The 57,671-nt window shown below is 56.2% G+C and carries 42 protein-coding genes, 2 tRNA genes and 3 rRNA genes (2 of these 47 running past the window's edge); 24 read left to right on the top strand and 23 right to left on the bottom strand.

Annotated elements, in window-relative coordinates; genetic code table 11:
• From RBB76_RS04945 to RBB76_RS04910, 8 genes are all read right to left on the bottom strand, one after another.
• Nucleotides 1–1,087: the beginning of a putative Ig domain-containing protein gene (locus tag RBB76_RS04945; protein ID WP_429628519.1), read on the bottom strand. Its footprint begins 1,592 nt before the window's first position; 1,087 of the gene's 2,679 nt are visible here — the first part of the coding sequence; its start codon is at nt 1,085–1,087; the stop codon falls past the left edge of the window.
• Between the two features lie 582 nt (nt 1,088–1,669).
• Nucleotides 1,670–2,857 (bottom strand): glycosyltransferase family 4 protein, encoded by a 1,188-nt coding sequence (locus RBB76_RS04940; RefSeq protein ID WP_429628520.1) that lies wholly within the window; start codon nt 2,855–2,857, stop codon nt 1,670–1,672.
• Entirely contained in the window at nt 2,854–4,017 is a 1,164-nt protein-coding gene (locus RBB76_RS04935) for a glycosyltransferase family 4 protein (RefSeq protein ID WP_429628521.1), read from the bottom strand. The genes RBB76_RS04940 and RBB76_RS04935 overlap by 4 nt, the downstream gene beginning before the upstream one ends.
• On the bottom strand, nt 3,992–4,783 hold the full coding sequence (locus RBB76_RS04930) for a polysaccharide deacetylase family protein (protein ID WP_429628522.1): 792 nt from the start codon (nt 4,781–4,783) through the stop codon (nt 3,992–3,994). The genes RBB76_RS04935 and RBB76_RS04930 overlap by 26 nt, the downstream gene beginning before the upstream one ends.
• 81 nt (nt 4,784–4,864) lie before the next feature.
• A complete protein-coding gene (locus RBB76_RS04925) occupies nt 4,865–5,293 on the bottom strand; it encodes a VOC family protein (RefSeq protein WP_429628523.1) in 429 nt (142 codons plus the stop codon).
• Nucleotides 5,290–5,538, bottom strand: a complete 249-nt coding sequence (locus RBB76_RS04920) for an acyl carrier protein (protein ID WP_183978333.1) — start codon at nt 5,536–5,538, stop codon at nt 5,290–5,292. The genes RBB76_RS04925 and RBB76_RS04920 overlap by 4 nt, the downstream gene beginning before the upstream one ends.
• Entirely contained in the window at nt 5,504–7,453 is a 1,950-nt protein-coding gene (locus RBB76_RS04915) for an HAD-IIIC family phosphatase (protein WP_429628525.1), read from the bottom strand. Before RBB76_RS04915 ends, RBB76_RS04920 begins: the two co-directional genes overlap by 35 nt.
• Nucleotides 7,443–8,015 (bottom strand): serine O-acetyltransferase, encoded by a 573-nt coding sequence (locus tag RBB76_RS04910; RefSeq protein ID WP_429628907.1) that lies wholly within the window; start codon nt 8,013–8,015, stop codon nt 7,443–7,445. Before RBB76_RS04910 ends, RBB76_RS04915 begins: the two co-directional genes overlap by 11 nt.
• Before the next feature lie 314 nt (nt 8,016–8,329).
• On the opposite strand from RBB76_RS04910, the gene RBB76_RS04905 reads away from it, so the two are divergent.
• Nucleotides 8,330–9,316 carry a glycosyltransferase family 2 protein gene (locus RBB76_RS04905; RefSeq protein WP_429628526.1) on the top strand — a complete coding sequence of 329 codons (987 nt, stop codon included), beginning with the start codon at nt 8,330–8,332 and terminating at the stop codon, nt 9,314–9,316.
• Nucleotides 9,317–9,372: 56 nt separating this feature from the next.
• On the opposite strand, the gene RBB76_RS04900 is transcribed toward RBB76_RS04905, so the two are convergent.
• A complete protein-coding gene (locus RBB76_RS04900) occupies nt 9,373–10,902 on the bottom strand; it encodes a lipopolysaccharide biosynthesis protein (RefSeq protein ID WP_429628527.1) in 1,530 nt (509 codons plus the stop codon).
• A gap of 435 nt (nt 10,903–11,337) precedes the next feature.
• Here RBB76_RS04900 and RBB76_RS04895 point away from each other — a divergent pair, with 435 nt between their 5' ends.
• The 3 genes from RBB76_RS04895 to RBB76_RS04885 all read left to right on the top strand — a co-directional run bounded on the left by RBB76_RS04895 (nt 11,338) and on the right by RBB76_RS04885 (nt 15,083).
• Nucleotides 11,338–12,441 carry a glycosyltransferase family 2 protein gene (locus tag RBB76_RS04895; RefSeq protein ID WP_429628528.1) on the top strand — a complete coding sequence of 368 codons (1,104 nt, stop codon included), beginning with the start codon at nt 11,338–11,340 and terminating at the stop codon, nt 12,439–12,441.
• Between the two features lie 68 nt (nt 12,442–12,509).
• Nucleotides 12,510–13,850: an O-antigen ligase family protein gene (locus RBB76_RS04890; protein WP_429628529.1), complete on the top strand. Its 1,341-nt coding sequence runs from the start codon at nt 12,510–12,512 to the stop codon at nt 13,848–13,850.
• A gap of 135 nt (nt 13,851–13,985) precedes the next feature.
• Nucleotides 13,986–15,083 (top strand): glycosyltransferase family 4 protein, encoded by a 1,098-nt coding sequence (locus RBB76_RS04885; RefSeq protein ID WP_433963518.1) that lies wholly within the window; start codon nt 13,986–13,988, stop codon nt 15,081–15,083.
• Here the strand turns inward: RBB76_RS04885 and RBB76_RS04880 are convergent.
• The 3 genes from RBB76_RS04880 to RBB76_RS04870 all read right to left on the bottom strand — a co-directional run bounded on the left by RBB76_RS04880 (nt 15,080) and on the right by RBB76_RS04870 (nt 19,075).
• Nucleotides 15,080–17,377 carry a tetratricopeptide repeat protein gene (locus RBB76_RS04880; RefSeq protein WP_429628531.1) on the bottom strand — a complete coding sequence of 766 codons (2,298 nt, stop codon included), beginning with the start codon at nt 17,375–17,377 and terminating at the stop codon, nt 15,080–15,082. The genes RBB76_RS04885 and RBB76_RS04880 overlap by 4 nt on opposite strands.
• Before the next feature lie 133 nt (nt 17,378–17,510).
• Nucleotides 17,511–18,167, bottom strand: a complete 657-nt coding sequence (locus RBB76_RS04875) for an exosortase C-terminal domain/associated protein EpsI (protein WP_429628532.1) — start codon at nt 18,165–18,167, stop codon at nt 17,511–17,513.
• On the bottom strand, nt 18,164–19,075 hold the full coding sequence (locus tag RBB76_RS04870) for an exosortase/archaeosortase family protein (protein ID WP_429628533.1): 912 nt from the start codon (nt 19,073–19,075) through the stop codon (nt 18,164–18,166). The genes RBB76_RS04875 and RBB76_RS04870 overlap by 4 nt, the downstream gene beginning before the upstream one ends.
• A gap of 465 nt (nt 19,076–19,540) precedes the next feature.
• On the opposite strand from RBB76_RS04870, the gene RBB76_RS04865 reads away from it, so the two are divergent.
• From RBB76_RS04865 to RBB76_RS04840, 6 genes are read left to right on the top strand one after another with little or no spacing between them, the layout of a single operon-like run.
• Entirely contained in the window at nt 19,541–20,221 is a 681-nt protein-coding gene (locus RBB76_RS04865) for a polysaccharide biosynthesis/export family protein (RefSeq protein WP_429628534.1), read from the top strand.
• An 8-nt stretch (nt 20,222–20,229) separates the two neighbouring features.
• Nucleotides 20,230–21,567 carry a hypothetical protein gene (locus tag RBB76_RS04860; RefSeq protein ID WP_429628535.1) on the top strand — a complete coding sequence of 446 codons (1,338 nt, stop codon included), beginning with the start codon at nt 20,230–20,232 and terminating at the stop codon, nt 21,565–21,567.
• A 9-nt stretch (nt 21,568–21,576) separates the two neighbouring features.
• Nucleotides 21,577–23,118: a GumC family protein gene (locus RBB76_RS04855; protein WP_429628536.1), complete on the top strand. Its 1,542-nt coding sequence runs from the start codon at nt 21,577–21,579 to the stop codon at nt 23,116–23,118.
• A 1-nt stretch (nt 23,119) separates the two neighbouring features.
• Nucleotides 23,120–24,046, top strand: coding sequence for an ExeA family protein (locus tag RBB76_RS04850; protein ID WP_353063635.1), 927 nt, complete (start codon nt 23,120–23,122; stop codon nt 24,044–24,046).
• On the top strand, nt 24,043–24,993 hold the full coding sequence (locus RBB76_RS04845; protein ID WP_429628537.1) for a CpsD/CapB family tyrosine-protein kinase: 951 nt from the start codon (nt 24,043–24,045) through the stop codon (nt 24,991–24,993). The genes RBB76_RS04850 and RBB76_RS04845 overlap by 4 nt, the downstream gene beginning before the upstream one ends.
• Before the next feature lie 18 nt (nt 24,994–25,011).
• Nucleotides 25,012–26,388: a TIGR03013 family XrtA/PEP-CTERM system glycosyltransferase gene (locus RBB76_RS04840; protein WP_429628538.1), complete on the top strand. Its 1,377-nt coding sequence runs from the start codon at nt 25,012–25,014 to the stop codon at nt 26,386–26,388.
• A gap of 85 nt (nt 26,389–26,473) precedes the next feature.
• On the opposite strand, the gene RBB76_RS04835 is transcribed toward RBB76_RS04840, so the two are convergent.
• Nucleotides 26,474–27,568, bottom strand: a complete 1,095-nt coding sequence (locus RBB76_RS04835; RefSeq protein WP_429628539.1) for a sigma-54 interaction domain-containing protein — start codon at nt 27,566–27,568, stop codon at nt 26,474–26,476.
• A 503-nt stretch (nt 27,569–28,071) separates the two neighbouring features.
• Between RBB76_RS04835 and RBB76_RS04830 the strand changes: the two genes are divergently transcribed.
• The 4 genes from RBB76_RS04830 to RBB76_RS04815 all read left to right on the top strand — a co-directional run bounded on the left by RBB76_RS04830 (nt 28,072) and on the right by RBB76_RS04815 (nt 31,798).
• On the top strand, nt 28,072–29,511 hold the full coding sequence (locus tag RBB76_RS04830) for a sigma 54-interacting transcriptional regulator (protein ID WP_429628540.1): 1,440 nt from the start codon (nt 28,072–28,074) through the stop codon (nt 29,509–29,511).
• The gene (locus RBB76_RS04825) at nt 29,406–30,023 is read left to right on the top strand and encodes a DUF6982 domain-containing protein (protein WP_429628541.1); all 618 of its coding nucleotides are present in this window, start codon (nt 29,406–29,408) and stop codon (nt 30,021–30,023) included. The genes RBB76_RS04830 and RBB76_RS04825 overlap by 106 nt, the downstream gene beginning before the upstream one ends.
• An 8-nt stretch (nt 30,024–30,031) precedes the next feature.
• Nucleotides 30,032–30,409 carry a cupin domain-containing protein gene (locus RBB76_RS04820; protein WP_429628542.1) on the top strand — a complete coding sequence of 126 codons (378 nt, stop codon included), beginning with the start codon at nt 30,032–30,034 and terminating at the stop codon, nt 30,407–30,409.
• A 138-nt stretch (nt 30,410–30,547) separates the two neighbouring features.
• A complete protein-coding gene (locus tag RBB76_RS04815) occupies nt 30,548–31,798 on the top strand; it encodes a cupin domain-containing protein (RefSeq protein ID WP_429628543.1) in 1,251 nt (416 codons plus the stop codon).
• 74 nt (nt 31,799–31,872) lie between these two features.
• On the opposite strand, the gene RBB76_RS04810 is transcribed toward RBB76_RS04815, so the two are convergent.
• Nucleotides 31,873–32,814: a branched-chain amino acid transaminase gene (locus tag RBB76_RS04810; RefSeq protein ID WP_429628544.1), complete on the bottom strand. Its 942-nt coding sequence runs from the start codon at nt 32,812–32,814 to the stop codon at nt 31,873–31,875.
• A gap of 62 nt (nt 32,815–32,876) precedes the next feature.
• Here RBB76_RS04810 and RBB76_RS04805 point away from each other — a divergent pair, with 62 nt between their 5' ends.
• Together RBB76_RS04805 and egtB are read left to right on the top strand one after the other, a co-directional pair.
• Nucleotides 32,877–33,554, top strand: coding sequence for a MarC family protein (locus RBB76_RS04805; protein ID WP_429628545.1), 678 nt, complete (start codon nt 32,877–32,879; stop codon nt 33,552–33,554).
• Between the two features lie 143 nt (nt 33,555–33,697).
• Nucleotides 33,698–35,095, top strand: a complete 1,398-nt coding sequence (egtB, locus tag RBB76_RS04800; protein WP_429628546.1) for an ergothioneine biosynthesis protein EgtB — start codon at nt 33,698–33,700, stop codon at nt 35,093–35,095.
• Between the two features lie 95 nt (nt 35,096–35,190).
• Here egtB and RBB76_RS04795 read toward each other — a convergent pair whose 3' ends face one another.
• Nucleotides 35,191–36,726 (bottom strand): family 1 glycosylhydrolase, encoded by a 1,536-nt coding sequence (locus RBB76_RS04795; RefSeq protein WP_429628547.1) that lies wholly within the window; start codon nt 36,724–36,726, stop codon nt 35,191–35,193.
• 76 nt (nt 36,727–36,802) lie between these two features.
• Here RBB76_RS04795 and RBB76_RS04790 point away from each other — a divergent pair, with 76 nt between their 5' ends.
• Nucleotides 36,803–36,982, top strand: a complete 180-nt coding sequence (locus RBB76_RS04790; protein ID WP_429628548.1) for a DUF5522 domain-containing protein — start codon at nt 36,803–36,805, stop codon at nt 36,980–36,982.
• Between the two features lie 15 nt (nt 36,983–36,997).
• Here RBB76_RS04790 and RBB76_RS04785 read toward each other — a convergent pair whose 3' ends face one another.
• The 4 genes from RBB76_RS04785 to RBB76_RS04770 all read right to left on the bottom strand — a co-directional run bounded on the left by RBB76_RS04785 (nt 36,998) and on the right by RBB76_RS04770 (nt 44,636).
• The gene (locus RBB76_RS04785; RefSeq protein WP_429628549.1) at nt 36,998–37,906 is read right to left on the bottom strand and encodes a tetratricopeptide repeat protein; all 909 of its coding nucleotides are present in this window, start codon (nt 37,904–37,906) and stop codon (nt 36,998–37,000) included.
• A 110-nt stretch (nt 37,907–38,016) separates the two neighbouring features.
• Nucleotides 38,017–40,224, bottom strand: a complete 2,208-nt coding sequence (locus RBB76_RS04780) for a VWA domain-containing protein (RefSeq protein WP_429628550.1) — start codon at nt 40,222–40,224, stop codon at nt 38,017–38,019.
• A gap of 11 nt (nt 40,225–40,235) precedes the next feature.
• A complete protein-coding gene (locus RBB76_RS04775) occupies nt 40,236–43,781 on the bottom strand; it encodes a TonB-dependent receptor (protein WP_429628551.1) in 3,546 nt (1,181 codons plus the stop codon).
• 9 nt (nt 43,782–43,790) lie between these two features.
• Entirely contained in the window at nt 43,791–44,636 is an 846-nt protein-coding gene (locus RBB76_RS04770; protein ID WP_429628552.1) for a hypothetical protein, read from the bottom strand.
• Nucleotides 44,637–44,764: 128 nt separating this feature from the next.
• Here RBB76_RS04770 and RBB76_RS04765 point away from each other — a divergent pair, with 128 nt between their 5' ends.
• A complete protein-coding gene (locus RBB76_RS04765) occupies nt 44,765–45,523 on the top strand; it encodes a VIT1/CCC1 transporter family protein (RefSeq protein WP_429628553.1) in 759 nt (252 codons plus the stop codon).
• A gap of 151 nt (nt 45,524–45,674) precedes the next feature.
• Here RBB76_RS04765 and RBB76_RS04760 read toward each other — a convergent pair whose 3' ends face one another.
• Nucleotides 45,675–46,220, bottom strand: coding sequence for a DUF4337 domain-containing protein (locus RBB76_RS04760; RefSeq protein WP_429628554.1), 546 nt, complete (start codon nt 46,218–46,220; stop codon nt 45,675–45,677).
• Nucleotides 46,221–47,154: 934 nt separating this feature from the next.
• On the opposite strand from RBB76_RS04760, the gene RBB76_RS04755 reads away from it, so the two are divergent.
• The 6 genes from RBB76_RS04755 (at nt 47,155) to RBB76_RS04730 (ending at nt 53,860) form a co-directional block, all read left to right on the top strand.
• A 16S ribosomal RNA gene (locus RBB76_RS04755) occupies nt 47,155–48,654 on the top strand.
• Between the two features lie 322 nt (nt 48,655–48,976).
• Nucleotides 48,977–49,053: transfer RNA gene (locus tag RBB76_RS04750), tRNA-Ile, on the top strand.
• Nucleotides 49,054–49,088: 35 nt separating this feature from the next.
• Nucleotides 49,089–49,164: transfer RNA gene (locus RBB76_RS04745), tRNA-Ala, on the top strand.
• Between the two features lie 395 nt (nt 49,165–49,559).
• Nucleotides 49,560–52,510 (top strand): 23S ribosomal RNA (locus RBB76_RS04740).
• Nucleotides 52,511–52,663: 153 nt separating this feature from the next.
• Nucleotides 52,664–52,780 (top strand): 5S ribosomal RNA (rrf, locus tag RBB76_RS04735).
• The 16S, 23S and 5S rRNA genes sit together here with 2 tRNA genes alongside, the layout of an rRNA operon.
• 141 nt (nt 52,781–52,921) lie before the next feature.
• Nucleotides 52,922–53,860: an SAM hydrolase/SAM-dependent halogenase family protein gene (locus RBB76_RS04730; RefSeq protein WP_429628555.1), complete on the top strand. Its 939-nt coding sequence runs from the start codon at nt 52,922–52,924 to the stop codon at nt 53,858–53,860.
• Between the two features lie 62 nt (nt 53,861–53,922).
• Here RBB76_RS04730 and RBB76_RS04725 read toward each other — a convergent pair whose 3' ends face one another.
• The 3 genes in view from RBB76_RS04725 to RBB76_RS04715 are tightly spaced (at most 3 nt apart) and all read right to left on the bottom strand, a layout consistent with a single transcriptional unit that may run on beyond the window.
• Nucleotides 53,923–55,701: a DUF4097 family beta strand repeat-containing protein gene (locus tag RBB76_RS04725; protein ID WP_429628556.1), complete on the bottom strand. Its 1,779-nt coding sequence runs from the start codon at nt 55,699–55,701 to the stop codon at nt 53,923–53,925.
• Nucleotides 55,702–55,704: 3 nt separating this feature from the next.
• Nucleotides 55,705–56,970 carry a B-box zinc finger protein gene (locus RBB76_RS04720; protein ID WP_429628557.1) on the bottom strand — a complete coding sequence of 422 codons (1,266 nt, stop codon included), beginning with the start codon at nt 56,968–56,970 and terminating at the stop codon, nt 55,705–55,707.
• Nucleotides 56,967–57,671, bottom strand: the 3' portion of a protein-coding gene (locus RBB76_RS04715) for an anti-sigma factor family protein (RefSeq protein WP_429628558.1). 318 nt of this gene lie beyond the right edge of the window; only the last 705 of its 1,023 coding nucleotides appear in the window; the start codon falls outside the window, past its right edge; it ends in the stop codon at nt 56,967–56,969. Before RBB76_RS04715 ends, RBB76_RS04720 begins: the two co-directional genes overlap by 4 nt.

The raw sequence follows: 57,671 nt of genomic DNA, 5'->3' as shown, positions 1-57,671 counted from the left end.
CGCCAGAGTAATTCAGCATCTGGTAGGGATGGTTGAAGGCGCAGGCTTGGCCTGTGCCAGACCCAGGATACGCCGCGTTAGTCTTGCCCGTGCACTGCGTGTTGGTCCCACCGTCGGCGCGGATGTACCACGTCGTGCCGGGGCCGGTCTGCTGGGCCGTCTTGGCTGTAACGGCAATCGAAGTCGTGGCGGATTGGGTCTGGTCCGGGTTGCTGTTGTCGGTAACGGTTGCGGTGAAGCTGGAGGTGCCAGTGACCGAGGGCGTACCGGAGATCATGCCGGTCGTTGCGGCCAAAGTGAGTCCTGCAGGCAGTTTGCCGGAGGTGATCGACCAGGTGTAGGCGGGGGTGCCTCCGCTCGCCTTCAACTGCGACGAGTAGGCTGTGCCATCGGTACCGCTTGCGAGCGTCGAGGAAGTGATCGTGAGTGTTGGTGCGGAGGCATTTGTTGTTCCAACCACCATCGAGAGCGAAGCAGATTTCGTCAGATTGGGGCTTGAGGAGTCTCTTACCGCGAAGGTGATGGGGAACGTTCCGGTTACCGAGGGTTTGCCGGAGATGACCCCTCCTTGCGCGGCAAGGATGAGTCCAGCGGGGAGTTTGCCGGAGGTGATCGACCACATGTAAGAGGGAGTGCCTCCGGTTACCTGAAGCGCGCTGGAATAGCTTGCGCTCTTAGCACCAGCAGGAAGCGAGGTGGTGCCGATCGCTAGCGCCGGGGTGGCAATGACCATGGTAAGGCTTACGTTCTTGGTCTGCGCAGGCTTTGACGAGTCTGTAACCGAGAAGACAAGCGGAAACGATCCGCCCTTTGCCGGTGTGCCGTAGAACGCGCCCGTGCCTCCATTGAGAGCGAACCCTGTCGGATGGGTGCCAGAGACGACCTTCCAGTTGTAAGGCAAGGTGCCACCGGTCGCTTTGAGCGTGGTGGTGAAAGCCTTCCCGAGGGTCGCTTGTGGCAGCGAGGTTGTGCTGATGGCAAGTGCCGTGGCAGCGTTTGCTGTCTGTGACGGGGAGGCCGAATCCAGACAGGAGAAGATAAGCGCAAGGGTGATGCTCGCTACGAGGGTACTGAATATCTTTCGCAAAATATGCTCCGTACAAAAGAGGAAATTGGTTAGTCAAATCACGCTGCCTGAGCCGAAACTAACGCGGAACCCAGACATCCGGATGAATATTTTGTTTGGAAATGGTTACTACAGTTACCTTGTAACGGAAACCGGGGCCCCACTTCATGTATTGCGAGGCAAAGGTCCTCATCTGCATGTCCAGCTGGTGTTACATGCAGTGAATTCGCAAATGAAACAAGAAATTACAGGAGGGGAACCAAGGGGTTAATTACTAAAGTAACTTACAACTGCAGTACAAGCTACTTCGGCCGATAGAACTATCCCACGTTGGTTGTACACACGATCCGGAGCTCGACAAGGCAGCCGTCGCAGCGTCCGCGAAGTATCTTCGGGACAACGGACCAGGTCCAGCGCGATACATGGAGTTTGGGAAGGGAGAGGATTCGGATTTGTAAGCTCTATAACGAATTATCTTGCCCGCCTGAGAGAGAGATTGCTCTTGAAAGAGCGAATCACCTAACACATCAGAACCGGCAGATAGAAAGAGCGATGACTTAAGAACGAACGCTTCAGAAGAGGTACTTAACTTTTATACCATAGCTAAAGACCCTGAACGAATTTGTAACATTCAATTGTTTTCGCCGCAATTGACAGCCATGATTCCTCTCCAAAGTTCATGCTCCGCACATTCTCTGCAAGCCGGGCCCTGAGGCGAGCGTCCTGCGATAACTCGATGAGTGCGTTGGCGAGTGCGCGCGAGTCTTGCGGGTCGACCAGCAACGCATTTTCTTTGTCGGTGAGCAGTTCACGAAAGACTGGGAGGTCGCTTGCGACGATGGTTTTGCATAGAGCAAGACCAGTGGCAAGAGCTCCGCTCGTCGTGATCGCACGATAGGGATAAACCACGATGTCCGCTGCGCGGTACAGGGCGACGAGCTCTTCTGCGGAGATGAAGCGAGGATGAAGCTCGACGCGTTGCAGGTTTAGGCGGCGAATTTGTTCGCGAATCTGTTCGAGCAACTGAGGTGAACCCGTGCCTGCGATCAGGAGATGCGGTTGCTCTGTGGTTGCTTCAACGTGTTGCCAGGCCTCGAGCAGAAGATCGATTCCTTTGTAGGGAGAGATGATGCCTTGCCACAGCACGAGCAGCTTTCGCGGGTCGAGCGCGAAACTTTGCAGGATCTGCTCGGGGGTTACTGGGAGATCGTAGAAGAAGGGTCCATGAGCAATCACAGAGACCTTCTCTAACGGCACAGCGAACTCCTGCGCAAGCCTCTCTCTGACGGAGTCGGAGTGGCAGATGATGCGATCGACCATTTGATAAAGATCGTGGAAGGTCTGCTTGTGGCTCAGGCCCGAGTTGTGAGGGAGGAGATCGTGAACTGTCAGCACGATCTTGGAGCCGCGCCGTTGACAAAGCAGGACGAACCAGAGATCGAACGGCAGACGCTGGGTCAACATGGGGAGGAACTGCACGTGAACGATGTCGGGCGGGGAGACGACGAAGCGCACCGACAGTGCGGCGAGATTGAGCAGCGATTCGAGGAGCTTCAAAACTCGTCGCGGCAAGCGGGGTAACCGAAACCTGCCGACTACATCCATGAGCCCGGGGTCGAGCTTGATGCCTCGGCTCGAGAAACATTCGGGGTCGAGATAGTAGGAGATGGACCCGACGGTCACGTCGACGCTTTTGGCGAGGAGTGCCTTCGAGAGATACGCCGTGTAATAAGGGACGGTGGCCCAGAGATCCATCATGAAGACTGTTGGCTGCCGTGTGTCTTCGTTCACTTTGTCTTTCCTTGTGAGATTGCGGAAGAGATTGCGCCGGCCGCGTATTGCTCTTTCGTCATGATGGCCTGGTCGTAGATGTGGAGATAGTCCGCTGTCATTCGTGCAGCCGAAAACTCTTTTTCGATGAGTTTTTTTGCGGCTACACCCAGGGAATCTCTTTGCGTTTGGTCGTTCAGAAGGGTCACAATCTTCGCAGCCAGAGCCTCAACATTCTCAGAGGGAACGAGCACTCCCGTGCGGCCATCCGCTATTACGTCTGGCACCGCGCCTACCGCTGTTGCGACGACGGGGCGGGAACTTGCCATGCCCTCGAGGATAGCCATCGGCAGACCTTCGTGGCGAGACGCCGAGACCATGATGTCGAGTGAGGCATAGACGCCGGGCATGTCGTCTCGACGTCCGAGCATGAAGACATTCTTTCGAATTTGTAACTCGTCAATGAGTAACTCAAGTTGTTCGCGGTCCGGCCCTTCGCCAATTACTACAAACTTCGTGGCTGGGAGTTCTGCCAGGACGCGTGCAGCAGCTCGAAGAAAGATGTCAACGCCTTTTTCGGTGGCCAATCTGCCGATGAGTCCGACGATAGGAGAATTAGCTGGTGAGGAGATCTCACGCAGCGACGGAGTGGCGTTGTCGAAGGGGCGCAGGTCAATGCCATTCCGAACGATGTGGACCTCATCTTTGCGGACTCCTGCTTTCAGGAGGCGTTGTCTTACATCTTCCGAGACTGCTACTACGGCCGCGTAGTTTCGCAAGATGAAGCGATCCGCCGCTCCGTAGAGGGAGACCGTCAGATCGTTGTCGTACCAGGTGTGGCAGGTAGAGACGAGCGGAACATCCGAGGTGCGCAAGGCGAAGTAGCAATAGATATCAGCCTTGTAGCCGTGTGCATGGACGATGTCGGCGTTCGTATGAGCAGCAAGCTCTCGAATGCTCGAGGGTACGGTGCGGTCGATTTGTCCGGTGCAGGAGATCAGATGGGACTCGATTCCCTGGGCGGTCGCGGCCGCGTGAAGCTGCAGATTCGGATTTGCGGAGTTTGAAAAAACGCCGAGAATGCTCGAGTGCGAGCTCTCGTTCAGCGTGCGCGACATGTTCAGGATCACGGCCTCTGCACCGTACATTCCGCCGCTACTGATAATGTGCAGGATTTTCATGCGCTGCTGCTTCTCCCGCGTCAGTGGTTGGCTCATGTCGATTAAGGAGAGCCCAAAGTCTTTCGTAGAGCCGGTCGCCCAGCAAAGTTTTCGCGGTGGCTTTGATCTGATGTTGCCGTTGAAGACCGGATAAAACGCCGCTCTCAGGTTGGAAGAGTTTTGTGAGCCACTCCAACGTCATGTCGCCGCGAATGTTGAGGCGACCAACGGCGGGTCCTGCTGGCTGCGGTTCTGCTTTCGGGACTGATGTGAAGACCTGTTGATAGCCAGCTTCTCGGCAGGCAGCGAGGACTCGCTGATTCGACCTGCCTCCGGGTAACGACATCGTCGTGATGGAGGTTCCCAGTTTGTCTTCAAGCGTGAGCCGTGCCTTGAGGAGCTCTTTTTGTAACTGTGGCTGATCGCAATGAGTAAGTAGTGTGTGTGACCATCCATGTGCGCCGATCTGTTGGCCGGCACCCTGTAGAGCGCGAAGCTCCGCCCAACCCATGTAGCCCGGTTTTTGGCCAGTCCAACCCACGGTGATGAAGAACCACGCCTTGATCGCACGCGAGTGCAAGATCGGCAGCGCGAACTCGAAGTTTGAGATGTGTCCGTCGTCGAATGTGATCTCGGGGTAGAAAACGGAAGTCTTTTCGTTTCTTAATTTGAGGAACAGATCGACGTGTTTTTCGAACTGGTTTGTCTCGACCACGTAGGAGTAATCGCTCCGGGCGGGCCGAAGTTCGTGGTAGAGAAGGTAGAGTCTGTCCGGCGGTTGAGTCACCTGGTCGTCTCGATTCAACGAGCAATTTTTTTTTACTTCAAGCGGATTGGAACGTTGGCTGAATCATACAGATTGCATCGACTAAATCGGAGCCTCGACGAGTTCGAAGAGCTGACGGGAGCGTGTGTAGATCCACGCTATCTTGCGGCCGTTGAAGGCAACAGCGGGAACCGGCGGGCTGACGATGATGCATCCGTTCGCTTTCGCATGAGTCACAGCCTGTTCGATGTCGCTGGTTTCGAAGCAGAGGTGGTATGCTGCGCCGACGCCCTTGGCAAGCATCGATGTGATGGGAGAGTCTTCGCTCAGCGGTGCAATGAGCTCGATCTCAGCTACGTCGCTTTCTGACTTCGCGAGGAAATTAACGCTGACTTTTTGGATGGGATCGTCGAATGGGCCGGAGACGACCTTGTAGCCGAACAGCGCCTCGAGGGCGTCGGTCGTCGGGCCGAGTTTGGGAACTGCGACTCCTACGTGACGGAGTTTGAAGCCGAGGTCTTCAACGTTCAAAGTGTCGCTCCCTTGGCGATCAACTCTGCCTGGATGAGCGAGACGGTGGTCAGTTCCGGGATACGAGAGGGATCGAACTGAACGCTGTACTCTCCCTCGACCGCGAGGATCGCTTGCAGATGGCGAAAGGAGTCCCAGTTGTCGATGGTGCCGACACCAAGCTCGGGTGTGACCTCTTCGGGCGAGATTTCGAGGACATCGGCGAGAATGTCACGAAGCGACGACGGCACTTGCTGAGAACTCATTCGATTCATTTCCTTCCAGGGTTAGCCACCTTGGACTCTCGGGAGCCGCAGTGGTCAGGTCAAGTTGATAAAAGATGGAGTCGGGAGAATTGTCTCTCGACGTAGCGTCTTTGACGAAGCGGTGATCGACGTAGAAGTCGGCGCATGGTGCGTTCTTTTTGGTCGGAATGAATTCGCCCACCAGACGCGTGGCGCCTGCTCTGATGGCGTTCTCTCCAAGGTGCGCCAACAATGCGGTTTCGATGCCGCGTCCGATTACCCGGCACGATAAGAGCAGGGAATCGATAGTGCAAATATCCCCCTGTGTGCGCGCCAAGGCGAGACCGACGACGCCGGCATCGCCGAAACGGTCGCGTACACGGACCGCGATTGCCTGACCTCCACGAGCCGAGGCGAACTCTTCGACTTCAGCTGCCGAGTGCCGGCGTGTCGTGAGGTTGAACTGGTTCGTCTTGGCGAGAAGCTGCACAGAGCGTGCGATGGGGGCGTCGAGAGCGCTGAGAAAGGTGCATATGATCTCGAGGGAGGCGAGAAACTCATCGCGGTTGCCTGCGCTGGTTTCCAGTGCTGCTCGTTGAGCCTGCGCTTTGTACTCACTAAGGCGGTTGGCATCATCGTCTGTTACAACGGCTGCATCGAAGAACGGCTGCGCGGACAGAAGCTCGACCAGCTTCCAAGGTTCTTCTAGGGGTGCCGCGATGACGGCTACCTCCGGCAGTTGCTGGCGAATGGCTTCGCACTCCACCGGGTTGTCGTCGACAAAGACGAAGGAGTCAAGGCCGAGAGAGAGCTCTTCGGCAAGTTCGCGAATGGAGGCTGCCTTTTCGTTCCAGCTAATCTTCGTTGCAACGAAGTCGTCCAGAGTTAGTCCGAGGTCGGCGGCGCGGATTTGAAAGGCCTCGCGAACATCTGCGTCATTGTTTTTCGACACGATGGCGAGCAGGATACCTCGGGACGATAGCTGCTTGAGATATCTCTGGTACTCGAGATAGCAGTTGCCTGGGAAGGCACTTCCAGTGGCGATTCCTTCGGGGCCGTCTTCTCCGAGAACTCCGCCCCACATGGTATTGTCGAGGTCGGTGCATAGGACTTTGCGGGGAGCACGGAACAGTGGCGAGAACGAGCGGACCAGGCCGCCTGCATAGAGTCCGAAAAACGCTGAGGAAACAGGGAGCCGCGATGCCAAGAACATTCGCGTATCGCGCCAGTTTGCGCGACCATGACGGGCCGCGAGATGATCCACATCGAAGAAGACACAGTCAGACACCGTGCGGCACAGAGCTGCGAGTCTTTGGTTCAGTTGATAGACGGCGTTGGTCAGGCTGTGGGGGAGATTCGCTTCACCGACGTCGCCAAGCGAGGTCTGGTCAGGCACGACGCAGCCCTGAAAGAGGATTCGAGCTGAGCTGCCGGAGCGAAAGCTCCTTAGCAACTGCTCCACTCGAGCAACGGATTCTCCGATCTCGGTTTCGACTGCATCGCCGATACCATCCGCGCACAACGTGGGCAGCCGACCTGCAATGTCTTCGAGATCAAGAAGGATGAAGACAAGGTCAGGCTTGAATTTTGCGAGTGCACTTTGCAGATTGAGCAGCTCATCGACGTAGGAGCCGTAGCCGCCTACGCTCAGATCGAGCACATAGTTTGACAACACAGCTTCAGTCGTCAGGAACGGAAGGATCGGTTCGATCGTGACGGAGCGGACGATGTAGGTTTTGAGCCGTTTGGCCCGCAGTTGAGTGGTCAGAGCGTCGGCTATGCCTGTGAACGTGGTAGCGCAGAACATCACGTCAGCCGGTTTGCCGGAGACCGCAACGAGTCGCCGAGCATGGGTGACTGCGGCGCCTGCATCCTGTGAGGCGGCGGCCTCTTTGATGCGCCGACGGAGCTCCTGTCGCTCTGTATCATTTTGCATCTGTGGTCTCCGCTACGGGCGCTGGGGATTCGACAGGCTTGGGCGCACGCATAATGATGCGACCGGGTACGCCCATGACCGTTGCACCGTCGGGAATGTTGCTCATGACCAGCGTGTTGGCGGCGATCTTGGCTCCGCTGCCAATCTTGATCTTGCCTACCAGCGTTGCGCCGGTGCCGATGTAGACCCTGTCGCCAAGGACCGGCGCGCCTTTACGACCCATCGCCGAGGCGCCGATCGTTACGCGATGGGCGATGTCGCAGTTGCTTCCGATGATCGCCTGAGGGTTGATGTGAACGCCGCCAATGTGCGCGATGTAGAGGCCGCCGCCGATCGTAGCCTGGGGATCAAGGCACATCTCCATGACAACTTCCGAGAACATATAAGCGAAAAAGTACACGATCTTCAGGGGAATGCGAATCAGGATAAAAGGCTTCGCAGCGTACAACCAATGACCCAATCGATAGACCGCGATTGCCCACAACGCCGAATTCAACCAGAGCCGCGTTCCGCTATGGCCCAGGGATCGGTATCGTGCAACATCTTCCGAAAATTTAGACATGCTCAATGCCGGAAAACTCCTGGCTCGTCGCGGATTATATCTCGGTACAGCTGAATCTTATCAGTCCCGCGTGGAGTTCCGTGGCATGACCAATCACCCTAAAGTTTGCACCGGGAGGGTTGACAAACTCGTGTTGCTAAGACGGCAGACCGGTTGCTACAACCGGCTTTGTGGTTCACGTACTGAGTCAAAATCTCACTTTGCTAAACCTTTGGGTGTGCAAGTAGGTTAGGCTTTGTAAGAGTTACCGGATCTGTTCGTCAACGATAGGAATCGCAATGGTTTCAAGCTCCCAGGAAGGTTTTTGAACCACCGTGAGAACGAAAGTTACAATTGTCGTTCCCGCCTATAATGCTGAGCGGTGGCTCCGGGACGCGTTAAGCAGCGCGGCTGCCCAGACCTATGAGGCACACGAAATCATTGTTGTCGACGATGGTTCCGAGGACCACACAGGAGAGATAGCGCGTAGCTTCGGCAACAAGATCATATACATCAAACAATCAAATCAGGGTGTTTCGGCTGCAAGAAATACAGCTCTTCGGGCGGCGACAGGTGATTGGATCGCACTTTTGGACAGTGACGATTTGTTTGATCCCGAAAAGCTCGAAAAACAAGTAGCCGTGATCGAGGCCAATCCAGAGTTGGTGGTAGTTTATTCTGCGTTCCAGTACCTGTATTCCAATGGGAAGACCCATCAGATGCCTTCTTTTCCCGCCGTGCAGCTCTGGCCGGGACTTCGCTACCGTACGCCAATTCTCCCTTCAACTTCGATGATTCGACGCTCAGCTCTTGAGGAAGTTGGTGGTTTTAGCACGGAATACCACCACGGCGAGGACTGGGAACTCTGGTTTCGTCTCGTAAGGCGCTACAGTGCGAAAGCATTTCAAGACGTGCCTGAAAACCTAACGACCTATCGTCATTGGGAGAACAACGTCACGAGAAACTTTGCGCGAACTGCGGCCGCTGCGTTGCGATTGCTGGATACAGTTTTGCTCGAAGATCTTAGCGGCATCCAAAGAACCATTTGGAAACGCAAGATAGAGTCGAGAATTTTTTATCACGTCTCGCTCAACTATAGAGAGGTCGAGAACGAACGCTATTGGGCCTATGCGATCGAATCGTTTCTCAAGTGGCCATTGTGGGGAGCTGTGGTGCCTGCCGATAGGTATAAAGCCTTTGCGTTCATGCTGTATACGAAGTTGAGAAACTTCCGCTTGAGTAGAAACTACTGGTGGCCGGAACGAAGATGCCGCGAATCTCTTACGAGACAAGCTGTCCCAAGCGAAGTGTCCGTCTCTTAACCGCCTGTAAATTCCGAAGCAAACCTGCGCGATGCGTCCATTCAGCCTTCATCTCGTTAGGCCATCCCCTGGAGCACCGGGCGCCGCGATGCCTGCCATTGTCTAAATGCACTGGACAAAGGTTTGTGGAAGATTGCGAGGACTGCAAGAAAATATACCGGTAGAGTGAGCAAGATCTGACCAAAAAAGGCCACCAGAGAACCAGGGTGAAAATGACGGTCCACTAGCAAAGATGCAACTCCGAACGGGATAGAGCAGGCTACGATCTTCCCCCAACCGTCCCAAAGATAGCTTCGGGGCGAAACACCAAGCTCCCTGTTTACGAATCGTGGCCAGAAGATCAGGTGAACGACGGCCATCGAGATCGATGTTCCCCAGGCTACTCCGTATAGCCCTATCACCTTCACCAGCACGAGACTGAGGCCTAGATTAAAGGCGGCTTCAATCGCCGCGCACGTGGCAACAGATTTGTGCTTATCGACTCCATACGCGATCTGCCCGGCAGTTGAGTTGCCGATGGTGAAGAACTGACTGATCAATAGGATTTGAAGAATCGTGCCGGAGGTTTCGCTGAACTGCGGTCCCATCCAGAGGCCGATGAACGTTTTACCCCGTAATAAGAGAGTGATGCCGATTGGCAGCATGAGTCCAAGCATGGCCTGGGTTCCACGAATCAGTAGTTTTTTCAGGCTCTCCGAGTTGCCGCTTGCATCGAGACCGCTTGCCATGGGGATAAAGGTGGTCCCCATCGCGGTAGATATCTGTCCTGAGTACATCGCTAGACTTCCGGCGATCGAGTAGAACGTGACGACGCCCACTGACAGGAACGCGCCCACTACGACGTTGTCCGTATAGAAGACGATCTGCACGGCGACGATGATGACGAATGTTTTGAAGCTGTATGACCAGATGCTCTTGAGGGTTTCCATATCGGGTCGAAGAACCAGAACCCGGCACGGAGGGTATAGTTTCAACGCCGAAAGCATCTCTGCAGTGCTGGACGACAGGACAACTGCAAATTCCCAGATGGCCAAAACCACAAGACCATGGCCACTGCGAAGAATGAGAATGACTCCAACCGCTCTTACCAGAGTCTGGGTCATGGTGATCGTGCTGAGGACATCGAAGCGGTTGATCGCTCGGATCACTCCCGTGTAGACACCCGACAGCAGCGAAGTAGCGACTCCTAAAGCGCATAGCAGAACAGTGATTTGTGCTGGGCGCTGTAAGTCATGCGGGATTTTAAAGATATGGGGGAACCAGACGGCCAACCCGATGCTGATGATTACTACAAATGCCGCGATCACCACGCGAAACCAGAGTGCAGCGCCAATAGCCTTCTGGGCGTCCTGGGTCTTGCCCTCGGTTGCGCTCTTGGAGACGAACCGGGTGATTGCGCTACGCAATCCCAGGTCGAGCATGTTGAGATACGAAACGGTGGAGACAGCCAATATCCAGATGCCGTAGATTGTCGCGCCCAGATGACGAACAACGAAGGGAGCTAGAAAGAAGGGGACGACCATGCTGACAGCCATGGCTATCCAGTTCGTTACGACATTGATCGCGAATCGTTTTTTGCTGGACATTGAACTCGAATGGAAAGCGCGCGTGGCGGCGGGTTTTGAAAGACGCTTTAGATCTTTACCTGATCACGGTTCTTGAAAGCAGTTGCCTTTAAAAGTTGACGGTAAGGCGCGCTACCAGTTTAGTCGAGAGGGTTGGATTTGCCAGCGGCGTTGGTTACGCAGGATGCCCTGAAAGAGGTAGGTGGTCCGTTTTGGGATCAACGTATCATTCCGTAGAGGATATCGCCGAGTAAACAGGACTGGATATGCTGTTCGGTCGCATACTGGTCCAAAAACCGTTTAGTAGAATGACGTCAATCGAGGGATTGTGAAACCTGGAGCTGGTATGTGGAGGATTGCAGGGTCCGAAAGGGAGGGGCCGATTCTTTCCTTTGCAACGAGCCGGAAGTGCCGTTCTCTTATGAATATCGATGTTGGCTCCAACAGGATCGAGCGGTGAAGGTTCTTTTCTGGATGTGCCTCGCGCTCACAGGCTACGCGTACTTTGGGTACGGCGTCCTGTTGTGGATCTGCGTATCCCTTCGAAGGCAATCAATTCAGAAAGCAGACTATACGCCTGACGTCTCTATTATTATTGCGGCGCGCAACGAGGAAGCCAATCTTCCATCGAAGCTCGAAAACCTTCGTATGTTGGACTATCCAAAGGAGCGGCTGGAGATCGTGGTTACCTCGGATGGATCGACCGATAGGACTGCAGAGATTCTTTTGGAACAGCCTCCGCCGGTTGTCCCTATTCTTCTTGAAGAGTCCGGCGGCAAGGCGCGTGCTTTGAATGCGGCCGTCGATCGCGCTAAAGGGGAGATTCTGGTTTTTCTGGATGCGCGGCAGTTTCTCGAACCGAACGCTATCTCGGAACTTACTTCCTGCTTTGCAGATCCAACCGTGGGCGCAGTGAGCGGGGAGCTGCTACTTGAAGATTTCGGGGCGCATTCGCACGAAGGACTCGGCATCTACTGGAAGATTGAAAAGATAGTGCGGAAGCTTGAGTCTGCTTCGGGGTCAGTCGTCGGCGTGACCGGTGCAATCTACGCCATCCGCCGTGAGCTCTACACCACGATTCCTCCGGGCACGATCCTGGATGATGTCTTTGTCCCAATGAACGTTGCGCGGCAGGGAAAACGGGTTGTTTTTGAACCGGCGGCGATTGCGCGGGACCGATTTTTTAACGAAAAAGGGAAGGAGTTCTCGCGAAAGGTTCGCACCTTGACCGGAAACTATCAGTTGCTTCAACTGGCGCCGTGGCTACTTTCGCCGTCAAATCCGCTTCTCTTTCGCTTTGTCAGTCACAAACTGCTTCGCCTGCTGATTCCCGTTTTTCTTCCTCTGATGGTGATCGCGTCCGGTGTTCTCGGAGGGCCTTTTTACGGCGCAATCTTCTGGCTTCAAGTGCTATTCTACGTTGCAGCCGCCTGCGGATCCTTGATTCCGTCCGCCAAAAGATTCAAGCCCGTTGGCATCGCCTGCACCTTTGTGATGCTTAATACGGCTGCGGCAGTCGCGTTCTATAACTTCGCTGTGGGGAAAAAAGTATGGTTGTGACAGCGAACGCGAAAACTGTGGCGTCGAGTCTGGTCGGGTCGGTTTGCCGACAGCGGGAAGGGTGAATCTTGGGACTAGGACTAGGACTCATCCATTATGTTCCGATGATCGCCTACATTGGGTTCTGGATCATGTGTATCGTCTCTTTGACGGGACGTCCCTTACTGGGTCTTTACTACATGATCCCTTTCTTGCCCTATCGCACGCTGCGGGATCACTTTTTGGATTTTCCGCTCGGCGGTAATATGCTGACCATTCTCGTGGTTGCCGTCATTATCGGTGCCCTCCTTAAAGGAAAATCGATCCCCAAGTCGTCGCTCTATACCATATGGCTGGTGTTCGGGGTCTACCTTTATCTATCGATGTGGTTTGGTACGGCGCTCGGCAATGCGCCTCCTCCGCTCTGGCTCGGCGACGTCAACTTTGAGACGTGGAAAGATTACATGCTGATTCCTTTGGTCTTCATCGCGGCCGGCATGGTCATCGAGGACAGGAAAGCGGTGCGGACGGTGGTTCTTATCACAGCCGTTTCCCTCTTAGCCATCGACAGAAGTTGTCTGCTCGAAAGTATGTCCAGAAGCTGGGGCAGTTTCGACGAGAATAAAAGAGATACGGGCCCGCTCGCGTACGGTTCGAATCAGACGGCAGCCTTTCTTGCCCAGTTCGCCATGTTCTTTTGGGGTTTCGTACAGTTTGTCCAAAGAAAGAAGCTCAGGCTGATCTTCTATGGGCTTGTGGCCCTAACAATATTCGCTGACTTGTACACGTTCTCCCGCGGATCGTATGCGGCTCTCCTCGTCAGCATCGTCGTTCTGGGATTTTTGAAGGACCGCAAACTTATCGTAATTGCTGCAGTCTTCCTCTTTACGTGGCAAGCGATTGTTCCAACCGCAGTTCGTGAGCGTGTCGAGATGACGCAAAACTCCAATGGACAGCTGGAGATTTCAGCTCAGGAACGGGTCAACTTATGGGAGGCGGCAGAACAATCCATTATCAGCAATCCTGTTTTGGGAATTGGCTTCGCCACCTATCAGATAGGGAATCACGTGGATGGGCTGAAAGATACCCATAACTGGTACGTCAAAGTGATGGTGGAGACAGGAATCATCGGAATGATCATCGTGCTTGCGATGCTGCAGCAGGTGCTTGCAGTGGCATACCGCCTCTTTAAGCGAGCAGAGGATCCGCTCTATCGCGGGCTTGGATTGGGATTGTTTGTCGCCATGTGTTCCTGTATCGTCGCGAATTTCTTTGGGGATCGATGGACTTATCTCGAGATCACGGGAATACTTTGGGTCCTTGTGGCAGCTGCGATTCGTGCACTGCAGTTGGCCGAAACCGAACCCGCGACGGAATCAGCTATCTCCGAAGCCTCCGTCGCAACTAACCCGTTCCTGGCGTACCGATAATGTGCGGGACCATCGTGGTCTTCCGCCTGGCACCACAGTGTCTTTGGCTTCGGGAAACTCTGAATAAGAATGATTAGGGCCTTACACCTTGAGGAATCGACAGGCAACGACCCAAGCTACTTTAAGATGCCTCACGTGCTGCTCGTCCTCGATCAGTTTCCCAAAACACTTGGCGGCGGCGAACGGATCGTACTTAAACTTGCCGCTCTTCTGCCGAAATATGGATACCGCGCTTCGATCCTGACATTTTCAGCGGATCCCGCGAGCGCTGGTCTCCAGTCGCCGCCATGCTCCGTGTATCTTCTGCCTTTGCAACGGACGTATGATCTGACGGCGCTGCGAGGCAGTCTCGAGCTGCGGAAGTTCCTTAGAGAGCAGAAGATCCGGATCGTTCAGACGTTCTTTGAGAGCTCTGATCTCTGGGCCGGATTTGTAACCAAAGCGATGTCGAGCGCGAAGCTTATCTGGAGCCGCAGGGACATGGGCATCCTCCGAACAGGCAAGCATCATGCCGCTTACCGCCTGATGGCAAGGGCTCCTGACCGAGTGTTTGCCGTCTCCGAGCAGGTCCGCCGACACTGCATTGACGTGGACGGAATCAAACCGTCGCGCGTACAGACGATCTACAACGGACTCGATCTGGCTGACTGGAGCTCGACCTTCTTAGCAGCGAAACACGAAGGCGAAGTTCTCGTTACGACGGTCGGCAACATTCGCCGCGTGAAGGGGCACGATGTCTTTATCAGAGCCGCAGCGTCCGTCGCAGCACAATTTCCCAAAGTAACGTTCAGCATCGCGGGGGACGTGTTGGAACCGGATTATTTTGCGGAACTGCAGGTGCTGGTGCGGGACCTGAACCTTTCTGGCAGATTTCGTTTTGCTGGCGGCGTAAAAGATCTCAGGGAACATCTCGCCACCGCCGATGTCTTCGTGCTTCCGTCACGGAGCGAGGGCTTCTCGAATGCAATCGTCGAGGCCATGGCCGCATCGCTTCCGGTTGTTGCCACGAATGTTGGTGGAAATGCAGAGGCCGTCCAGGATGGGGTCAGCGGAGTCATTGTGCCGCCCGAGGATTCGGGTGCTCTAGCGGCGGCGATTGTTCATCTGCTCTCCAATCCTGCGAAAGCAAGGCAGATGGGGGCAGAGGGAAAGAGGTTGGTGGCCGAAAAATTCACAACCGAAGCCATGATGACCCAGATCATCAATTTCTACGGAAGTCTGCTGAAGGGTTAGCCCAGCCGAGCGAGCTCCCGATCAGCATCCTTCTCAATTTGGCTGTTTGGGGCCAGAGCCACCGCTTTCTTCAGATGGGTCATCGCCTCGGAGTTGTTGGACAGCTTGGTGTACGTCATGCCCAGGTGATAGTGGATGGAAGCGCTGTTAGGAGCCGTTTTCACGGCATCCTCCAGAAGATCGCGGGCTGAAGCGAAGTTGCCCTTCTGGTAGTAGATCCAGGCCAGGGTGTCAGCCGTGTTCGGCGAGGAGGGCATACCGCGCCGCGCTACCTGGGCCAGAGAGAGGGCGACGTCAAGATTCTGTCCGGTATCCACCATGAGGTATGCAAGGTTGTTGGCGGCGATGGGCTGCTCCGGCTGAATCGCGAGGGCCTTCTTGTAGGTGGCCATGGCGCCGTTGCGATCACCCTGCGACTCCTGCATGGTGCCTAGCATGGTGAGTCCCTGGACATCGGTGGGGTGGTCGGTTGTCCACTGCTGCCACTTGGCCACGGCCTTGGCGGGATCACCCGCGGTGACTTCGGCTCGAGTGTAGGTGATGACGGCTGAGCTGTCGTTCGGGTTCAGCTGCATCGCCTTTTCTGCAGTGGCAAGCGCGTCTTTGGCATCGCCCGTGTTCAGCTGCAACTCAGCCAGCAGGTTGTACATGTCGGCGTTTTGCGGAGACTTTGCAATCTGGTCCTGCACCCGGGTGATCGCTTTGGCCGGTTGCTTTTCAAACATCAGAGCGGAGGCCAGCAGACGCAGAGAGCGGGAGGAATTCGGGTTCAACTCGAGGGCCTGCTCGAGGAGGGTCGTGGCTTCAGCAGTCTTCTGCTGGAAGAGGCGCAGCTGGGCGAGTTCCAGATAGCCGGCGGAGTTTTTGGGATCGAGCTTGATGGCCTGATGGAAGTCTGCGTCGGCTTTGTCGTACTCCTTCTGGTTGTCTTCAGCAATGCCGCGCCAGATGTAAGGGGCCGCGACCTGCGGATTGATGGCAATGGCGGTGTCGGCTACCTGGTGGAGCGTGGTGAAGTCGTGGGTATCAATGGAGATCTCGGCGAGGCCAGCCTGCGCTTCCATACTGCCGGGGCTAATTCTGGCTGCGTCGCGGAAGCTCTGCTGGGCAACGCTCATGTCGCCTTTAGCGCGTGCCGCGCGGCCGAGCCAGAGCTTGACGACGAGATTGTCGGGATTGGCCTTGGCTGCCTTCTGCAGCGAGTTGAAGGCGTCGGCGGTCTTGCCGTCGTTCAGCAAAAGCATGCCATTGAGAACGGCAACTTCGGGAATGTTGTTGTCGGTCTTGGCCAGCTCCGCGCCAACGGTTCTCGCCTTGGGCAGATCTTTATTGAGAATCAGCAGGCGAAGATATGCGATTTTGAGTGGAACGCTCTTTGGGTGCTTCGCGACCAGGTCTGCGTAGGTCGCCTCCCCCGGGACCAGCTGATTGGTGCGGATGTAATAAGTTGCCAGCATTCCCGCCCCACTCTCGGAGTCGGATAGATCCTCAGATGCCTGGCGAAGGGTCTGCTCGGCCTTTGCAGTATCTTTTTGGCGCATGTACAAATCTGCGAGACTGGCGCGCGCCATCACGCTCTTTGGATCAGCGGCGATCGCGGCCTTCATCTGTTCCTCTGCGCCTTGAAAGTCTCCTTTTTTCTGCAAGAGCGATGCTAGGACTACGTGTGCGGTTACGTTCTTCCCGTCCAGAGAGACGGCTTTGCGGAGCTGGTCTTCGCCCTCAGCGGCCGTAGCTGGGTCGTTACTCTGCAACAGGCCGAGAGTGGCATGGAAAGTGGCGCGATTGGGATCTGCGGCGAGGGCCTGCTGAATCTGGGCCAGTGCCTCGATGCGATCTCCCTTCGCTGTGGCGATGTTGGAGAGCAGGGCATGAGCGTCAGCATTATTGTTGTCGATCGCGAGGACCGCAGCGGCCTGCGCGGCGGCGCGGTCGACCTGCTTGCCCGCAAGCAGAATATTGCCTAGATCAATGCGCGCCTGAAGATTGCCGGGCTGCAGATCGACCGTGCGCATCAGTTCCCCATACGCAGGCATGACTGATCCCTGTTTCATGAAGACCTTGGAGAGTTGATAGTGAGCGTCGGCATAGTTGCGGTCGACCTTGAGGGCGTTGGCAAACTGTATGGTCGCCTCTTTGTACTTGCCCTGGTCGGCGTAGCGCTTGCCGCTCTCAAGGTAACGCAGCTTCTGCTTGTTCGGATCGCGATGGCAACCGGAGGTGAGTCCGAGAGCAAGCGAGATGGCCAGCACTGTGGTGATTCGACGGGCTGCCAAGGGAAGGGTAGTTCTCATCGCAGATTTCCTCAACTGATCTTCAGGGGTCTTGTCATTCTCGCACTGTCATTCTCGCACTGTCATTGACATCGACGGGGCCAGACGTTGCACCGCGAGATACAACTTAGGTGAAACTTCGGCTCATCGGCGGTCAGTCGGGGATAAACCGGGGCAGGTTCGGAGCCATCTGCTGGGTGAATTGAATAGCCCGCTCTCTTGCGCTTTCTAACGACTCCGACGGCAGAACCTGGGTGATGACGCGAACCAGGGCGCCATCGGTGCGGTTCATCCGGATAGCATCGGCGATCATATAAAGCTTCGCCTTGTACTCATTGGGGATGCTGCGGCCATGCGCCTGATACCAATAGATAACAAATTGTTTGATCTCTCCGTTGCTGATGACGTATTCGCCCACTTTATAGTTCTTGCCGTTGACGTCCTGAAGGCTGGCGTATTTCTGCGAGTCAAAGGTCCATCCGGCGCCAGGTAGGCAGTTCTGTGGAGAGTGCATGGTTTGACCCGTGCGCTGGCTGGGGAAGTAGCCAATAAACAGGCTGATAGGGATCGAGTGACTATTCGTGGATGCTTGCGGACCGACGTAGACGCGATTGAGGAAGTCACCTTTACCGAGTACAGCAAGGGTATCGTCGGTGAGGGGAATGTCCTGGGAGGTCAAGCCGTCCAGTTGCTCCGGCATCTGACTTAGCGGCTGACTGGCGGGCACATAGTCCGTATCTCCACGGGTTTGTAGCACGAAAGCCGTGGCGGCCAGTAGAAGAATCACGAGCCAGAAGCGTGGGGATTTCATGTGGTTTGCGCCTTTTCGGGGGAGATCAGCCGCATGGCACGGTGGACCAAATAGAGACAGGCGAGAGAGATGACGAACATTACCCAGCCGGAGAACTCATGGAAGAAGCCAAGCGCCTTCTCCGGGTCCCAATACTGGACACATAAACCTGTGCCTACGATGCGGGCTACGTTGGCAGTGACGGCTATGGGAATGCTGGCCAGGGCGAGAATGACGCGGCGCCTGGTGGTGTGCTCCAGGAAATAGCCGTAGAAGACTGAGAGCGTGAACAGACTCATCAGCGAGCGAATGCCGCTGCAGGCCTCGGCTACCTCGAGCTTCATGACGGGCAACTCGATCACGTTGCCCTCGTGCAGCGTGGGCACTCCGAGCAGCGGCAGGATGTCACTAGCAATTCGCGAGGCCAGCAGTTGAAGAGGGAAGGTGATCTGGTTGAAGACAATTGCGGGAAACGGAATCGCAAGAATAAGAACCAGAAGAGGGAAGCGCAGCACCCGCACCATCGCCCAGCCGAAGAAGGTCCAGATCAGGCCAGCCATCAGGAAGATGAAGGACATGCGCGAGGTGAACAGTTCGACGCCATAAATGCCAAGAATCAGTACGGCAAGGGAAAAGATGACGAGAGGAACCCCGAGCCAGCTCTGGCGGATCGGCGTGGACTCGATCACCTTCCTCTTGTCCCAGATGAGAAACGCTACGAAAAAAGGGACCAGGAAACCGTGAGAGTAATCCGGGAGGGTCGACCAGTCGTATACCAGTTTGATTCCGACACGGTAGTACAGCACTACCAGCAGGAGGACAATTGAGGCGTATGGCAGCCACTCAAGCCGGGCCTTCGCGCCGGAGAGGGAGGTAAGCGGTGGCTCTGGATTGGCCACCTTGGCGGCCGAGTCCACTGCATAAGGCATGGTGTGAGTAGTCCCCTGTGTTGCTCGTATGACGTTATACTTCACCTGAACCCTGTAAGCAATTTATATGCCTCTTCGAACCTCGGTTTCTTTATCCGTTTAGGGTCTATCGACACAAAAGTGGTACGGAGAATCCCCCCAAAGGGAAAAAAGTTTCACACAGGCACTGATAATCTGCACATCTAAGGAACCCATGAGGGGCAATGCGGTGATTTTCTACCGAATTTATGCATTTTTCAAATTTCCTCGACAAATATTCGGCACACATCGAGCTTTGGCATACGCATTGCCTGATAGGTAATAATTGCCGATAGAAGATCCAGGATCTTCGCCGCGAGGTCTTCGGTCGATGGGGACAAAAGAGTGTTCGCTATCTAAGACGAAATGCTCTCGGCCACAGAGGGATGCGTCAGAATGGATGTATCTATCCACAGCAGTCAAAGGCGAAGGAAGGATGAGGTTATTTTGATAAAGCGGTTCTGTTCCATGGGCGCTGTGCTGCTGCTCTTACCGATCGCGGCCGGGTCACTCGCAGCACAGGTCACATCAAAGCCGGCGGCGACCGCAGGCGCAACACCAAATGCGACGCCGGGGGGGCAGACCACGGCTCCAGTTGATCCAAAAGTCCCCACGGCCGCGAGTGCGACCTACGCAGGGCCGATGGATGCGAATCGATACGTAATCGGGCCAGAGGACTCTCTGCAGATCACTGTTTGGAAGGAGCCAACGCTCTCCGGTACGATTCCGGTGCGACCCGACGGGATGATCTCTCTCGTGTTGGTTGGAGATATTCCCGCTGCCGGAATGACGCCCACGGCGCTTTCGACTGATATCAGTCAACGGCTCAAAAAGTACATTCAGGATCCTGTGGTCACGGTGGTAGTTCTGGGAGTCAACAGCCAACGCGTCTTTCTGGTTGGCGAAGTCGGGAAGGTTGGTCCAGTCGTGATGACTCCGGGCATGACTCCACTGCAGGCGATTGTCACAGGGGGCGGTATCACGCAGTTTGCGAACTCCAAGCGCATTTATATTCTGCGAACGACGGCAGGAAAACAACAGAAGATCCCGTTCAATTACAAGCAGGCGCTAAAGGGAGAAAATTCGGGGGTCTCGCTGCTTCCGGGAGACACAATCGTCGTCCCATGAAGGAAGGTATGAAGATCCAAACACTGATTTCGGCTTTGTTGCTGTCGATGGTCTCCTCCATCGCGCAAGGCCAGGCTCTGCCCACCGCAGAGTCGTCGATGGTTTCCACCCTGGGGCCGAACCTGCCTAATCTCGATGGGGTTTTTCACTATGCGCTTAGCGCCTCGGAGGTGATCCAGTTCGGATACTACCAATCGGGTGAGACGACGTACGCAACCGATCTTTCAGGCAATGCCGCCTATACGTCGCCGAGTGCGACACGGCCGTTCAGTGTACTGTTCGCGGGGGGTGTCGTTCTGGCCAACCAGGCTGCTGGGGGAACCACCTCGTTTTGGAACATTTCGGCGTCACAGGGCTATGTGACTCGTCACTGGATCTTCAATATCTCTGACTCTTTCAGCTTTCTGCCACAGTCGCCCACGACAGGGCTCTCGGGAATCGCCGGTGTAGGAGACCTTGGAGCATTTCCGACCCAGGGTCCAGGTTCCGGGCCGATCGGGGCAATCATCACCACCTCCGGCGATCGCATCGGGAACGCCCTCAGCGGCAGTGTGGAGCGGACGCTTACAAGCAATACTTCCATCAGCGGCTCAGGCACCTGGGGAGTCCTGCATTATCTGGACAGCGATGCTAACAGTGGACTCGATACCAGCCAGGTTTCAGGAACTGTCGCGCTGAATCATCGAATTGATGCGCGAAGCTCGATCGGCGTCTCGGCGGTCTACTCGACGTACTCTTATAGCGGCGAGGAAGCCGGCGTAAATACACCTGACTTCCAAACTCGCGGCCTCAATCTTCTCTATCAGCGGGTGCTGAGCCGTACGCTCAGCGTCAACGCCTCAGTCGGTCCGCAGTGGGTTTCGAGCTCCGATAGCGCCCTTATTCCCGACTCGACCGGTGTCGCTGTCAACGCGGGAATCTCTTATGCGAATCGGAATACGCATGCGGGCGTGAGCTATAGTCGAGGCGTGAATAATGGGTCCGGCGTACTACCCGGGGCGTTCTCCGATTCCGTGGGAGCCTCCGCAGGCCATACCTATGGTCGGAACTGGGTTGTTGGTCTCTCCGCCGCTTACACTCACAGCTCCGGCCTGACGCAGTTTTTCAACGGCCCTACTCTCGCCACGACCAACGAAACGTACGACACAGTCTACGGGGGCATCCAGGTTACTCGCCGGTTCAGCACCCATTTCTCCGGGTATGCGAGCTATACGGGTGCAAGTCAGTCCATTAGCAACAGCAATTTGATTGTGCCGGTGCCACAAAACGCGCTCGACAGCACCTACCAGACGATTGGATTCGGGGTTACATTCACGCCCCGTTCCACCGATCTGGGGCAATTCTAAGGAGTCATCATGCTTGGTCATCGCGCATTGACGGTCCAGGACTACCTCACCATCCTGAAACGAAGATGGTGGATGATTGCCATTCCCGCGATTATCTTTCCCATCGTCGGATATGGGCTTACTTTTCTGGTGCAGCCGCAATATATCTCCCAGACGCTGGTCTTGGTGGAGCAGCAGAAGGTTCCGGAGTCCTACGTCAAAGCGGTTGTGACCGAGGATCTGAGCGGACGATTGGCCTCGATGAAGGAGCAGATCTTAAGCCGGTCACGCCTTCAGCCCATCATCGAGCGCTTCAACCTGTTTGCCAACGGGAAGCTGTCAATGGACGATCGCATCGACCTGACCCGCAAAAATATTGGGATTACGCCTATTCAATCGGAGATTGCCCGAACCAACGGGCTGCCAGGTTTTTTTATCTCCTTCAAGGCGAACGATCCGCGCACGGCCCAGCTGGTGTGCGGCGAGATTCAGTCGCTCTTCGTCAGTGAAAACCTCAGCGACCGGGCTGCTTCGGCCGCGGGAACGACCGAGTTTCTGAAGAGTCAGCTAGCCGATGCCAAGGCAAAGCTGGACGAACAGGACGCACGCCTGGCCAAGTTTCAGCAAACTTATATGGGTAAGCTGCCGGGTGCGGAGACGTCGAACATCAACATGTTGACGACACTCAACACGCAGCTGGATGCCGCGACCCAGGCGCTCGCCCGCATGGAGCAGGACAAGAGTTACGCAGAATCCATCCTGTCCATGCAGCAGGCTCAGCAGGTCCAGCAGTCGCAGGCCACGGAGCACGGAACTGCGGCTCCCCAGGCTCAGCAGCTGGAACTCCAGCAGCTTCAGGCGCAACTGGCTGATCTGAGAGCGCGCTACACCGATGACTATCCCGATGTTGTTAGCGCGCAGAGAAAGGTCAATGAATTGGAGCGCAAAATAGCCCAGGCACCCACAACGCCGGTCTCGCCGGCATCTTCCGCGCCTAAACCGACCGACTCTCTCAGCGTGCAACAGATGCGTGCCCAGATCCGCGCGATGGACCTCGGCATTGCTCAGAAGAAGCGAGATCAGGCTGAAGTTCAAGCGCAGCTTCGGACGTATCAGGATCGCGTCGCCTCCAGCCCTGCGGTGGAGGAAGAGTATAAGAGCATCACACGGGATAACCAGACCGCACAGGCGTTTTACGATGATCTGCTCAACAAGCTGAATCAATCCAAGATGGCAACCGACCTCGAGCGGCGCCAACAGGGGGAGCAGTTCCGGGTCATGGATGAGCCAAACCTCCCTGAGTCACCCTCCTCTCCCAAGCGCCCGGTCTTCGTCATGGGCGGCCTTTTCCTTGGACTGGCATTAGGCTTGGCCTTCGTAGCTTTGCTCGAATATCTGGACACCGCGATTCGCAGCGAACGCGATATCTGGGCGTTTACGAAGCTGCCGACGCTCGGCGTCATTGGCTTTACCGGCGAACAGGAACCGGTCGTTGCGAAGCGCAAGCTTTTCGGCCGCGGTAGTCCGGACATAACCGCGGGTGGCAAGCCGCTCATGAATGCGGGGGGCTGAGATGTATAACACCTTCTTCAAACTCCAGAGCAGTCCCTTCGGAACCAGTCCCGACCCTCGGTTTCTTTACATGATGCCGCACACGCGGGAGGCGTTGGCGTGCCTGGAGTATGGAATCTCGGCACGAAAGGGGTTCACAGTACTGACAGGCGAGGTCGGCACCGGCAAAACCACATTGCTGCGCCGAGCGTTGAGTTCCTTCAGCGGCCGTAAGGTCTCCACCGCCTTCGTCTTCAACCCGCGTCTCGATGTATTGGATTTCCTCGAGTTTGTATTGACCGACTTCGGCATTGTGCCGGCGACGCGAACCAAGTCGGGCATGCTGCTGCAGTTGAACCGCTGGCTGATCGAACGCTTTCGCATGGAAGAGACCTGCGTGGTGGTCGTCGACGAGGCGCAGAATCTGTCGTGGGAGCTGCTCGAAGAGATTCGGCTTCTTACCAATCTTGAGACCTCATCCGAAAAGCTGTTGCAGATTGTGCTGTCGGGACAGCCTGAGCTTGAAGAGAAGCTGCGCCATCCAAGCGTGCGGCAGCTCCGGCAACGCGTTTCGCTGTGGTGCCGCACCCAAGCCCTGACCGAGAGCCAGACGCACGCCTATGTGGCTGAACGTCTGCGGATTGCAGGAGCAAGCTGGTCGCTGTTTTCACTTGAGGCGCTGGATCTGATTCACCGGGCCAGCCGCGGAATTCCGCGCATCATCAACTTGCTGTGCGAGCACTCGCTGATCGTGGCGTATGTGGAACAGGTGGAGCAGGTGACCGCCACCATCGTAGAAGGCGTCGCGGCAGAACTGGAGTTGGAGGTACAGCCCTTCATGCTCTCTTCGGCTGTGATCGGCAACGGGGACAAGCAGTCCGGTCTGAACTCGAAAGAAGATAATTTTATGGCAGCTTTCAATAAAGAGCCGGGAAGGCACGATCGATGAGCCGCATCTACGAAGCACTCCAGAAGGCAGAGTCTGACCGCAAATTGGACCGGCGCGAACCGGAGCCGCGAACTCCGGAGGCCTCCGTCAAATCGGCCATCTATGCGACCGCCGTGGCCACCGCTGAGGAAGAGCCAGCCAGCGCACCTGCAGAAGCACGGCCTTATGGTGAGTCCTACGTCGCGCCGGTGGACCCCAACGCGCTCGATCTCAGTACGATTCCGCTGCGCCCCTGGGCACTGTCCCTCGAACAACTGCCGTCGCTGCTCGAGCGCGGACCTGCGGTTGAGCAGTTTCGCAGTCTCCGCTCGCGAATCTTCGAGCTCCGCGATATCAGCCCGCTTAAGACCATCATGGTTACCAGCGGCCTGCCGCAAGAGGGCAAAAGTTTCATCTCGACCAATCTGGCCATGAGCCTCGCGCGCCACAAGAATAGCAAGGTACTCCTGATCGATGGAGATATGCGTCGCTACACCCTGCATCAACTTCTTGGCTGCGAGTCTCATCCCGGCCTCGCGGATTATCTCGGCGGCAAGGCGAGCGTGATCGAGGTGATGCAGCGGTCGGAGTCGTTTGAGGGGATGAACGCGGGGACTGCCGCGATCGCGCAGAACCTGACCTTTATCGCGGGCGGCAATGGCGGCGACAAGGCAGCCGACCTCTCCGGAAGTCCCCGCTTCGGCGAGTTGATTCGTCTAGCGGCGCCGCACTTCGACTGGATTATCGTTGACTCTTCACCAGTTCTGCCTGTCTCCGATGCCGTCAACCTGGCCCGTTCCTGTGATGGAGTTCTTCTCGTTGCACGCAGTGGAGAGACCAAATTCCCCATTGCGCAACGGGCGCAGAGCGAGCTAAAAGCCTCGAATATTCTTGGATTTGTTCTGAACGCCGTAGAGGAGCAACCTCAGGTCGGCAGCTACTATGGATACGACGCCTCCAAACCGTAAGTGGGAGCAATTGACCAGATGATTCGGCTCTTCAACGTGTACTACCCCACCCGTACCATCGTTCTCCTGCTGTGCGAAGCGCTGATTGTGAGTGGTAGCTTCCTGCTGGCGACGGTGTTGCTGATGGGGCCGGACACCTACCTCGTTCTCAATTATGAGAACGGGGGATTGAAAATTATCGGTCTTACCGTCCTGACGCTGCTCTGTTCCTACTACTTCGATCTCTACGAACCACAGCGCATCTCCGCAAGCTGGGAGATCTATTTTCGCCTGCTGCTCGTTCTTGGATTTCTGTCGTTTCTGCTGTCGGCGATCATCTACGTCTTTCCCGCTCTCGACATCGCTCAATATGTCCTGCTGCTCGGCCTCATCTTTCTCACTCTCGCGCTGGTGGCGTGGCGAAGCGCCTACGAGTGGGTCATTGGACGAGAGATCTTCCGGGAGCGGGTTTATGTTCTGGGCGCAGGCGACCGCGCCCAATCCATCGTTAACCTGCTCGAATCACGCAAGGATGCAGGCATGGAGGTGCTCGGCTGGGATGGTGTAGTGGTCGACCGAGACCAGCGCAAAGAGGCCATCCATGTGGCTCTCGAGAAATTCTCCGGGCCCAAGCCACCTGTCGATCGCGTCATCGTCGCGATCGAGGACCGTCGCGGCGAATTTCCCGTTCGCGAGTTGCTCAAGCTGCGATTCAACGGCGTTGTCATCGAAGATGCCGGAGCTCTGCTCGAGCGGCTTACCGGCAAACTCCATCTCGACGGCCTGCATCCCAGCAGCTTCATTTACAGCGAAGGCTTCCGAGTCAAGCCGTCTCAGCAGATTGCACGAAGGATTGTCTCGACACTGACAGCCGCAGTGGGATTGCTTCTCTTTCTCCCCTTTTTCCCGATCGTTGTGCTCCTGGTTCGCCTCTCGTCGCCGGGACCAATCTTCTTCCGGCAGACGCGAGTAGGTTTAGGTGGCAAGAACTTCACGGTCTACAAATTTCGTACGATGCGCACTGATGCCGAGGTTACCGGCGCAAAGTGGGCGACCAAGAATGATCCTCGCGTGACAGGCGTAGGTATGTTTATGCGGAAGACCCGCCTCGACGAAGTCCCGCAACTCTGGAACGTTCTGCGTGGCGACATGGGCTTTGTAGGTCCGCGTCCAGAACGGCCCGAGTTTGTGCCATGGCTTACCGAACAGATCCCATACTTCAATCTTCGCCACATGATTCGCCCAGGCCTCACGGGCTGGGCTCAAGTCCGCTACGGCTATGGTTCGACTCTGGCCGAAGCGCGCGAAAAGCTGGAGTTCGATCTTTATTACATCAAGCACATGACTCTTGGGCTCGATCTGCTGATCATGTTCGAGACGATCAAGACGATCATTCGTCGGCAGGGCGCGCAATAATACCGCTGTCGAATCTTCAAGGAATCGGCTTCGAGTAAAGGGTGCGCGTGTCGGTGGGGCGTGCTAAGGAATCAACATCGGGGAATCAGTAAATCCGCGTCCGGGACGACAGTGCAGTCTTAACGGTGCGCTCTTCTTTCTTCACCAGATGAGGTATTCGCAGGGGCCGAGGTGGCACCTCTGGCATTCCGACCTCGCTCAGTTTGTAGAGCAGCGACCGATAGCTGATCTGCAGCCACTTCGCCGTCTTTTGCCGGTTCCAGCTATTCTCCTGCAGCACTTTGAGAATGATCTGCCGTTCCAGGTCCTGGGTCGCCTTCTTCGTAATGTTCTTGAGCGAAATAGGCTCGCTGAGGTCGATATCGGTTGTGATTCCGCCGCGCGGTGTCTCGGGCATAAGTTCCGCTACGAGCGCCTCCTCGCTGCCGATCAAAACATAGCTACGAATCAGGTTTTCCAATTGGCGGATATTTCCCGGCCAGTGATAGTTCTGCATCAGGCGAACCGCGCTCTTCGAGAGCAATTCCGGTGCATTGTGGAAGATTTTTGCATAGTGATCGATGAAGTAATCGATCAGGATGGGCAGATCGGCGATCCGTTGGCGTAATGGCGGGAGGTTGATCGTAACCGCATTGATGCGGAAGAGAAAATCCAGACGGAAGGTTCCATCCTCGACCTGACTACGAAGGTCGGTGTTGGAGGCCGAGACCAACCGGGTAACAATGTTTCGGGGTTCATGGCCGCCTACTCGGACGAACGTTCCGTCCTGCAGCACTTGAAGCAGTTTCGACTGAACTCCAAGGTCCAGGCTCCCCACCTCATCCAGAAAGAGTGTACCGTGGTGCGATTGTTCCACGCGTCCCAGCTTCGTGGACATAGCGCCTGTAAACGCCCCTTTTTCATAGCCAAACAGCTCTGTCTCGAGCAACGTGTGGGGTATCGCAGGGCAGCTTACTTTGACCAGAGAACCCCTGCTCCGCAGAGAGAACGCATGCAGCAGGCGTACGCAGATCTCTTTGCCGGTGCCGCTTTCACCTTGGATCAAAACAGGGACATCGGTCTCGGCTACTCTCTCCAGCTTGTTTCGAACCGCCTGCATAGCGGCCGTCTTGCCGAAAAAAATTTCGAGAGGCGGGAGATTGAGCGAGACGGCGGATTCGACGTGGTGATCCAAGGTCATTTTTTCCTATCGGCGTTGGGTAGAAACCGCAACTTTGCAATACGGTTCACATATGCACGTCAAGCGCCATTTGTCATAGATTAGAGGATGGAAGCGTGGATTTCGTGGGCCTAATTGCAAGCCCGAATATACGAATAAACTTCAGAATCGGATTGAAATAGCAGTTTTCCGTGGGATTTGAAGGTCACCAGGGCCGCTTTCACCAAAGTAACCAACAAAAAAAATTCTGCATTTTTTTAGTTTCACTTATGCCAGTACCATGTAAGCTAGGCCTACTCGATAGAAGAGTGGTAAACCTTTATCTCTTTTGTCGGCAAAGTTCGTAACATTTTTTGCAAAGTGCTGTGTCGGACGAGCTAAAATCTGCTGGCGTGGGGTGGTCAGGATGACCGGCCCGCGTTTGCAACTGTCTAGATCGAGTACAGCCTGATCCAGGGGGCCAACCGGGTTCAGGATCACCGTAGGTTTGGAGAATATCCAACCTGCAATTTGAGGTACTTTGTATGTCAGCTGCGCTTTCGTATCCCGTCCCTGCCTTGAAGTCTACGCGGCCACGTTCCCAGATCCTTATTCTGGAACCGGATCTCGCCGTTCTTGATTATCTTCGCTCTACCCTCGGATCCCGTTATTCCCTTAGCCTCTTCTCGGACGAGCAGGCGCTGCTTGAGCGTTTGGACAAGTCGGAACAGCCTGATCTGCTTCTGCTTGCCTTGCATACCAATCGCGACCCGATGCCTCTGTTGACCCACATCCGGTGTACCAAACCCAATCTCGCGGTGGTCGTCCTATCCTGCTCAGCGGAACTTCGCGACCTAGAGATGGTGATTCGTCTAGGGGTCCGCGCGATCGTGATGAAGCCGTTCACCGGCAGCGACGTCGAACAGGCCATTGAGGAGCACCTCGCCTCATCAGAGAAGAAGGTTCCCGCAGCCGATGCACTGAAAGAGATTCCGCTCAACGAAACTCATTCGTTTGTACGTTCCAGCAAAAGAATGCGCGAACTGGAGGCTCAGGCCGCTCTCGTAGCCCGCGCCGACATTCCACTCCTGATCCTAGGGGAGAGCGGAACGGGGAAGGAGATCCTCGCGCTCTACACCCACAAAATGTCTGCCCGCAGCCAGAACATCTTCCTCAAGGTGAACTGCGCTGCAGTACCGGCCGATCTGCTCGAGAGCGAACTCTTCGGTTACGAGCAGGGCGCCTTTACCGGAGCGGTGAAGACCAAGCCAGGTAAGTTCGAGGTCTGCACCGGCGGAACGATCTTTCTCGACGAGATCGGCGAGATGCCCGCCATCCTTCAGGCCAAGCTCCTGCAGGTGTTGCAGGACGGAACTTTCTCTCGCCTTGGCAGCAGGTCTCCAATGAAAGTGGATGTCCGCGTGATCGCCGCCACCAACATCAACATGAAGGATGCGATGGCCAACAAGACCTTTCGCGAGGATCTGTACTATCGCCTCAACGGATTTACCCTCAGTATCCCTCCGCTGCGCGAGCGCCGCGAAGAGATTCCGGTGCTGTCGGAGTACTTTATGCGCAAGGGGGCCAAGCGGTATGGCCGGGATCCATTGCCGTTCTCACAAACACTGCTCAACGCTCTGGCCGACCACTCGTGGCCTGGCAACCTCCGCGAACTCGAAAATGTAATCAATCGGTACCTGGTGCTTGGCGAAGAAAGATCCATCGTCGACGAGCTATCCCCCGCTACGGTCTATCAGGGCGGAGCGGCAGCAGCAGTAGCCCAGGAGACACCGAATGGCGCTGGGCTCAAGGCAATGGTCCGCAACCTCAAGGGTGATGCGGAGTCGACGGCAATTGCACAGGTACTGGAGGGAACTGGATGGAACAGGAAGGCCGCGGCAAACGATCTGCAAATCAGCTACAAGGCGCTCCTGTACAAGATCAAGCAGTACGACCTGTCACCACGGAACAATCACGCATCCTAAAATCTCAGGGCAAATCCCAAGTCGCCGAAGAGCTGTCCGAACCGTATCGAATTGTTGTCCGCTACGAGAGCCATGCCATTCGCGGACTTGCTGAATCCCGCGAACTTGGTTCCATCGAGCAGCTTCTACGCAACGACCCCGTCTATCCGCTGGACTCCATCCGGCTGAAGCTTCTCGACACAGACGCCGTAGAGGACGTTCCGACCCGTGATGCCAAGGCCGTTTTCTTCGTCAAGACCTTCGATGGCGATCTTCGCCACCGGGCTCTCCACTTTCACGAGCATGCTCCCATCGTGCCGGGGTTGTGGGTGCGCGTTTATTTTTACGACGGAGAGATGATCGAAGGAATTATCAGCAATACCCGAGACTTTGTGCTTGAGTCAGGCTTCTTCCTAAGACCGACCGATCCGAACGGAAACAATACGCTGGTCTACGTTCTCAAGGGCGGACTCAAGGACTTCCATGTCCTCGGCATGCGAAACGTCCCGAAGAGCTCGAACCAGTCCGCTTGAAGAGCGGAATGACCTCAATGACACCGATCGTTAGCCGGCAAGCCGTCGAGCATTACAAATGGGGTGGTCCCCACAACGACGACTGTGAAGGCTGGCACCTCGTCAGGACACCCAATCTCAGCATTATTGAAGAACTCATGCCGCCCGGCACCAGTGAAGTCCGTCACTTCCATGTTCATTCACGGCAGTTTTTCTACGTTCTTGAGGGAGAGTTTACCCTCGAAGTAGAGCAGCACGGTTTTATCCTCCACGCTGGTGAGGGTCTCGAAGTATCGCCTGGACAGGCACATCAAGCCTTCAATCGAAGTGAGAACCCGGCTCGGATTCTCGTCACCAGCCAACCTCCCAGCCATGGCGACCGAGTGAATACTGACGACCAGGGTTGAACCAATTAACGCGATTGATCGGAACTCGTTTCATTCGCAGTGCCTGAAACTTAACCTGCCAACATTCTAGATATCTAATATCCTGAATTGGCAGGGTCGACCAACAGCGGTGATTCGACATTACGGAGGACGTTGGAAGTGGAACAGGAAAAGGACCAGGCAAAGGTAAGCCGCCGCAGATTTCTCGAAGCCAGTTCGGCGATGTTGGTTGTTGCAGCAGGTGTGCAAGCCGCTCAGGGACAAGAGAAGCAGATTCGTTCGGCAGACCACCACCTTCCGAATGAATCACAGCCCGTTCAGAACAACGATCCCCTCGATAAAGAGAATCCGAGTTCGGTATGGGCTCCTCCGACCGACTCCGGCGGACAGCCTCCATTCAAATACTCTTTTTCACTGTCCCACAAGCGGCAGGAAGAGGGTGGCTGGACGCGGCAGGTCACCGTACGCGATCTTCCCATCTCGAAGAAGATGGCAGGTGTTCAGATGCGTCTCATCACCGGAGGCATCCGCGAGCTGCACTGGCACGTCGGCGCAGAGTGGGCTCTCATGCTCTACGGCAACGCACGCATTACGGCAGTCGACCAGGAAGGTCGCAGCCACGTCAGCGATGTCACCAAGGGGGATCTCTGGATCTTTCCCGGCGGAATTCCGCACTCCATTCAAGGGCTCGGCCCTGACGGCTGCGAGTTTCTCCTCGTCTTCAATGATGGCAACTTCAACGAGTTCGACACCTTCCTTTTGACCGACTGGATGACCCACACACCGCCCGAGGTGCTGGCGAAGAACTTCGGCGTTCCAGAGTCGACCTTCGACAAGGTGCCGAAGAAAGAGCTGTTTATCTTCGAACGCCCCCTGCCGCGCCCTTTAGCCGAGGAACAGAAACAGGCGGAGGCAGGCACTGGCCGCGTTCCACACAGCTTCGACTTCAAACCAGCCGAGATGAAGCCCACCAAAGTTTCACGCGGCGGCGAGGTAAAGATCGTCGACCAGAAGATCTGGCCTGCGACCAACATCGCTGCGGCGATCGTCACTCTGAAACCGGGCGGCCTGCGTGAACTGCACTGGCATCCGAACGAAGACGAGTGGCAGTACTACGTCGAGGGCAAGGGCCGAATGACGGTCTTCTCAGCCGGTGGTCACGCCCGCACCATGGACTTCCAAGAAGGCGATGTCGGCTACATCGACAAGTCCGTACCGCATTACATCGAAAACACGGGCGACACAGACCTCACGTTTATTGAGGTATTCCCCACTCCGTTCTACGGAGACATCTCTCTCGCAGAATGGCTGGCTCACACCCCTTCGCGGCTGGTTGACCAGCACATTCAAGTTGGCGAAGACTTTCTGGCGAAGATACCGAAGAAAGAGATGATTATTACTTCGGAATAAAGGCATCACGACAGTCGCAAAACAAAAGAGGCAGCCTCTATGGCTGCCTCTTTATTTGTTACCAAATAAGTTGCTTATACGCCAACGGGCTCGGCGACCTTCACGTTGACCGGCGTCAGCCAGTTGTAGCGGTCGGGAAGCGTGCCATGCACGATACCGAAGAACTCATCGTGCAGCGCCTTCGTGATCGGCCCCATCGTGCCGTCGCCCACGAGAATGCGATCGACAGAACGAAGGTGCGTCACTTCGGCGGCCGTACCCGTGAAGAAAGCCTCGTCGCAGATGTAGAGCATCTCGCGGGGAAGAGCCTGCTCAACCACTTCAATGCCGAGCTGCTTCGCCAGCGTAAGAACCGAGCTGCGCGTGATGCCGTTGAGCACCGAGTTCGCGAGCGGAGTGGTGTAGAGAACGCCTCCACGAACCAGGAACAGGTTCTCACCCGACCCTTCGGACAGGTAGCCGTTCGTATCCAGGCCAATGCCCTCGGAGTAGCCGTTGATCTCGGCCTCCATGCGAATCAGCTGCGAGTTCATGTAGTTCGCGCCGGCCTTGGCAAGCGTCGGCATGGTGTTCGGCGCCAGCCGGCTCCAGCTCGAGACGCAGACATCCGCTCCCGATGTCCCCGGAACATACTTACCCCAAGGATAGTTCGCGATATAGACCTCAACCGGCGACTTCAGAGGATTAACGCCAAGCTCCCCATATCCACGAAACGCGATCGGCCGAATGTAGCAGGGAGCGACACCATTGGCTTCCACTACATCGATCACCGCGGTCGAAAGTTGGTCCACGGTGTAGGGAAGTGGCATCCGGTAGATCTTGGCTGAATCAACCAGTCGAGCCATGTGCTCCGGCAGGCGAAAGATGCCGGCAGCGTTTGGCTGCGAGTAGCAGCGAATGCCCTCGAAGACGGACGAGCCGTAGTGGACGACGTGAGACATGACGTGGATCTGCGCTTTGTCCCAGGGAATGAGGTTCCCGTTGTGCCAGATGTTCGTGGTGGTATGTATGGGCATGTACGCTCCTAAGCGTTGAAGGACCATTATAACGGCTGGCCGGCGTGGGAGAATAGAGAGTGATGTTCAATCCCCATGCCGTAAGCCTCTCGGGGCTGGAGCACTCGGCGTACGTTCAGTTTTCTGTTCTCGCGCTCAGCTCCATCTTCTTTCTCGTCGACCCGTTCGCTGCTCTGCCCACCTTTCTCGCGGTGACCGCAGGGGCGGATGCGCCGCGTCGGCGAAAGATGGCTTGGAAGGCTTCCATCACGGCGCTGGTCGTACTCAGCGCATTCGCCGTCGCGGGGCAGTACATCTTCAAAATGTTCGGCATCACGCTGCCAGCTTTCGAGATCGCAGGCGGCATCATCCTCCTGCTCATCGGCCTGGACATGCTCGAAGCCAAACGCTCGCCCACGCAGGAGTCGACCGAGGAGACCACAGAAGCCGCTCAGAAAGAGGACGCCGGCATTGTTCCCCTTGGAATTCCGATGCTCGCCGGTCCTGGCTCAATCACCAGCGTCATGGTTCTGGTCGGCCAGGCCCAGAATCGCTGGCAGATGGTCGCGATCCTGGTGTCGATCTTCATTACCGCGGCAATCTGTTACCTCGTCCTCGGAAACTCCGACCGCGTCGCCCGTGGTCTGGGTGAGACTGGCGTCAGAATTCTTGTCCGCATCATGGGATTGCTTCTGGTGGCGCTTGCAGTTCAGTATTTCGTGAACGGCATGGTCGACCTGGGTGTGATCAACAAACCTTAAGTTGCCAAACCCAGAATGTCGTTGAGCCGCGTCTAAAGGGTGAGCATTAATCGGGCTTCAACCTCGGTAACCTTTCGGCAACTTCGCCTTCTAGCAGAGCATCAAAACTTTGTTCGCTATCTCTTCACCAAGCGAGAAGACATATGTCCCAGACCGTGGAAGCCACCGCAGCAGCAACTTCGCTCCTCGCTCGCTACAAGGCTATTCGCCAAGCGAGCAAACATCTTTGTAGTCCGTTATCACCCGAAGACATGATGGTTCAGTCCTGTGCAGAGGCCAGTCCGGTGAAGTGGCATCTCGCCCATACCAGCTGGTTCTTCGAGACCTTCGTCCGTCGCGAGTTTGCCGCCGGCTACCAGCCCTACCATCCCGACTTTCACTGGCTCTTCAATAGCTATTACAACTCGCTCGGCGAGATGCCGGACAAAAAACTCCGCGCCTCGTTCTCACGCCCTCCGCTCGACGCCATCCTCGCCTACCGCACCCACGTCGACGCCGCCATGACAGCTCTGATGCAGCATCCGCTCGAAGATGAAGCTGCCCGCCGCATCGCTCTCGGCCTCGAGCACGAACAGCAACATCAGGAACTCATCGCCACCGACATCAAGCACGCACTGTTCACCAATCCGCTGCATCCAGCGTACGTGCAGGCACCTGCAAAGGAAAAGTTCGACGCCATCGCTCCGCCTCTCGACTGGATCGACTACGCCGGCGGCCTCACTGACATCGGCTTCACTCCAGACCCGGCAGATCCTCTCCAATCGGTCTCCTCTTTCGCTTTTGACAATGAGACCCCCCGCCATCATGTCTACCTCGCGCCCTACCGCCTCGCCACACGCCTGATCACCTGCGCCGAGTACCTCGCCTTCATTGACCAGAACGGCTACAACCGTCCCGAACTCTGGCTCTCCGAGGGGTGGACCACCAACCGCGCCGAAGGCTGGCAGGCTCCTCTCTACTGGCGCCGCGACGAAGCCACCAACTCCGGCTGGTCGATCTACACCATGCACGGCTTCCGCTCGCTCGACGACCTCAGCGAAACCCCCGTCTGCCACCTCAGCTTCTTCGAGGCTGACGCCTATGCTCGGTGGGCCGGCCACCGTCTCCCCACCGAATTCGAATGGGAACACGCCGCCAGCCAACTCGGACTCCAGCGCAAAGAGGTCGACTTGCAGCCCGCGCTCCTGACGTACTCGACGCAGAACTCTACGCAGACGACGCCCCCCACCGTCCAGGCCAATCTCATCGAAACCGGCAACCTCCATCCCACCCCAGCCTCAGCACTCCCCGGACTGCAGCAGATCTTTGGCGACGTGTGGGAGTGGACTTCCAGCGGCTACACCGGCTACCCGGGCTACAAGCCTCTGCCCGGCGCGCTTGGCGAGTACAACGGCAAGTTCATGTCCTCTCAGGTCATCCTTCGTGGAGGCTCATGCGTCACGCCAGCCACCCACATTCGCGCCGCCTATCGCAACTTCTTCTCGCCCTCAACCCGCTGGCAGTTTTCAGGCCTCCGTCTCGCCCAGGACGCGTCTAAGTAAACGCAACACCAGGGGAATTTCGAACGCAGAAAAAAGCCTCCACGACTCGCACTCGGCGGAGGTTCCCTTTTAGCAGACATCCTTGCGAAACTCCTTCACGTGAGCCGATTCGAAGCCGCCACCCGCCCATACCAAAGTCCGGAATCCTTCACGATCCGCCTCTGATCGCGAAAATCTACATACGTCAGTCCGTACCTTTGCGTATATCCGTCGGCCCATTCGAAGTTATCTACCAGGCTCCACGCGTGATACGCACGAACCTTCGCCCCATCCGCGATCGCCCGCGCCAACTCCGCGAGTATCCCTCGATGAAATGCGATTCGACGGACGTCGGGAACCCGCCCGCTGCGGTCAGGCCCATCCAGATAGCAGCAGCCGTTCTCGCTGATCTCAATAATTGGATGATCGTACTCCCGAGAGATCTGTGTTACCAGGTCATAGATGCCTCGCGGCCAAATCTCCAACCCAGCTTCAGTCAACGGCCCCTCCGTCGGCATCTCCACGTGCATCTGCGTCAGCGGATCCCGCCCCGACGACCCACCTTCGCCCTCGGTCTCCGTGCCAAAGTGCCCTCCGGCAGCCTGAGCGCCGTCACTCGCATTCGAGACAATCCGCCGCGTATAGTAATGAAACCCAACCCAATCCAGAGGCACTTTCATGATCTTGTCATCGCCGTCCTTGTATCCCATCGCCTCATACGGCGTCGCCCCGACAAACGCCTTCGGATACTGCCCACGCATCGCCGGGTTCAGAAAGTAGAGATTATTCATCGCGTGATAGCGCGCCGTCGCCGCTCGATCCGCCTCACTATCCGTCTTCGGATAAGCCGGAGCCATCCCGTAAGCGCTCCCTACCGTAGCTTTCGGCGATGCTGCCTTGATCGCCCGAAACGCTTCTCCCTGGGCCAGATTCACAGTATGCGCGGCCTTCAGAAACTGATTGAAGTCTGCCTTGCAAGGAGGAAAAACTCCCACGCCATAGCCGTAGTAAGTAAAAGTCCACGGCATATTGAACGGCGCCCAAGTCGTAATCCTGTCACCCAGATGCTTCGCCAGAATCCCCGCAAAGTCTGCATAGTACGAGGCCAGATCGCGATTCGGCCATCCACCGCGATCCTCCAGCGCCTGCGGCATATCCCAGTGATAGATCGTGCAGAACGGACGAATCCCCGCCTCCATCAACGTATCCACCATCCGGCTGTAATGATCGATGCCTTTCTGATTTACCGGCCCCGTCCCACTCGGCTGCACCCGCGCCCAAGACGTCGAAAACCGATAGCTCTTCTGATTGAGCCGCTTCAAAATCGCGATATCGCCTTTATACAAATGGTACTGATCGCACGTCACATCGGCGGTCGCGCCACCTTTCACCTTCCCAATCGTATGCGCGAAGCGGTCCCAGTTAGACTCGCCCTTCCCATCGATGTTCCAAGCCCCCTCCACCTGGTAGGCCGCCGAAGCCATGCCCCACAAAAAACCATCCGGAAACCGCGCGCCTTCAATTTCGGACTCTGTCACGGCTCCCGGAACACTAGCCTGAAAAGCCTCCGCACCCGCCGTGCTTGTTGCACCTGAAAAAAGCGCGGCACCTCCCGCAGCCAGGGAACTCCTCAAAAAATTTCTACGATTCATCCCAGACCCTCGTTAGAAAATGGTCCCCGCAGCGGACTGCCTGCGCATCTCAGACTGGACTAGGATTATTCCAGCAATGCAGGATCCCATCAAACCCGTCGTCGCCCCGCCAACCCCACCGCCCGAAGACACCCCTCCGGAGCTCCTGCCTGAAGACTTCTACTACGAAGGCCCATACCTCGTATTCACCTCCATCTACCATCAAAAACGTGGCTACTGCTGCAACTCAGATTGCCGTCACTGCCCTTACAAATAGTTCAATCCGCACAACCTAATCATGGGCCTGTGGCAGCGAAGGAACTCCGCCGGTCCTCGCATCGGCAACCGAGATCTTCGAGTTCCGCAGAGCCGTCGCTGTTCGAACCAGGGTGATTACGCGCGGGTCTTTGCGATACTTCGCCAGCACCTCATCCGAACCCATCGAACCGAGTACATCGAACCCGCCCTCACTCGAGAGCGTTAGGTAGCGAAGCATATTTTCTTCATCTCCCCGATGAGCATAGAGCCGGGCGATCTCGAAACAATAATGCGCATGGTCCGCCGGCGAGAGCATATGGGCCTCTACGCCGCTCGCTTCGTGATGTTGCATCATGTCCGGATCGAGCGTCAGCGCAATATCAAACTGCTGCCGTGCCCTCTCGAAGTTCTTTTCTTCGAAGTACGCGGTTCCAAGGTTTGAGTGATAGATCGCTGACTTCTTGTCCAGCTTGATCGCCTTGCTGTAATCGGAGATAGCGGATCCATAGCGCCCCTCCACGTACTCGGCGGCACCAAGGTTGTTCCATCCCTGTGCGTTCTTCTTCTGCAAACGAACCACCTGCAGGAAATAAGTCCGCGCAAGCGTGATGTTTCTCAGTTCAAGTTCCGTCACGCCCATTCGAATCAGAAGGTCTTGTTGCGGACCGCCGCGACGCATCGCATAGCCGTAGTAATCGAGAGCATCTTCAGGAAACCGTCGGGCACGCAGCACATCAGCCGCAAGCTCCAACTTTTGCCAGCTGGCTGTTTGCGGATCAGGGAGGTGTGGCTCGATTGCGAACCAGTCTGCGCTTTGGTGTCGCAGATCGCGGTCAGCGTCGGGAGCGGCGGGTGTCGCAAGCTTCTGCGAGGACAATGGAGAGTTTGAAAGCACCAGACCAAGTAAGGGGAGAAGGAAAGTAGAACGAAGAAGCGGTCTCATGGGAGAACCTCACGAACTTCGGCATCATCATCGGCTCCCCATAAACCACTGTCAATAGCCACCTTGCTACGGATTCATAGGACCACCGGAGTTAGGTGTCGCCAAGTAACCTACTGCGGTAATCCCGGGGTCGCCGTAGCGGGAGCCACTACCGGCGTCGCCCCCGGCCACACATTCATCGCCATCCTGGGAAAGCTGAAGCTCCCGCCAGCATCGTCGATCACGTTCACCTGGCACACATACGTTCCCGGCTTCAGTTGCGTCAGCGGCACATCGAACTGGAACGCTACAGCCCCACGCTCCGGAATATTGACCACCTTAGCCTCAACTAGCGGTGTTTCATACACTTTCACGCCACCGGTCAGAAACTCAATACTGGTCAGAACCCGTACTGGTCCGCCCTCACGCCGTGTCAACCCAGGAGAACTCGCTGGCTCAGCCGCACCCTTTTCCTTCGCCGGGTCGTACACCTCATACAGAAAGTAGAGATGCTGATCCTGCCGAAACACATGCGGCACATTCGGAATCCACTCCACCCCATCCCGCACCAGCGGGCTAGCCGCCTTCTTCGCGGTATTCGGTACCCGCTGGCTCGACAGCACAATCGAGCTCAGCTTCAGGGGACTCTTCTTCAGATCCGGCACCTGCAGATCAGTCTCGAAGCTGCCCATCGCCCCCGTCTGGTTCTCCCGCACCACAAACTTCAGGTGGTATCTCCCCGGAGCCAGCGTGAATCCGGTTGAGTACTGGATCTTCTTCTGCTGAACTTGCTGCGCCGCATCGAGCGCCAGCTTCACCGTATCCCGAACGTTGCCGACGATAATCCCTTCAGCGTTCTTCACCTGGCCAATGATGTCGATATTTGCCTTGTCCCGATCGCCGTTCTTCACGATATGAATCTGCGATCCCGGCACGATCAACGACACCGGAACAAAGAACTTGTTATCACCCATCCGGAAGTACAACGCCTGCAAATAAACAGCGACATCGGTCGCCGGAAGGTCGCTCCGCAGCTCCTCCATCAAAGCCTGCTCACGATCTTCAGTCTTCTGGTGCTGAAAGTCTGCCGGAGCGTAGTATCCGGGCCGGTATTCCAGCTTCACGTCCCTCAGATCGTTGCGATTCAGACGCACGGTCAGATGCCGAAAACTTCCATCCCGCGCCGTGTTAGTCGAGCGGAATCCAACGATGTAATAAGCCTCCGTATCATGCTGCACCTGCTGAAAGGCCGGAGCAAAATCGTTCGAGTCAAAGAAAGCTTTGCCGCCTGTATCGGAGGAGAGCGTTGCTAAAGTTTCCTGCGAACCAAAGTTCGCGTCCAACTGGCTCTGCATCGCCCCCCCGCTGTAAGCCGCTGTGCCACGTAGACTTCCGGTCGACGCGTTACCCACCGGCGGCAGAGCCTCCAGCCCGCGCGAGTCAACACTATAGATCGCCATGTTAGCCTTCACAGCTTCATTCGTCGCTGCACGCATGCTTGCCTGGTTCTCAATCCCTTGCCGCGTCAGCCCACCGCTGAAGTACAACAGGCTCTTCCGCTGATCCACCCTCTCCAGACTCTTAGCAATCGTCCGTATCGCATAGAGCTCGCGATCCGTGTTCAGCGCGTTGTACTCGCTATCGTCCGAGGTGAAGCTCGATGCATCGTCCGCCGTACCGCCCGAGTTTCCCCCTTCATTTCCATTCGCAAACCCGGTTCCTTCCGTTCCGTTGTACTTGCCGAGTCCTCGCAGCAGCGCCTTCTTATCCGAGGTGAAGTCCTGATCCATGGTCAGCCCGGTAGACATGCTCACCAGCGCCACCAGGTCTGCCGGCTGCATCTTCTTATTCACGTAGTCCTGCGCAGACTCGACCGCCCGGTCGATATCCTCAGGCTGCATGCTGCTCAGGTCGAAGAACATCACAATCAGTCTGTGATCCCGCAGCGTAGCCGGATTCGCAGCAAACTCCCCATTCACCAGATCCGCAATCGTAGCCTTCCCAATTACGGTCGACTTCTCCCGCAGCACTGCAGCTTCATCGACATTCTGATAGTCGAAACTCTCAATCTTCTGCGGCTTCCCATTCTCCAAAATCGTAAAGTCGCTCGCCTTAAGGCCCTTCACCACCTCGCCCGTCTTCTTGTCCCGAACCACCACGTTCGTCAGCACAATATCGCTCTGCACCTTCAGCGTGAATCCACCCGACTGATCCGGCTGCTGCGCCCATCCCCCGCCCGCAGGCATCCCCGCAACCACACTCACCAGCATCGCAGCTATAGCTCGTCGCCACTTCAAATTCACCGCCCGTCGCAAGCTCATAGCCCGTAGCAAAGTCATCGCCCCGCTCCTCAAAACCGGTACCGCGCCAACACAGTGAGCCGCCGCATCGACGCCGCCGAGGTCACCTGCCCAAACGTCTGCGAGTTCAACGTCGTATCGATCCCCGAATACTGAACCGTATTGAAGACATTTGTCGCTGTCACCCTCATCTCAAACGACCGCGTCTCTCCCAGCGCCACTGTCCGCGACAGGGAAGCGTCCGCCACAGTAATCCCCGGCCCCTCGATCGAACCACGCGACGCCGTACCGTATTGATTCGGCGGGGGGGCTGTGAATGCCGTCGTATTGAACCAGTCTAAAATCGTCCCTTGTCCTGAAATTGGCTGCGAAGACACCCTGTCCGGACGCAGTGTATTGTTGGTCCCTGTAGCCGTCTCGGACACCGTCGAAACATAGTGCGGCGTGAAGTATGTTCCCGAAGCGAACGTAAAATCCCCCGACAGCGAAAACCCATCCAGCGCCTTCGACCAGAATCCGCCCTTCGTCAGGAAAGCCCGGTTCGGCCCAAACGGCAGCTCCAGCACCCAGTTTCCCGTCACCTGGTGCCGCACATCGAACGAGCTGTTTCCCTCCTCCGCATTCAAATCCATATCGTTCTGTGCCGGAACCACGGCCGTCCCGCCAATTGACGAAGCATTATCAATCGAGTGCCCATAGTGATACGTCGCCTGCAGCGAAACCCCCTTCTGCAGCCTCTTTCGCACATTTACGCTCAGTTGTTCAAACCGCGAAAACCCTTGCGAGTCCTCATAGTTGAAAGGCTGCGCCCCCGGATTCAACACCCCCGACGCCGTTCGATTCGGAGCCCTCACAATATCCAGCTCTCCGCCCTTCGCCCCGTTGTACCCAATATTCGCCACGATCCCAAGCGGAAATGTCCGCTGAATATCCAGATTCCAAACCTGCACATGCCCAAGCCTGTAGTCCACATTCGCCGCGTAGTTGTTCTGCACAGCTGTCGTCGAGCAGCCAAATCCATTCGCCAGCGTCAACGTCGTCGGCGAGCATCCCGTCTGCCCCACCACGTTCGTCTGCGTCAGCGCAAACGGAACCTGCGACGACAGATTCCTCGCCAACGTCGCATACTGCCCCGTGTTGAAGTTAATTCCATACCCCCCGCGCACCACCGTATCCTTGAAGATCTTCAGCTTCGGCCGATACGCAAACCCCACACGCGGCGAATACATATTTCTATCCGGATTCACCAGCGAACGCACTGTCCCTGCGCCGCACGCCCCCGCGATCGCCACCGGACACACCGGCGCCACCACCGAGAAATCTGCATTGTGATCCAGATTGACCAGCCGATCATCCTTCTCCACGTAAGGCGAAAAATACTCATACCGCAGCCCATAGTTCAGCGTCAGATTCGCCAGCACGCGCCAATCATCCTGCGCATACCAGTCAAAGACATTCGCCCGCAGATATGTCTTCGCCGTCGCCGCCTGTATCGCCGACTGCTGCGGCAGCCCCAGCAGAAAATCCGCCAGCCCATACCCACTCTGCGACAACACCGGACAAGTCACCGTCGACGAAGGTGTACACGCACTCGCAGGATTCTGTGTCGCATATCCCGTAAACGTAAACGACCCCACAACATTCGTTCCGCCCACCGAATCCGCATGTACCCGCCGGATATCCAGCCCATAGCGCATATTGTGTTTCTTGTATCTGTAACTTACAAAGTCCGAGAACGAAATCGTCTGGTTCACTACATCGCTCGGCAGCGCTTGCGTCAACCCGGTGAAGTTCGAAATCGCGACACTCGGCAACCCGTTATAGATCCCCGGATTCCCTCCAATCACCGGCTTCGGAACACTGATGCCCGTCCCATCCAGCGGATCGGTCCCATCCGTAAAGTAATTCCGCGCAGTAGCGTGCGACCGGTTCCAGTTGATCGAAGCATTGTTGGTCAGCTTGCCATATCCAATCGTGTAGCCCGCAGTCACGCCGTACCCGTCCGTCTCGGTCGTACCACCCAGCGGCAAAAAGATATTCCGATTATCCGCAGCCGAGTGCGAATAGCTCCCATTGAAGTTGATATTCTGCCGGAGCGTCGCCGGCCCGTTCCCCTGCTGCCTGCGCCCGCCACCGAAACTGTTGCTTTGCCCGAAGTTCCGCACATACCGCAACGCTGCCGTAGTGGCGTTGTTCCCCGCAGTCGTAATCGTCTGGTAGTTGTACCCCTGTCGCCCCGTCGTCGAGATATTCGGAGCAGGATAATAGTTCAGCAGCGCCGCAGCCTGCGGAGACACAGGTACTTGGTTATTCACAAACGGCTGCCCCGTCGCAGGGTTATACAGCGTCACCGGAGTCGTCACACCACCGACTGTGTTGGTAAGCCCTGAAAAATCTCCATCCCTCTCCGCTAGCGTCGGCACCGTGCCGTACAGATTCGAAGGTGTCGTATTTCGCTGCCCCGTCACATTCAAAAAGATGAACTGTTTCGTACTCGCCTTCACCAAACCCGGTATAAACGGAGACCCGGTAAAGCTCACTCCAAATCTGTTTGTGCTGTAGTCCGGCTTCACCACCGGAGCACCCGTCAACGAAAAGTTCGTAGCATCGAGCGCGCCGTTTCCGCCCTGGTAGAAGATCGCTCCATGCGGCTGCGTAGGATTGAAACCCCTAAACCCCCCCCCTCCTCCACCGCCGCCCCCACGTCCGCCACCCCCACCTCCGCCACCCCCAAACCCTCGGCCACCACCGGGCCCGCCAAACCCTCCGCCCCCGGCCAAACCACCCAGCATCCCCGCCACTGAATTCGCAATATCACCCACGGCTCCACCCTGTCGCTGCGCCTGTGCAATCGCATCCTGCACACGCTCGCGAATATCATCCTCGCTGAATCCCGCAAGACCATTCGTCTGCCCAGCAGCGCCAGTCACAGTCACCGAATCGCTCGCCGCCGCCTCGCCTCCTCCGAGCCCCGACAGCGTCGGCACCTGCGCCCCTGCAGCCCCTCCCCCACCTGCCGTTGCATCCGCCGACCCCGACGTATCCCCCGTCACGCTCAACGCCTGCAGCCCACGCGCAACTCCAGCGCTCGTCGCCGCGGCCTGACGCTCCTCCTGCTGTTGCACCCTTGAGGCCAGTTGCAACCCAAACTCCGCCACTTGTGCCGGTTTTCCGCCGTTCTGTCCAGCCGCGTTGATCAAAACCTCTTTTGTATCGGCCGCAAACGCCGCCAGTTCCGCCTTCACCACATAGCGGCCATTGCGCGGAACTGTCATCGCAAACGCCCCATTCACGTCAGTCGTCGTCGCATACTTCTTCCCGGTCAAAGTATTGCTCGCAGTCACCGCGACTCCAGGCAAAGGCACCGCTCCCGCCTTCACCGTCCCCGAAATCGTCCCACCGCTCGCCTCACTCGCCGCAGACGTCGGAGCAACCGGCACGGGTGTCGTGGCAGGGGGCCCAGACGTGCTCTGCGCATCAGCCGGTGCCGGTGGTTGAACCGGCGGCACCGCTTGACCCCACACGCTACCCGTCAGCACCAGGCCCACTACTAAACCTTGAATCAGTCCCTGCACCTTTACCTCGCCTCGCTTCATCAACCCCATCTATTGAGGTGCCGTACCCGTCTTTGCTGGAGCCGCTGCCCCACTCGGAGCCGCAGCAGACGCGCCGCCGCCCTCAAGCTCTCGCCGTCGTCGCCGTGCCGTAGGATCCGACACACCCAACTCCGTCGGCACAAACATCCCATTCTTCAGCGCCCCTCGTCCAGCCACTGCATCTCCAACCTTTACATCTGCAAGCGTGATGCTCTCTCCACCAGCGGTCCCGTTCCCACTTCCCGACCCATTGCTTGAAGCCGCTCCTCCGCTACCACTCCTTCCGCCACCCGACCCCAACTCAGTAACGCCGGCACCACTTGCAAGCATCGACATCCCACGCCCGCCGCGTTTGAACGACGTCTGCTCATCCACCCCAATCACCTGGCTCACGCCATCCGGCCGCAGCACCGTGATCTTCAACGCATCCATATCGATCGCAGTCACGCGCCCCGTGATGTAGACCTTGCCCATCCCTTCGCGCGCCTTCTTCACCTGCTCCGCATCCATCACGCCGATAAAGACTGCATGTACCGTCTTGGTCGCAGGGTCGAGGACTCCCATCGCCCCCACGCCATCTCCCGCCTTGATATCGACCATCTTCGCCGGCTGCCTGTCTTTCGTCACACGCGTGTTCGCCGAGACCGCCACCTGGTAGACCTCGCCCGCCTCCGTCTTCACCGTCAGATGATCGGCACTCGCGGTCGCCACTGTGCCGCGCACCATCTGCCCGCCCGCAAAAGCCGGCCCCTCGCGTTCGTCATCGCTCTGCTGGGCGTGCACCGGCAGAGGCAACACTGCCGTCACCATCAGCAGCAAACTCGCTCCGCAACGCCATATCCACTGCTGCCTCATTCCGCACCATCCGCCTTGCTTTTATCTCAACTCTCGTGCTCATACAGACGGTCTGCTAACGCGAAAGACTCCCCGCCGTCCGCAAAAACCTCCGTCCAACCACCTCAACGTGCATCGCTAGCCTTCCTTTGCAAGCACTGCACTACACTACCGGAATGCATGAGGTAGCCCACACGCCCCACACCCACGGCCCCCACATCGAAGGTCACTTCGAATCCTCCGAGGTCGTTCGCGATATCGTCATTGGCCTCTCTGACGGACTCACCGTCCCCTTCGCACTCGCCGCAGGTCTCTCCGGTGCAGTCGCCTCTTCTCACATCGTCGTCCTCGCTGGTCTTGCAGAGATCGCCGCTGGCTCCATTGCCATGGGCCTCGGCGGCTATCTAGCCGCACGCGGAGACGCCGAACACTACGTCTCTGAGCGCCAGCGCGAAGAGCGCGAGATCATCGAACGCACCCGCGATGAAGAAGAAGAGATCTACGAGATCTTCGAAAAGTACTCAGTCAGTCGCGCCAGCGCAGAGCCCGTACTCGCAGCACTCAAACAAAACCCGACCGCATGGGTCGACTTCATGATGCGCTTCGAACTCGGACTCGAAGAGCCCGCCGCAAACCGCGCTCACCGCTCTGCCTTCACCATCGCGATCTCCTACATCGCGGGCGGCCTCATACCTCTACTCCCTTACATGCTCGTAGCCGACAACCTCACCGCTCTCAAACTCTCGGTCGTCATCACGCTGCTTGCGCTCGCCATCTTCGGCGCACTCAAGGGCAAGTTCGTCGGAACCGGCTGGCTACGCAGCGCTCTCCAGACCGTTCTCATCGGAGGAGCAGCGGCCGCCGTTGCCTACACGCTTGCGAACCTCCTCAACACCCATCCAAGCTGATCGACCACGCTCGATTTGCCCGTTTTGCTCACGCGAATACTCACGAAGTAACGATTGCGATCGCATGCAGGAAACCAGGAACTAACGACGTAAGCTGATGAATGTAAATAACTTGTGATGAAATGGGCTCGCCGATCGCGCGATCGAAAACTTAGTGAAGCAGCAGCCCCGAACAGGCCACGAAGACCCCGACCGCCCCAAGAGTAAGCCCAAGTAAGAAGTAGTGCCGCCTGCGCGTGAAGAGCGTAATCGAGCAAAGCACCACCGAAATCTGCAACAGGGCCTCGCCCAGATCGTAGCGAGAAGCCTTAGCCTCAGCCTTGGACACCTCAGCCTCGAACTCACGAGCCTTCGCCTGCTCCTCCACAAGATCGTCCTTCCACTTCTCAACGTGAGCCTCGTACTCTTTCCGCTTCGTCTCCAGCAGAGACGAGTTCGCGGTGGGCTCTATCGCAAGAAGGTCCAGCGTCACCGATAGATTGTCCATGCGAATCTTCTTCGCCTGGTACTCGTTCCACTGGTCGCCCGCGCGCGATTGCATCAGCACAGCCTCAGTGTGTGTTCGATGTCCAAGCACCGTAACCATCGCAACCAGTACGGCGAGAATCGAGATGCCGAGCGAGATACTCTTCAGCGACTCTTCTCCACCGGACTCTCGCATCTGATTGGCAAACTCTGAAACTTCGTTAGCTTCCATAGTGGAACGATTCTAGACCGTCCCATCGGATTGTCATTAGTCAAAACCGCCACTCAGGCGCTATTCAAACAATCTCAAAATAATCGGAACTTTAATAACCCCGTCTTTACTGGCCAAAAGCGACTTTTCGACAGGAAGCCCCGATTATTCACAGCCTTGAGCTTGCACTGAGCCCCAGTCGCTGATAATCTCAGGAAGTCGCAAAGAGGCATACGGCCAGAAACGAAGTGGAAAGCAACAAGCTTGCACGGAAACAAAAAGCACGATACTCTAGGTGAGAAGTAAAAGCAACACTGCTTCGCACCTTGGCTCTGGCAAGATAAGAGCAAGTAACAAGGGATGACGGAGCGCAGTCCAAGCGTTTGATATCGGTTTAGAGCCTAAGGGCCTACCGGAGATCCAAACCCAAGCCACTGCAGTTGATTTGAGATTTACCAGGAGCTAAGTGCTCCGCGCTCATTTTCGAGCGTCACGATGTTTTGATATTTTTGCGCTGAGTGAATATTGTTGACTTGCTTTGGAGTCTTCAGGCGGAAATCGAGCTTGAAGAAAACGAAAATAAAGTTGACAAGCGAGATAGAAGTTGATAATCTCAGAAAGTTCGCTAAAACGTCACGCGCTACTGAAGCGCTCCTCATAGAGTCGAAGCATGGCCAAAGAGAGAGCTACAAGTAAGTAGCAAATACAGACGACAACAGCGCATCAAGTTCGAGGACACGAATATGGCTTATGCCGATTCAGTCCTTGATCCAAAGCTGCCCGCTTAGGTGGATGCAGTTCGGATCTTTGACAACATAGTTGAACGTGCCAGTCGTGAGATGATACGAAATTTGGTTTAGTCATTCTCACTAGTTATAAACCTCCGGGTGTTTTCGAGCACCGGGGGCGCTTGATCCGCACCGACCCCTGTCGATGTGCGGCAAGCAAACCAAGATTAAACGAGAGTTTGATCCTGGCTCAGAATCAACGCTGGCGGCGTGCCTAACACATGCAAGTCGCACGAGAAAGGGGCTTCGGCTCTGAGTAAAGTGGCGCACGGGTGAGTAACACGTGACTAATCTACCCTCGAGTGGGGAATAACTGAGAGAAATCTTAGCTAATACCGCATAACACTTACGAGTCAAAGCAGCAATGCGCTTGGGGAGGAGGTCGCGGCCGATTAGCTAGTTGGCGGGGTAATGGCCCACCAAGGCGATGATCGGTATCCGGCCTGAGAGGGCGCACGGACACACTGGAACTGAAACACGGTCCAGACTCCTACGGGAGGCAGCAGTGGGGAATTTTGCGCAATGGGGGAAACCCTGACGCAGCAACGCCGCGTGGAGGATGAAATATCTTGGTATGTAAACTCCTTTCGATGGGGAAGATAATGACGGTACCCATAGAAGAAGCCCCGGCTAACTTCGTGCCAGCAGCCGCGGTAATACGAGGGGGGCAAGCGTTGTTCGGATTTATTGGGCGTAAAGGGTGCGTAGGCGGTTTGATAAGTCTGATGTGAAATCTATGGGCTCAACCCATAGTCTGCATTAGAAACTGTCGGGCTTGAGTATGGGAGAGGTGAGTGGAATTTCCGGTGTAGCGGTGAAATGCGTAGATATCGGAAGGAACACCTGTGGCGAAAGCGGCTCACTGGACCATAACTGACGCTGATGCACGAAAGCTAGGGGAGCAAACAGGATTAGATACCCTGGTAGTCCTAGCCCTAAACGATGATTGCTTGGTGTGGCAGGTACCCAATCCTGCCGTGCCGAAGCTAACGCGATAAGCAATCCGCCTGGGGAGTACGGTCGCAAGGCTGAAACTCAAAGGAATTGACGGGGGCCCGCACAAGCGGTGGAGCATGTGGTTTAATTCGACGCAACGCGAAGAACCTTACCTGGGCTCGAAATGTAGTGGAATCCGGCAGAAACGTCGGCGTCTAGCAATAGACCGCTATATAGGTGCTGCATGGCTGTCGTCAGCTCGTGTCGTGAGATGTTGGGTTAAGTCCCGCAACGAGCGCAACCCTTATCTTCAGTTGCTACCATTTAGTTGAGCACTCTGACGAAACCGCCTCGGATAACGGGGAGGAAGGTGGGGATGACGTCAAGTCCTCATGGCCTTTATGTCCAGGGCTACACACGTGCTACAATGGCCGGTACAAACCGCTGCAAACCCGCGAGGGGGAGCTAATCGGAAAAAGCCGGCCTCAGTTCGGATTGGAGTCTGCAACTCGACTCCATGAAGCTGGAATCGCTAGTAATCGTGGATCAGCATGCCACGGTGAATACGTTCCCGGGCCTTGTACACACCGCCCGTCACATCACGAAAGTGGGTTGCACTAGAAGTCGGTGCGCTAACCGCAAGGGAGCAGCCGCCCAAGGTGTAATTCATGATTGGGGTGAAGTCGTAACAAGGTAGCCGTAGGAGAACCTGCGGCTGGATCACCTCCTTTCTAAGAGAGAACGTCTTGGCACACTTCAGCGTCCTGCGATTGCAGGCAGCCTGGTTTTGCGATCAGGTTGAGCTTGATAGTGATGTTGCCAAGTACCATCTGCATGCACTTCGGTGACTGCAGATGAGCCTGAACTAAACCTTCTCTTTTTCGATATCTGTCAACACCGATGGTCAATAGCGGCGTAGCTGCTATGTACGTTCAACTGTGTCCTCGAAACCTTTCGAGAGAGCTCGATTCTTGATTCTTCGGAGTCAACAACAGAGCAGCCTGCGCATCAGGCGTCCTTGCTGATAAGCTGGAAGTCTGGTGCTGTAGAGTCGGGCCTGTAGCTCAGTTGGTTAGAGCGCACCCCTGATAAGGGTGAGGTCGGTAGTTCGAATCTACCCAGGCCCACCACCTTTATCCCGACGGTCAGGTAATCTGATCATCAAGGGGCTGTAGCTCAGTTGGGAGAGCACCTGCTTTGCAAGCAGGGGGTCAACGGTTCGATCCCGTTCAGCTCCACCATAACTTCTCGATTGGCATGTTCGATATGTACATGTAAGACAAGCGATGTCTGCTTGAGGTTGAGTCTCTGCACCGCGGAGATTGAACCTTGAGCAGGAATGCTCAAGCCGCCTGAGGGCGCGAAGTGATGACGCAGCAATGCGAATCGCTCCATGATTTTTGACAACTGAATAGATTGGGTAAATATAACTACAAGGCTGAGCAGCTAGCTTTCAGGTTGTTTCTGATTGCGACGCTGTCGTCAGTATTGAGTGTCTTTAGAATAATTTTCGTGTTACCGACCCGATTCTCGCAAGTTGAGATGAAGGTTGTACGACACAGGCGTGGACTATATCAAACGTAGATAGCTCTATGTTGCAGAGGTTGTCACTCTGCTGCGTGCGAGTAAATTCTATGGTCAAGCTACTAAGGGCGCACGGTGGATGCCTTGGCAGAAACAGGCGATGAAGGACGCGGCAAGCTGCGATAAGCTTCGGGGAGCGGCACACACGCGTTGATCCGGAGATTTCCGAATGGGGAAACCCACCCAGGTAAAACCTGGGTATGTCCAACTGAATTCATAGGTTGGAACAGGCGAACGGAGGGAAGTGAACCATCTCAGTACCTCCAGGAGGAGAAAGAAACCTCGATTCCGATAGTAGTGGCGAGCGAAATCGGAACAGCCCAAACCCGTACTATTTCGGTAGTTCGGGGGTTGTAGGGCCTGCAAAAGTAGAGTTACCAATCTGGTTGCTAGTCGAATCTTCTGGAAAGGAGATCCAAAGAGGGTGACAGACCCGTAGACGAAAGCGATCCAGACTCGAAGCAGGTACCTGAGTAAGGCGGGGCACGAGAAACCCTGCTTGAATCCACGGGGACCATCCCGTAAGGCTAAATACTCGTTTCTGACCGATAGTGAACCAGTACCGTGAGGGAAAGGCGAAAAGCACCCCATTGAGGGGAGTGAAAAGTACCTGAAACCGTGTGCCTACAAGCAGTGGGAGGACTATGCCCGCAAGGGAATGTCTGACCGCGTGCCTATTGCATAATGAGCCGGCTAGTTATTCTTGTCAGCAAGGTTAAGCGTGAGCGAGCCGCAGCGAAAGCGAGTCTGAATAGGGCGATAAGTTGGCAGGAATAGACGCGAAGCGGGATGATCTACCCTTGGCCAGGTTGAAGGTGAGGTAACACTCACTGGAGGACCGAACCGGTGTTTGTTGAAAAAAGCTCGGATGAGCTGAGGGTAGGGGTGAAAGGCTAATCAAATTCCGTTATAGCTCGTTCTCTCCGAAATAGCTTTAGGGCTAGCCTCGGGTGATTTGGATCGGTGGTAGAGACATGGATAGACTAGGGGGCTTTCCGGCTTACTGAATCTAATCAAACTTCGAATGCCGATCACAACCAGCCCGGGAGTCAGACTGTGGGGGCTAAGCTTCACAGTCGAGAGGAAAACAGTCCAGACCGCCTGCTAAGGTCCCAAAATTACAGTTAAGTGGGAAAGGAAGTCGGAACGCTCAGACAGCCAGGAGGTTGGCTTAGAAGCAGCCATCCTTTAAAGAAAGCGTAATAGCTCACTGGTCAAGCGGTCCGGTGCCGACAATACAACGGGGCTAAAACTGTATACCGAAGCAGCGGATGCACACCATTAGGTGTGCGTGGTAGGAGAGCATTCTGTCGTGGATGAAGCGCAACTGGGAAGATGCGTGGACATTACAGAAGAGACCCTGCCGGCATAAGTAGCGATAATGAAGGTGAGAACCCTTCACGCCGAAAGTCTAAGGTTTCCTGAGGAAGGTTAATCCGCTCAGGGTTAGGCGGTCCCTAAGCTGAGGCCGAAAGGCGTAAGCGATGGAAATCCGGTTAATATTCCGGACCTCCCAATATCTCGTTATTACGATGGGGTGACGCATAAGGATAGGCAGGACATTATATGGCTATGGTGTTCGATACGCGTAAGCTGGTTTCTCTAGGCAAATCCGGAGAGGCTTAACAGTGAGGCGTAAAGCAGTAAGCCGAATGGCTGAAAGCTGCTGATTTCATGGTGCCAAGAAAAACCTCTAAGGAGAGAGATTGGGAACCGTACCACAAACCGACACAGGTAGACGAGGAGAATATCCAAAGGCGCTCGAGTGAAAGCTTGTTAAGGAACTCGGCAAATTAGACCCGTAACTTCGGGAGAAGGGTCGCCCTTCAGGGTGCAAGCCCAGAGGGGCCGCAGTGAAACGCGAACGGCGACTGTTTAACAAAAACACAGGTCTCTGCAAAGTCAAAAACGACGTATAGGGGCTGACTCCTGCCCGGTGCCGGAAGGTTAAAGGGAGAGGTTAGGGCGCAAGCTCGAAGCTTTGAACTGAAGCCCCGGTGAACGGCGGCCGTAACTATAACGGTCCTAAGGTAGCGAAATTCCTTGTCGGGTAAGTTCCGACCTGCACGAATGGAGTAACGATCGTTCGACTGTCTTAACGAGTTGCTCGGCGAACTTGTAGTACCGGTGAAGATGCCGGTTACCCGCAGCTAGACGAAAAGACCCCGTGCACCTTTACTATACTTTTACTATGAGTTACGGCCACTGCTGCGCAGGATAGGTGGGAGGCTTTGATACCGGACTTTTGGGTTCGGTGGAGCCAACGGTGAGATACCACCCTGCGGTTGTTGTGATTCTAACCTCCTCCCATTATCTGGGAGAGGGACATAGTAAGACGGGTAGTTTGACTGGGGCGGTCGCCTCCTAAATTGTAACGGAGGCGCGCGAAGCTACACTCAGGTCGTTTGGAAATCGACCGTCGAGTGCAAAGGCATAAGTGTGGTTAACTGCGAGACCTACAAGTCGAGCAGATGCGAAAGCAGGCCTTAGTGATCCGGTGGTTCTGTATGGAAGGGCCATCGCTCAACGGATAAAAGGTACGCCGGGGATAACAGGCTGATCGAAGCCAAGAGTTCATATCGACGCTTCGGTTTGGCACCTCGATGTCGGCTCATCACATCCTGGAGCTGTAGAAGGTTCCAAGGGTTCGGCTGTTCGCCGATTAAAGTGGTACGTGAGCTGGGTTCAGAACGTCGCGAGACAGTTCGGTCTCTATCTGCTGTGGGCGTAGGAGATTTGAAGAGGGCTGTCCTTAGTACGAGAGGACCGGGATGGACGAACCTCTTGTGTTCCAGTTGTCCTGCCAAGGGCACGGCTGGGTAGCGAAGTTCGGTTGTGATAACCGCTGAATGCATATAAGCGGGAAGCACGCTCTAAGATGAGATCTCCCAACCCAAAAGGGAAATGAAGGGCCCTAGAAGACCACTAGGTTGATAGGCTGGAGGTTGAAGTGCAGTAATGCATGTAGCTTACCAGTACTAATCGCCCGTTCGGCTTGTCCATAGAATTTACTCTGCGCAGTGAAGTCCACTGTTCTGGAGTCATTCAATACAAGCTTTGTAGTTATATCTTTTGGAAACTACGCAAAAAGTAACAAACGTCTAATCCCAATCTATTCAGTTGTGGAAGATCGCGAGAGCGAGATTTCTAAAGTTTGCCGGTGAGTTTACCGCGAGGGTCACACCCGTTCCCATCCCGAACACGGAAGTTAAGCCTCGTTGGGCCGATGGTACTGCACGCGTAAGTGTGTGGGAGATTAGGTGATCGCCGGCATATTCCAGAGCCCCATTCTTTCGAGAATGGGGCTTTTTATTTGTTTCGCTCTTCCCTTAGACGACGCCGAGACGGCAGGAGAAACTCTGGTTGTGATTAGATTGATTACAAGCCCTAATTCTCTTTCTGGAGACTCTGCCTGTGAGACCTGTCTATCGCTTCCGGCGCTATTTCTTAGTGCTCGTTCTTCTGCCTTTATTTGGATACCTCCATCAGTTGCCCGCACAGGAAGTTCCTTCCCATCAAAAGCCTTCGCAGACGGAAACGCTCCGCACCATCGGATTCATGACCGACTTCGATGTAAAGGACGATGCAGTTGGGATATGCAAAGCGGTGATGAATGGAGTAGCGCCTGGAGTCCAGGTCATCGACATCACCCACCAGGCGACACCTTATGACATCGCGGAGGGAGCTCGGTTTCTCGCTGGCTCGGCTCCCTACTTCTCTAAGGATGCAGTCTTCGTGGTCGTCATCGATCCCACAGTAGGCAGTACGCGGAGAGCCATCATTGCACGATCGAAGACAGGGCAATTTTTTGTCTTACCTGACAATGGCCTATTGACCTTGGTACAGGATCGAGATGGAATCGAAGGAGCAAGACAGATAACCAATCCGGAGTGGATGATCGGCGCGAAGACCTCCTCTACCTTTCACGGAAGAGATATCTTTTCCCCCGCTGGAGCTCACCTGGCCCGGGGAGACGATTGGACCACGGCCGGCCCCCCTGTTGACGTCGCTAGTCTGGTAAGGCTGGATCTTCATACCGCAACTGTGGATGACACAGGATTGCACGGCGAGGTTATTGGAACCGACGGCCCCTTTGGAAATCTGGTCCTGAATGTGCCAGGAGAGACGTTCGCGAAGCTGGGGTATAAGTTAGGCGACACAGTCCCGGTGCAAGTTGGCGGACAAACCTATCAGCTACCGTTTGTGAAGACTTTCAGCGATGTTGCGGTCGGAAAACCGCTGGCTTACATCGATTCGCGCGGACGGTTGAGCTTAGGAATTAACCAAAGGAGCTTCGCCGAGATATATAAGATTCAGGCACCGGCTGCGGTGGTAATTGCGAAAAAGCCATAAGCCATGAGCTCGATCTCCCTCGACATGAAAGACTGAGGAAGTGCGATTACTGAGATTGCGTCTTATTCGTTTGGATCCTTTTGCTGTTTTGCATCTCTTGCTTCGCGTTTCGCTTCGTCGGCAGCTTCTTTAGCCTCGCGCCTGGCTTCGTCCGCAGCCTGTTTGGCTTCGCGTTGGCCTTCCGCAGCGGCCTCTTTGCCTTCACGAGCGGCTTCACGTGCCTCCTGCTTCGCTTCTTCCATCGCCTGACGCGCATCTGGTGGCATCGAGGTGATCTTTGGCGGCATGGGAGGCATCGGGGGCAGTGGCATCACGCTTCCCTTCTTCACGGAGATGTCGCCCTGGCTAGTCGAGATGTGCAGGAGTGGACCGCCTTTGCCAATGGTGCCGCTGATGACGTTCTTTTTGTCATCATCATCGTCGGACTTGATTTGAGAGAAGTCGCTTTCGATGTTTCCGTTCGTGGCATCGAGCTGGTAACCGAAGTTCGATTGCTCGGGAAGAGTCAGATTCACAGAGCCGTTGCGATTCTCCACGGTGACATTCCCAAGGGGAGGAGCACTCGTAAGGTCGACTGACCCATTACGATTCGTGACTGTGACATCGCCGGCGACGCGATCGAGAGTGACGTTGCGGTTGCCGGCGGTGAGAGTCAGAGGCCCGACAGCTTCACTGGCAGAGATATCGGCGTGGCTGATGTCGATCTCGCCGTCGAGCCGAGCAAACTGGAGGTCAGTGCGGCTGGTATGAAACTTGATTGGACCGCGGATCCGCTCGTAATGCGTAGTGCCGAAGAAGTCGCCACTCATGGTCACGGGACCGCTGAGATCAGAGAGAGTGGTGTCGTGTCCGCGGCCCTGAATGGTAAGTGGGCCCGAGACGCTATGCGCGGAGAGGTCAGAGTCGCTGTTGTTGACGTGCGCGATGACTGGGCCGGTGATAGCGCTGAGTTCGATGTTGCCGTGATTGGCGGTGACCTGGAGCGGTGCCTTGAGTGCGCTGACATGGACGTCGCCATGGTTGGCGGTGACGATGGTAGGAGCTGTTGCCGGCAGCATGATGGTGAGGTCGGCGCGGGTACCGTCAATTGCGGGTACGGAAAGATTTAGACTGTCGCCCGAGCTGCTGAGGGTGGGATTGAGGCGTTGGGCCTTGCTATCGGCGTCCGAATCAGAGCGAGTGTAGACCTCTTTGTGCACGGAGACGTGGATCTGGTTGTCGTCGCTGGTCCCGGAGATGGAGATGTCGCCGCGAGGATTGTCGACGGTGAAACCTGAGCCGGCAGGGAACGACTGAGAAAGAGTCTGATCGCTCTCATGCTTATCGCCAAGGAATTCGTCAATGTTGTCCTGGTTGAGATTCAGCCCGTTGAGGACGTAGCTGTGACCGTTCCCGTTTCGAACGCTGCTGAAGACAATGCCCGTGATGCCCAGAATCAGCAGCAGCGTGAAGACTCCACCACCGAGACGGCGTCGATATCGGGGCTGGGTAGCATCCGACTGCATGTACTGGTCGTATGCCCATTCCAGAAGCATCACGACTCCAGCGCCGATGAGTAGGAGCGGCCAAAAGCGCCCGTACCAATCCCAGAGAGCATGCGCCTGCAGGCGTCCGGTCTGCACGAGCAAGAAGAGGATGCCAATGGTGATGAGCAGCAGGGGACCGAGGATGGAGCTACGGCGTAAGCTACGAGCTTGGTAGCGGTAGGCATCACGCTGAGCGCGGGCCATGTCGCGCTGTGCGCGGGCTTGTTCCTTGAGAACTCGCCGCTGATACTTCCAATCCCCTCCGTAGGGAGGGCCGGGCGGAGGGGGATAAGGTGGTGGCGGATAGCTTCCCATGGTTTAGCTCCCTTCCTGATCGTGCTGGCTGGAAGGAACGATGCTCGTGCTGGCCGGGGGAGGCGGTGCGGCCGGGGAAGCGGGCGGGGCTCCGTAGGGATAAGCAACTGCGGCAGCAGAGTTGAAGCTGGTCCGCTGAAAGACTGCCATAAGACCGGCGACGATAATAAAGAGCGGCCAACTGTGAGACCAGGAGAGGATCTCGAAGGAGTCGAGCAGGAACAAGACGCCTACGAGAATGACCCATATGGAGCCTCGAAGAGCGCTAAACAGGCGGTATTGGTAGGCTGGCGTGCCATCGTCCGCGATGCCATTGCCTGTACCAGTCATCTTGTGGACGAAGAGCCAAACGCCGAGTCCGATGAGGAAGAAGGGGATGATTCGGTGGATGGGAAAGTGATGGAAGAGGCCAGCATTTCCGACCAGGAAGACGCAGCCTAGGCCGATGAGCCAGAGAGCGCCCGCGGGAAAGCGATTACGCGGAAGATTCACATTGGGATCGACTGGGTAGGCAGCTGTGCCGTAGGGCGGGATCGGAGCTACGGGTGGTGCGGCGTAGCTCTCCCACGGAGATCCCCAGGCAGCTGAGGGTTGCTGGGGAGGGTAACTTGCGGCAGGTGGGGTGTAAGAGCTGTTCGCAGCGGCATCGGAGGTGCCGGTCCTTGTGGTGTCCTGTGGAACGAAGGGAGCAGGAGGAACCGAATGACTGGTGCCAGGCCAGGATCTTCCGAAGCCAAGACGCTCGCCAAGATCGTTCAGGCCAAAAGGATTTGGGAGAGGAGTGCCATCGCGACGAGCTTTCGCAGTGTGGTAGGCCTCGATCACCTGGTAGCACATCCAGCCGGCGATGAAGAGTCCGAAGATGCCGTGCTCGTCGGCGAGGCTGACAAGAATCGCGAAGATTACCAGGTGCACTACACCCTTCGCGTACTGGCCGTTGTACATGGCGCCGACGCCGGGGATGAAGCCCAAAAGCGCGGCTAAGCCGGGATTCGGTGCTCCGGGAGGAGTCGGGGGCGGGATAACGCCACTAACGGAGTAGTTCACGCCAGGTTCGTTTCCGCTGTAAGCGTAGGTACCGCCCGACGGGCCGGTTGTGTAGGTTCCGCCAGCGGGTGGGGGAGATCCGGCAGCCGCGAGTCTGGCAGCAAGGCAGGGTTCGCAGAAGACAGCAGAGCCGACAGTGCGGGTGCACTCCTGGCAGAGTGGTTTTCCGCAGTTCTGGCAAAAAGCAACACGTTCACGATCAGGATGGTTTGCGCAGTTCATACCAATCCCCCTTCCGACTTAATGACACTGGGAGTAAAGACAACAAAATTCTGAGACTGGAAGGGGAGAGGGGCCCGGGTACGAACAGACGCTACTAGCTGGACACTTCCGCCGGGAGTTTCGCGACGGCTGGAGCCAGGGTTGGGTTTGGGGCTGTTCTGCTTCTGGTCATTCTTCTGGTCGTTCTTCTGGCCGGGCTTCTGATCCTTAGGATCATCCGGCTGCTGCCCCGCAGGTTTGCGGTTCTGCTGAGCGGGGTCGTTCTGGTTGGCTGGCGTGCTAACCGTTCCGGCCGATCCCTCATCATCCGAGGAGCGTTGCAAATCGCGGACGCGGGACTCGAGTTCGTAGACAACCCGAAGGTTGTCGGAGTAGCGCACGACTTTTGCTTTGGCCTCGTAGCAACTGCGCAGGATGCTGGAGGGCTTGAGGTCGCTGGCGCGAAGCTGACTGAGCCGGACCCCGGTGAGGTTCATGGTGAGGGCAATCGAGAAGAAAGCCATGGCAGCAGTCATCGCAAGACGCGGCTGCAACATCGTCTGGCCTAAGGAACGAAGCCCATGGGTGACGCGAGTTCGGAAGGGAAGAACCTTGCCAGATGCGAAAGGATTCGTTGCGAGGGGCGTACCCAAGGGAGGGAGCAGGGACGCATGGCCGGGGAGAGGGGTCGGGGTACGAAGGAAGTCAGTTCTACCGAGGAT

It is taken from the genome of Tunturiibacter psychrotolerans, from assembly GCF_051013365.1.
In the GTDB taxonomy this organism is placed as follows: domain Bacteria; phylum Acidobacteriota; class Terriglobia; order Terriglobales; family Acidobacteriaceae; genus Edaphobacter; species Edaphobacter psychrotolerans_A.
Note: the sequence above shows the minus strand (reverse complement) of the source record. Positions and strands in the feature narration are given on the sequence as shown.

What these genes read in the sequence shown, in the direction of transcription:
- RBB76_RS04820 (WP_429628542.1), top strand. Translation starts at nt 30,032, where the DNA reads ATGACCTCAATGACACCGATCGTTAGCCGGCAAGCCGTCGAGCATTAC.
- RBB76_RS04850 (WP_353063635.1), top strand. Translation starts at nt 23,120, where the DNA reads ATGTATAACACCTTCTTCAAACTCCAGAGCAGTCCCTTCGGAACCAGT.
- RBB76_RS04795 (WP_429628547.1), bottom strand. Translation starts at nt 36,726, where the DNA reads ATGAATCGTAGAAATTTTTTGAGGAGTTCCCTGGCTGCGGGAGGTGCC.
- RBB76_RS04935 (WP_429628521.1), bottom strand. Translation starts at nt 4,017, where the DNA reads ATGAAAATCCTGCACATTATCAGTAGCGGCGGAATGTACGGTGCAGAG.
- RBB76_RS04810 (WP_429628544.1), bottom strand. Translation starts at nt 32,814, where the DNA reads ATGCCCATACATACCACCACGAACATCTGGCACAACGGGAACCTCATT.
- RBB76_RS04770 (WP_429628552.1), bottom strand. Translation starts at nt 44,636, where the DNA reads ATGAGGCAGCAGTGGATATGGCGTTGCGGAGCGAGTTTGCTGCTGATG.
- RBB76_RS04845 (WP_429628537.1), top strand. Translation starts at nt 24,043, where the DNA reads ATGAGCCGCATCTACGAAGCACTCCAGAAGGCAGAGTCTGACCGCAAA.
- RBB76_RS04725 (WP_429628556.1), bottom strand. Translation starts at nt 55,701, where the DNA reads ATGGGAAGCTATCCGCCACCACCTTATCCCCCTCCGCCCGGCCCTCCC.
- RBB76_RS04790 (WP_429628548.1), top strand. Translation starts at nt 36,803, where the DNA reads ATGCAGGATCCCATCAAACCCGTCGTCGCCCCGCCAACCCCACCGCCC.
- RBB76_RS04875 (WP_429628532.1), bottom strand. Translation starts at nt 18,167, where the DNA reads ATGAAATCCCCACGCTTCTGGCTCGTGATTCTTCTACTGGCCGCCACG.
- RBB76_RS04855 (WP_429628536.1), top strand. Translation starts at nt 21,577, where the DNA reads ATGCTTGGTCATCGCGCATTGACGGTCCAGGACTACCTCACCATCCTG.
- RBB76_RS04900 (WP_429628527.1), bottom strand. Translation starts at nt 10,902, where the DNA reads ATGTCCAGCAAAAAACGATTCGCGATCAATGTCGTAACGAACTGGATA.
- RBB76_RS04775 (WP_429628551.1), bottom strand. Translation starts at nt 43,781, where the DNA reads ATGAAGCGAGGCGAGGTAAAGGTGCAGGGACTGATTCAAGGTTTAGTA.
- RBB76_RS04920 (WP_183978333.1), bottom strand. Translation starts at nt 5,538, where the DNA reads ATGAGTTCTCAGCAAGTGCCGTCGTCGCTTCGTGACATTCTCGCCGAT.
- RBB76_RS04720 (WP_429628557.1), bottom strand. Translation starts at nt 56,970, where the DNA reads ATGAACTGCGCAAACCATCCTGATCGTGAACGTGTTGCTTTTTGCCAG.
- RBB76_RS04825 (WP_429628541.1), top strand. Translation starts at nt 29,406, where the DNA reads ATGGAACAGGAAGGCCGCGGCAAACGATCTGCAAATCAGCTACAAGGC.
- RBB76_RS04870 (WP_429628533.1), bottom strand. Translation starts at nt 19,075, where the DNA reads ATGCCTTATGCAGTGGACTCGGCCGCCAAGGTGGCCAATCCAGAGCCA.
- RBB76_RS04915 (WP_429628525.1), bottom strand. Translation starts at nt 7,453, where the DNA reads ATGCAAAATGATACAGAGCGACAGGAGCTCCGTCGGCGCATCAAAGAG.
- egtB (WP_429628546.1), top strand. Translation starts at nt 33,698, where the DNA reads ATGTCCCAGACCGTGGAAGCCACCGCAGCAGCAACTTCGCTCCTCGCT.
- RBB76_RS04805 (WP_429628545.1), top strand. Translation starts at nt 32,877, where the DNA reads ATGTTCAATCCCCATGCCGTAAGCCTCTCGGGGCTGGAGCACTCGGCG.
- RBB76_RS04910 (WP_429628907.1), bottom strand. Translation starts at nt 8,015, where the DNA reads ATGTCTAAATTTTCGGAAGATGTTGCACGATACCGATCCCTGGGCCAT.
- RBB76_RS04785 (WP_429628549.1), bottom strand. Translation starts at nt 37,906, where the DNA reads ATGAGACCGCTTCTTCGTTCTACTTTCCTTCTCCCCTTACTTGGTCTG.
- RBB76_RS04835 (WP_429628539.1), bottom strand. Translation starts at nt 27,568, where the DNA reads ATGACCTTGGATCACCACGTCGAATCCGCCGTCTCGCTCAATCTCCCG.
- RBB76_RS04840 (WP_429628538.1), top strand. Translation starts at nt 25,012, where the DNA reads ATGATTCGGCTCTTCAACGTGTACTACCCCACCCGTACCATCGTTCTC.
- RBB76_RS04760 (WP_429628554.1), bottom strand. Translation starts at nt 46,220, where the DNA reads ATGGAAGCTAACGAAGTTTCAGAGTTTGCCAATCAGATGCGAGAGTCC.
- RBB76_RS04880 (WP_429628531.1), bottom strand. Translation starts at nt 17,377, where the DNA reads ATGAGAACTACCCTTCCCTTGGCAGCCCGTCGAATCACCACAGTGCTG.
- RBB76_RS04780 (WP_429628550.1), bottom strand. Translation starts at nt 40,224, where the DNA reads ATGACTTTGCTACGGGCTATGAGCTTGCGACGGGCGGTGAATTTGAAG.
- RBB76_RS04860 (WP_429628535.1), top strand. Translation starts at nt 20,230, where the DNA reads ATGAAGATCCAAACACTGATTTCGGCTTTGTTGCTGTCGATGGTCTCC.
- RBB76_RS04830 (WP_429628540.1), top strand. Translation starts at nt 28,072, where the DNA reads ATGTCAGCTGCGCTTTCGTATCCCGTCCCTGCCTTGAAGTCTACGCGG.